General features: G+C 62.9%; 53 protein-coding genes and 3 pseudogenes. 31 read left to right on the top strand and 25 right to left on the bottom strand.

Going from position 1 to position 57671, the window contains the following annotated elements; all coding sequences use genetic code 11:
- The first annotated feature begins 73 nt into the window (after nucleotides 1-73).
- Both A5686_RS06435 and A5686_RS06430 read left to right on the top strand, forming a co-directional pair.
- Nucleotides 74-412, top strand: a complete 339-nt coding sequence (locus A5686_RS06435; protein ID WP_067932245.1) for a hypothetical protein — start codon at nucleotides 74-76, stop codon at nucleotides 410-412.
- Nucleotides 413-540: 128 nt separating this feature from the next.
- Nucleotides 541-1218, top strand: coding sequence for a hypothetical protein (locus A5686_RS06430; RefSeq protein ID WP_067932243.1), 678 nt, complete (start codon nucleotides 541-543; stop codon nucleotides 1216-1218).
- Between the two features lie 81 nt (nucleotides 1219-1299).
- On the opposite strand, the pseudogene A5686_RS28360 reads toward A5686_RS06430, so the two are convergent.
- Nucleotides 1300-1407: pseudogene (locus tag A5686_RS28360) on the bottom strand (Hsp20/alpha crystallin family protein); the annotation flags it as partial.
- Nucleotides 1408-1555: 148 nt separating this feature from the next.
- Between A5686_RS28360 and A5686_RS06425 the strand changes: the two are divergent.
- From A5686_RS06425 to A5686_RS06415, 3 genes are all read left to right on the top strand, one after another.
- Nucleotides 1556-1987, top strand: coding sequence for a CBS domain-containing protein (locus A5686_RS06425; RefSeq protein ID WP_067932278.1), 432 nt, complete (start codon nucleotides 1556-1558; stop codon nucleotides 1985-1987).
- 88 nt (nucleotides 1988-2075) lie between these two features.
- Nucleotides 2076-3254 carry a site-2 protease family protein gene (locus tag A5686_RS06420; protein ID WP_067932241.1) on the top strand — a complete coding sequence of 393 codons (1179 nt, stop codon included), beginning with the start codon at nucleotides 2076-2078 and terminating at the stop codon, nucleotides 3252-3254.
- Nucleotides 3255-3315: 61 nt separating this feature from the next.
- Nucleotides 3316-4110 (top strand): universal stress protein, encoded by a 795-nt coding sequence (locus A5686_RS06415; protein WP_067932239.1) that lies wholly within the window; start codon nucleotides 3316-3318, stop codon nucleotides 4108-4110.
- Between the two features lie 14 nt (nucleotides 4111-4124).
- On the opposite strand, the pseudogene A5686_RS06410 reads toward A5686_RS06415, so the two are convergent.
- Nucleotides 4125-4532 (bottom strand): annotated as a pseudogene (locus A5686_RS06410) (universal stress protein); the annotation flags it as partial.
- A gap of 262 nt (nucleotides 4533-4794) precedes the next feature.
- Nucleotides 4795-5226 (bottom strand): hypothetical protein, encoded by a 432-nt coding sequence (locus tag A5686_RS06405; protein ID WP_082947512.1) that lies wholly within the window; start codon nucleotides 5224-5226, stop codon nucleotides 4795-4797.
- A gap of 317 nt (nucleotides 5227-5543) precedes the next feature.
- Here A5686_RS06405 and A5686_RS06400 point away from each other — a divergent pair, with 317 nt between their 5' ends.
- Nucleotides 5544-8363, top strand: coding sequence for a cation-transporting P-type ATPase (locus A5686_RS06400; protein ID WP_231986302.1), 2820 nt, complete (start codon nucleotides 5544-5546; stop codon nucleotides 8361-8363).
- Between the two features lie 50 nt (nucleotides 8364-8413).
- Here the strand turns inward: A5686_RS06400 and A5686_RS06395 are convergent, their stop codons facing one another.
- From A5686_RS06395 to acsA, 5 genes are read right to left on the bottom strand one after another with little or no spacing between them, the layout of a single operon-like run.
- Complete coding sequence (locus A5686_RS06395) at nucleotides 8414-8668, bottom strand: acyl carrier protein (protein WP_067932234.1); 255 nt, start codon at nucleotides 8666-8668, stop codon at nucleotides 8414-8416.
- Between the two features lie 6 nt (nucleotides 8669-8674).
- Nucleotides 8675-9877, bottom strand: coding sequence for a dihydrolipoamide acetyltransferase family protein (locus A5686_RS06390; protein WP_067932232.1), 1203 nt, complete (start codon nucleotides 9875-9877; stop codon nucleotides 8675-8677).
- The gene (locus tag A5686_RS06385; RefSeq protein ID WP_067932230.1) at nucleotides 9874-10851 is read right to left on the bottom strand and encodes an alpha-ketoacid dehydrogenase subunit beta; all 978 of its coding nucleotides are present in this window, start codon (nucleotides 10849-10851) and stop codon (nucleotides 9874-9876) included. Before A5686_RS06385 ends, A5686_RS06390 begins: the two co-directional genes overlap by 4 nt.
- Nucleotides 10848-11819, bottom strand: a complete 972-nt coding sequence (gene pdhA, locus A5686_RS06380; RefSeq protein ID WP_067932228.1) for a pyruvate dehydrogenase (acetyl-transferring) E1 component subunit alpha — start codon at nucleotides 11817-11819, stop codon at nucleotides 10848-10850. The genes A5686_RS06385 and pdhA overlap by 4 nt, the downstream gene beginning before the upstream one ends.
- A complete protein-coding gene (gene acsA / locus A5686_RS06375) occupies nucleotides 11816-13615 on the bottom strand; it encodes an acetate--CoA ligase (RefSeq protein ID WP_067932226.1) in 1800 nt (599 codons plus the stop codon). The genes pdhA and acsA overlap by 4 nt, the downstream gene beginning before the upstream one ends.
- Nucleotides 13616-13868: 253 nt before the next feature.
- Between acsA and A5686_RS06370 the strand changes: the two genes are divergently transcribed.
- The 10 genes from A5686_RS06370 (at nucleotide 13869) to A5686_RS06325 (ending at nucleotide 23900) form a co-directional block, all read left to right on the top strand.
- Nucleotides 13869-14855: an NAD(P)H nitroreductase gene (locus A5686_RS06370; RefSeq protein WP_067932224.1), complete on the top strand. Its 987-nt coding sequence runs from the start codon at nucleotides 13869-13871 to the stop codon at nucleotides 14853-14855.
- 10 nt (nucleotides 14856-14865) lie between these two features.
- Nucleotides 14866-15105, top strand: coding sequence for a hypothetical protein (locus tag A5686_RS06365; RefSeq protein ID WP_067932222.1), 240 nt, complete (start codon nucleotides 14866-14868; stop codon nucleotides 15103-15105).
- Nucleotides 15106-15241: 136 nt separating this feature from the next.
- Entirely contained in the window at nucleotides 15242-15679 is a 438-nt protein-coding gene (locus tag A5686_RS06360) for an Hsp20/alpha crystallin family protein (RefSeq protein WP_067932221.1), read from the top strand.
- Nucleotides 15680-15691: 12 nt separating this feature from the next.
- On the top strand, nucleotides 15692-17734 hold the full coding sequence (locus A5686_RS06355; protein WP_067932219.1) for an erythromycin esterase family protein: 2043 nt from the start codon (nucleotides 15692-15694) through the stop codon (nucleotides 17732-17734).
- A 352-nt stretch (nucleotides 17735-18086) separates the two neighbouring features.
- Entirely contained in the window at nucleotides 18087-18833 is a 747-nt protein-coding gene (locus A5686_RS06350; protein WP_231986301.1) for a universal stress protein, read from the top strand.
- 18 nt (nucleotides 18834-18851) lie between these two features.
- Complete coding sequence (locus A5686_RS06345; RefSeq protein WP_067932215.1) at nucleotides 18852-19709, top strand: universal stress protein; 858 nt, start codon at nucleotides 18852-18854, stop codon at nucleotides 19707-19709.
- A 77-nt stretch (nucleotides 19710-19786) separates the two neighbouring features.
- Entirely contained in the window at nucleotides 19787-20440 is a 654-nt protein-coding gene (locus tag A5686_RS06340) for a response regulator transcription factor (RefSeq protein WP_067932213.1), read from the top strand.
- 218 nt (nucleotides 20441-20658) lie between these two features.
- Nucleotides 20659-22308 (top strand): GAF domain-containing protein, encoded by a 1650-nt coding sequence (locus A5686_RS06335; protein ID WP_082947515.1) that lies wholly within the window; start codon nucleotides 20659-20661, stop codon nucleotides 22306-22308.
- Nucleotides 22309-22515: 207 nt separating this feature from the next.
- Nucleotides 22516-23007, top strand: coding sequence for a GNAT family N-acetyltransferase (locus A5686_RS06330; RefSeq protein WP_197520493.1), 492 nt, complete (start codon nucleotides 22516-22518; stop codon nucleotides 23005-23007).
- A gap of 11 nt (nucleotides 23008-23018) precedes the next feature.
- Nucleotides 23019-23900, top strand: a complete 882-nt coding sequence (locus A5686_RS06325; RefSeq protein ID WP_067932206.1) for a universal stress protein — start codon at nucleotides 23019-23021, stop codon at nucleotides 23898-23900.
- Between the two features lie 13 nt (nucleotides 23901-23913).
- Here the strand turns inward: A5686_RS06325 and A5686_RS06320 are convergent, their stop codons facing one another.
- The 3 genes from A5686_RS06320 to A5686_RS27095 all read right to left on the bottom strand — a co-directional run bounded on the left by A5686_RS06320 (nucleotide 23914) and on the right by A5686_RS27095 (nucleotide 25457).
- Nucleotides 23914-24726, bottom strand: coding sequence for a universal stress protein (locus A5686_RS06320; protein WP_067932204.1), 813 nt, complete (start codon nucleotides 24724-24726; stop codon nucleotides 23914-23916).
- A 173-nt stretch (nucleotides 24727-24899) separates the two neighbouring features.
- The gene (gene otsB, locus A5686_RS26450; RefSeq protein ID WP_231986304.1) at nucleotides 24900-25265 is read right to left on the bottom strand and encodes a trehalose-phosphatase; all 366 of its coding nucleotides are present in this window, start codon (nucleotides 25263-25265) and stop codon (nucleotides 24900-24902) included.
- A 54-nt stretch (nucleotides 25266-25319) separates the two neighbouring features.
- On the bottom strand, nucleotides 25320-25457 hold the full coding sequence (locus A5686_RS27095) for a hypothetical protein (RefSeq protein ID WP_156749966.1): 138 nt from the start codon (nucleotides 25455-25457) through the stop codon (nucleotides 25320-25322).
- 141 nt (nucleotides 25458-25598) lie between these two features.
- Here A5686_RS27095 and A5686_RS06315 point away from each other — a divergent pair, with 141 nt between their 5' ends.
- The 8 genes from A5686_RS06315 to A5686_RS06280 all read left to right on the top strand — a co-directional run bounded on the left by A5686_RS06315 (nucleotide 25599) and on the right by A5686_RS06280 (nucleotide 36589).
- Nucleotides 25599-26483, top strand: a complete 885-nt coding sequence (locus A5686_RS06315) for a universal stress protein (protein ID WP_067932203.1) — start codon at nucleotides 25599-25601, stop codon at nucleotides 26481-26483.
- A 57-nt stretch (nucleotides 26484-26540) separates the two neighbouring features.
- Nucleotides 26541-28052 carry a bifunctional aminoglycoside phosphotransferase/ATP-binding protein gene (locus A5686_RS06310; RefSeq protein ID WP_156749969.1) on the top strand — a complete coding sequence of 504 codons (1512 nt, stop codon included), beginning with the start codon at nucleotides 26541-26543 and terminating at the stop codon, nucleotides 28050-28052.
- Nucleotides 28053-28074: 22 nt separating this feature from the next.
- Nucleotides 28075-30393: a phosphoenolpyruvate synthase gene (gene ppsA, locus A5686_RS06305; protein ID WP_067932201.1), complete on the top strand. Its 2319-nt coding sequence runs from the start codon at nucleotides 28075-28077 to the stop codon at nucleotides 30391-30393.
- A gap of 3 nt (nucleotides 30394-30396) precedes the next feature.
- Entirely contained in the window at nucleotides 30397-31500 is a 1104-nt protein-coding gene (locus A5686_RS06300; protein WP_067932199.1) for a 3-oxoacyl-ACP synthase III family protein, read from the top strand.
- Nucleotides 31484-32431 (top strand): 3-oxoacyl-ACP synthase, encoded by a 948-nt coding sequence (locus A5686_RS06295; RefSeq protein ID WP_156749965.1) that lies wholly within the window; start codon nucleotides 31484-31486, stop codon nucleotides 32429-32431. The genes A5686_RS06300 and A5686_RS06295 overlap by 17 nt, the downstream gene beginning before the upstream one ends.
- Nucleotides 32419-33837, top strand: a complete 1419-nt coding sequence (locus tag A5686_RS06290; protein WP_067932197.1) for a wax ester/triacylglycerol synthase family O-acyltransferase — start codon at nucleotides 32419-32421, stop codon at nucleotides 33835-33837. The genes A5686_RS06295 and A5686_RS06290 overlap by 13 nt, the downstream gene beginning before the upstream one ends.
- Nucleotides 33838-33964: 127 nt before the next feature.
- Nucleotides 33965-35413, top strand: coding sequence for a PAS domain S-box protein (locus A5686_RS06285; protein ID WP_231986299.1), 1449 nt, complete (start codon nucleotides 33965-33967; stop codon nucleotides 35411-35413).
- Nucleotides 35414-35665: 252 nt separating this feature from the next.
- On the top strand, nucleotides 35666-36589 hold the full coding sequence (locus A5686_RS06280; RefSeq protein WP_067932274.1) for a TIGR03564 family F420-dependent LLM class oxidoreductase: 924 nt from the start codon (nucleotides 35666-35668) through the stop codon (nucleotides 36587-36589).
- Nucleotides 36590-36704: 115 nt separating this feature from the next.
- Here A5686_RS06280 and A5686_RS27545 read toward each other — a convergent pair whose 3' ends face one another.
- Together A5686_RS27545 and A5686_RS06270 are read right to left on the bottom strand one after the other, a co-directional pair.
- A complete protein-coding gene (locus A5686_RS27545) occupies nucleotides 36705-38063 on the bottom strand; it encodes an alpha/beta fold hydrolase (RefSeq protein WP_067932193.1) in 1359 nt (452 codons plus the stop codon).
- Nucleotides 38064-38102: 39 nt separating this feature from the next.
- Nucleotides 38103-39971: a S8 family peptidase gene (locus A5686_RS06270; RefSeq protein ID WP_067932191.1), complete on the bottom strand. Its 1869-nt coding sequence runs from the start codon at nucleotides 39969-39971 to the stop codon at nucleotides 38103-38105.
- 295 nt (nucleotides 39972-40266) lie between these two features.
- Between A5686_RS06270 and A5686_RS06265 the strand changes: the two genes are divergently transcribed.
- On the top strand, nucleotides 40267-41049 hold the full coding sequence (locus A5686_RS06265; RefSeq protein WP_067932189.1) for an SDR family oxidoreductase: 783 nt from the start codon (nucleotides 40267-40269) through the stop codon (nucleotides 41047-41049).
- Here A5686_RS06265 and A5686_RS06260 read toward each other — a convergent pair.
- The 6 genes from A5686_RS06260 to A5686_RS06235 form a co-directional block, all read right to left on the bottom strand.
- Entirely contained in the window at nucleotides 41042-43942 is a 2901-nt protein-coding gene (locus A5686_RS06260; protein WP_067932187.1) for an RND family transporter, read from the bottom strand. The genes A5686_RS06265 and A5686_RS06260 overlap by 8 nt on opposite strands.
- On the bottom strand, nucleotides 43939-44373 hold the full coding sequence (locus A5686_RS06255; RefSeq protein ID WP_304528436.1) for an MmpS family transport accessory protein: 435 nt from the start codon (nucleotides 44371-44373) through the stop codon (nucleotides 43939-43941). The genes A5686_RS06260 and A5686_RS06255 overlap by 4 nt, the downstream gene beginning before the upstream one ends.
- A gap of 302 nt (nucleotides 44374-44675) precedes the next feature.
- A complete protein-coding gene (locus tag A5686_RS06250; RefSeq protein WP_067932183.1) occupies nucleotides 44676-45284 on the bottom strand; it encodes a TetR family transcriptional regulator in 609 nt (202 codons plus the stop codon).
- Nucleotides 45285-45494: 210 nt separating this feature from the next.
- A complete protein-coding gene (locus A5686_RS06245; protein ID WP_067932181.1) occupies nucleotides 45495-46421 on the bottom strand; it encodes an alpha/beta hydrolase in 927 nt (308 codons plus the stop codon).
- 73 nt (nucleotides 46422-46494) lie between these two features.
- Nucleotides 46495-47166: an enoyl-CoA hydratase-related protein gene (locus A5686_RS06240; RefSeq protein WP_067932179.1), complete on the bottom strand. Its 672-nt coding sequence runs from the start codon at nucleotides 47164-47166 to the stop codon at nucleotides 46495-46497.
- Complete coding sequence (locus A5686_RS06235; RefSeq protein ID WP_067932177.1) at nucleotides 47163-47819, bottom strand: TetR/AcrR family transcriptional regulator; 657 nt, start codon at nucleotides 47817-47819, stop codon at nucleotides 47163-47165. Before A5686_RS06235 ends, A5686_RS06240 begins: the two co-directional genes overlap by 4 nt.
- Nucleotides 47820-47962: 143 nt before the next feature.
- Here A5686_RS06235 and A5686_RS06230 point away from each other — a divergent pair, with 143 nt between their 5' ends.
- Both A5686_RS06230 and A5686_RS06225 read left to right on the top strand, forming a co-directional pair.
- A complete protein-coding gene (locus tag A5686_RS06230; protein ID WP_067932272.1) occupies nucleotides 47963-48970 on the top strand; it encodes a GTP-binding protein in 1008 nt (335 codons plus the stop codon).
- A 373-nt stretch (nucleotides 48971-49343) separates the two neighbouring features.
- Nucleotides 49344-49574: a DUF6400 family protein gene (locus tag A5686_RS06225; RefSeq protein ID WP_067932175.1), complete on the top strand. Its 231-nt coding sequence runs from the start codon at nucleotides 49344-49346 to the stop codon at nucleotides 49572-49574.
- 861 nt (nucleotides 49575-50435) lie between these two features.
- Here A5686_RS06225 and A5686_RS27090 read toward each other — a convergent pair.
- Both A5686_RS27090 and A5686_RS06220 read right to left on the bottom strand, forming a co-directional pair.
- On the bottom strand, nucleotides 50436-50591 hold the full coding sequence (locus tag A5686_RS27090) for a hypothetical protein (RefSeq protein WP_156749964.1): 156 nt from the start codon (nucleotides 50589-50591) through the stop codon (nucleotides 50436-50438).
- 269 nt (nucleotides 50592-50860) lie between these two features.
- The gene (locus A5686_RS06220) at nucleotides 50861-51361 is read right to left on the bottom strand and encodes a helix-turn-helix domain-containing protein (RefSeq protein ID WP_067932270.1); all 501 of its coding nucleotides are present in this window, start codon (nucleotides 51359-51361) and stop codon (nucleotides 50861-50863) included.
- A gap of 301 nt (nucleotides 51362-51662) precedes the next feature.
- Between A5686_RS06220 and A5686_RS28200 the strand changes: the two genes are divergently transcribed.
- Together A5686_RS28200 and A5686_RS06215 are read left to right on the top strand one after the other, a co-directional pair.
- Nucleotides 51663-51794: a hypothetical protein gene (locus tag A5686_RS28200; RefSeq protein ID WP_255405001.1), complete on the top strand. Its 132-nt coding sequence runs from the start codon at nucleotides 51663-51665 to the stop codon at nucleotides 51792-51794.
- Nucleotides 51795-52338: 544 nt separating this feature from the next.
- Nucleotides 52339-53814 (top strand): long-chain fatty acid--CoA ligase, encoded by a 1476-nt coding sequence (locus A5686_RS06215; RefSeq protein WP_067932173.1) that lies wholly within the window; start codon nucleotides 52339-52341, stop codon nucleotides 53812-53814.
- A gap of 490 nt (nucleotides 53815-54304) precedes the next feature.
- Here A5686_RS06215 and A5686_RS06210 read toward each other — a convergent pair whose 3' ends face one another.
- Nucleotides 54305-54913, bottom strand: a complete 609-nt coding sequence (locus A5686_RS06210; protein WP_067932171.1) for an LGFP repeat-containing protein — start codon at nucleotides 54911-54913, stop codon at nucleotides 54305-54307.
- Between the two features lie 440 nt (nucleotides 54914-55353).
- Between A5686_RS06210 and A5686_RS06205 the strand changes: the two genes are divergently transcribed.
- The gene (locus tag A5686_RS06205) at nucleotides 55354-55809 is read left to right on the top strand and encodes an MPT63 family protein (protein WP_067932169.1); all 456 of its coding nucleotides are present in this window, start codon (nucleotides 55354-55356) and stop codon (nucleotides 55807-55809) included.
- Between the two features lie 74 nt (nucleotides 55810-55883).
- Here A5686_RS06205 and A5686_RS06200 read toward each other — a convergent pair whose 3' ends face one another.
- Both A5686_RS06200 and A5686_RS06195 read right to left on the bottom strand, forming a co-directional pair.
- The gene (locus tag A5686_RS06200; protein ID WP_067932168.1) at nucleotides 55884-56276 is read right to left on the bottom strand and encodes a tautomerase family protein; all 393 of its coding nucleotides are present in this window, start codon (nucleotides 56274-56276) and stop codon (nucleotides 55884-55886) included.
- A 19-nt stretch (nucleotides 56277-56295) separates the two neighbouring features.
- Nucleotides 56296-56778 carry a PAS domain-containing protein gene (locus A5686_RS06195; protein WP_067932165.1) on the bottom strand — a complete coding sequence of 161 codons (483 nt, stop codon included), beginning with the start codon at nucleotides 56776-56778 and terminating at the stop codon, nucleotides 56296-56298.
- A gap of 160 nt (nucleotides 56779-56938) precedes the next feature.
- On the opposite strand from A5686_RS06195, the pseudogene A5686_RS28355 reads away from it, so the two are divergent.
- Nucleotides 56939-57067 (top strand): annotated as a pseudogene (locus A5686_RS28355) (LysR family transcriptional regulator); the annotation flags it as partial.
- A gap of 216 nt (nucleotides 57068-57283) precedes the next feature.
- Here A5686_RS28355 and A5686_RS28350 read toward each other — a convergent pair.
- Complete coding sequence (locus A5686_RS28350) at nucleotides 57284-57649, bottom strand: LysR substrate-binding domain-containing protein (RefSeq protein WP_369829681.1); 366 nt, start codon at nucleotides 57647-57649, stop codon at nucleotides 57284-57286.
- Between the last annotated feature and the right edge of the window lie 22 nt (nucleotides 57650-57671).

Raw genomic sequence — 57671 nt, 5'->3', positions numbered from 1 at the left:
CGGTCGCGGGTAGAGGCTTTTCGGCGCGGGGCCGCCCCGTGGGTTCACCGTCGCGGACCGACGCACCGCACATGTGCGCCACCGCCACAAATACGCCGATATCCGTCTCCCGCCAGAGCGGCGGTTCTACTTCCACGCCTATGACGGCGAATCGACCGCCGCGGCTGCGACGATGCATGCCTTCTGCAAGGCGTTGAGACATCTCGACCAGCAAGTGCTGGAATACCACCTGGAAAGGGGCGACTTCTCTCATTGGCTCGAGGGCACCATCGCCGATAAAGACCTCGCGGCGCGGGTAGCGGCCTGGGAGGACGAGCTGGAAGCCCACCGCGCTGCCGATTTGGAACGCATCCGCGACCAGCTCGTGGACGCGGTGGAGAAGCGTTATCTGCCATCAGAACGACGCGGCTGAGTTGAGCGGATGTCGTAGATTGCGCCAGCGCGGATCTATTTCGGCGGGACATGAGCTGGCGATCATTCCGCCCGACGCGGGGACTATTGGCCCTGGCAGCCAGGGCGTCGCCCAGCCAGACTGGCACCATGCGAATGAAGGCAAAGCGCACCGCCGAAACCGCGGCGCTGCTGCTGTTCTTGTACGGTGCGCGACGGTATTACCGCAATTGGGGCACGACAAAGGCGGAGTCGCAAATGCTCTTGCCGGGCGATACCTTAGTAGCCGACCCGGCTATTCAGACGACTGAAGCGGTATACATTGACGCGCCCGTCGCCGCGGTGTGGCCCTGGCTAGTGCGGATGGGCCAGGATCGAGGTGGTTTCTATGGCTGTGCGGGGCAGAAGAATTCGGCTGGCCTGTGCCGCCATGATGCCGACCAGATACACCCGGAATCGCAACAACTCGAAAGAGGAGATCGAGTGTGGCTGGCTCCCGAGGGCTGGTTGGGTTCACGGGATGGCGTGACGGCGACCGTTGCCGAAATCGTGCCGGAAAAGTACCTGGTGCTCAATGCCACACGGGAAGACGAACGCTGGAATGCAGTGTGGTCGTTTCATGTTCAGCCGCACTGGGAGGACAGGGTTCGGCTGCTCACCCGCGTCAGAATCGGCTTGCGCCACCCCGGCGAGGTGTTCGTTATGGAACTTGTCAGGCCCGTAATAGCCTTCGGCACCCGGGGTCTGTTGCTTGGAATAAAGCACCGGGCCGAGCAATCGATCAAGACATCCGCAATGGGGCCGCAAACGATTCTCGGTGCTGGCTGAGGCGGGCGCAGCGATGCCGAGCACGCGTCTGCCACATGCGTCGGGCTCTGGCTCGAAACACCAGGCCGGTCTTCGCTCCGCCTATCTGGTGATGACTTGGACGTGCTTCGCTGCGGGCGCCGCCTCTGAAACCTTGACCGAGACGGTCAGGATGCCTTTGTCGTAAGTGGCCCGGATGGCGCCCTCGTCTTGCGCTGGTAACCACCGCCTGGCCGCCACCAAGGCCGGCGGGTCAATTGGCAGTCAACCGGAGGTCTAACGACCCTAGCTTCGGCAAATGGGTGGCTCTACCGTCGGCAACAGGCGGGAAACTTCGATCCAGTCCGAGGAGGATGCGATGACCACCGCACGTGACATCATGAATGCCGGTGTGACTTGTGTGGGAGAGCACGAGACGCTCAGTGTCGCAGCGCAACACATGCGCGCACGTGATATCGGCGCGCTACCGATCTGTGGAGACGACGACCGACTGCACGGCATGCTGACCGATCGTGACATCGTCATCAAAGGCCTCGCAGCGGGTCTGGATCCCAACACCACCACAGTCAGGGAACTGGCGCGAAACGGTGTCCACTACGTGACTGCCGATGCGAGCATCCAGGAAATGCTCAACGTGATGGAAGAGCACAAGATTCGGCGCCTTCCGGTCGTCGAGGGCCGGCGCCTTGTCGGCATGGTCACCGAAGCCGATATTGCCCGGCGTCTGCCGGAGCACGCCGTAGTGCAGTTCGTCAAGGCAATCTGCTCGCCCGCGGCGATCACCAGTTGACTGCGCCGGCACGGCGGGTTCGCTCGACCGTCGGGTATGGCAGCAACGCTGAAAACTCTGTTAGACAACGATCTCGGGAGGCGATGGGATGCGTGATGCGGTTCCGCTAGGGAGATTTGCCGGGTTCGAGATCAAGGTTCACTGGAGCGTGATGGTGATCCTGTGGTTGTTCACCTGGAGTCTGGCCACCGCGTTGCCCGGTGCCGTCAAGGGGTATTCGCGACCGATCTATTGGGTGGCCGGCGCGTGTGGCGCGCTGGTTCTGCTGGGATCGCTGCTGGCGCACGAACTGGCGCATGCTGTTGTCGCCCGCCGTATGGGAGTTCGCGTGGGGGATGTGACGCTATGGTTGTTCGGCGGCGTGACGACCCTGCAAGGTGAGGCGAAAACGCCCAAGGCGGCTTTTCGGATTGCGATCGTGGGCCCGGCAACCAGCCTCGCCTTATCGGCGGTATTTGCTGCGTTGGCCGCAGAACTGTCCGTGGTCCGCGCCGGAGCCATTGCCGTCAGCGTTGTTTGGTGGCTTGCGGTGATCAACCTCGTGTTGGGGCTGTTCAATCTGCTGCCCGGCGCGCCCCTGGATGGCGGCCGCTTGGTGCGTGCTTATTTGTGGCGCCGGTACGGCGACAGCGTGCGCGCCGTGGTCGGCGCGGCGCACGCCGGGCGCGTCGTCGCGGTCATCTTGATCGTGTTGGGATTGGCAGAGTTTCTGGTAGGTGGCCTTGTCAGCGGCGTCTGGCTGGCGTTCATCGGCTGGTTCATCTTTTCTGCCGCGCGCGAGGAAGAGCTACAAGTGACGACGCGTCAGGCACTGGCCGGAGTGCGCGTCGCCGACGCGATGACGGCGAACCCGCGTTCGGCTCCCGGCGAGGTTACGGTGGAGGAATTCATTGAACGGTATCTACTCGGTGCCCCGCACTCGGCATACCCGGTCGCCGACCGCGACGGTTCGATCCTGGGGCTGGTCACGTTGAGGCAGCTACGGGCGGTCGCGCCCGGCCGCCGTGCCGCGACGATGGTGCGCGACATAGCGCTGCCGCTGGACCGAGTGCCGACGGCGGCGCCCTTCGAGTCGCTCAGCGCGGTCATCGAACGATTGGCGGCGGCCGGTCCCTGCAGCCGTGCCCTGGTCGTTGATGGCGGCAGAGTCGTGGGCATCATTACGCCAAGCGACCTCGCACGCTTGATTGAGGTTTACCGGCTCGCCCACCCGAGTCCAGGTCAGGACGCGCATGCTCGGAAAATCGAAAAGCATTCAGGGGCATGATGATTAGGTTACCTGGGCGTGATCGAACGCGGTTTCGGACGGCATCGCAGGTGTGCGGGCGATGAAAGCGGTCATCGTGGGTATCGACGGTTCACAGGCGGCGGTCACGGCCGCGTTGTGGGCTGTCGATGAAGCAAAGAGTCGCGCTGTGCCGTTGCGGTTGATCTCGGTCATCGCACCGACGCATATCTCGCCGGACGAATACGCGCGCGATCTCGCTCACGCCGAAAGTTCACTCAACCAAGCACGAGATGCGATAGCCGCCAGCGGCAAAGGCGTAACCGTCGAAACGGAGATCCCGCGTGGGCCGGCGGGTGTGGCTCTGATCGAAGCGTCGCGCGACGCCGACATGGTCTGCGTCGGCTCGGTAGGGATCGGCCGCTATGCGCGTTCGCTGCTGGGCTCCACGGCAACTGACCTCGCCGAAAATGCACATTGTCCGGTAGCGGTTGTGCGCACCGAGTCCGACCGGCCGGCGCCGGAGATCAACTGGGTTGTGGTCCGGATTACCGACGCTCCCAATGACGACGTCGTCATCGAACGCGCCGCCCGGGAAGCACACCTGCGCAGGGCACCAATGCTCGTTCTGGGTTGTCGACCCGAGGAACTCACCGAGGATGCGGACGGCGCATTCGAGCGCCGCGTAAAGGAGTGCCGGAAGCGTCATCCCGAGGTGCGCGTGTACCCGATCACGACCAAGGACGAGATTGCCAGCTTCTTACGGACGAATGGTGAACGAGTCCAGCTCGCCGTGATCGGTGCATCGGAGGCCCATCAGCTGGCGCGGCTCGTCGGTCCCACCGGACATCCGCTGTTTCGCCACCCAGATTGCTCGGTGCTTGTCGTTCGCGGTTAGCGACGAAACCGCCTTCACCAATCCCCGCCGGCTGGGAACTGGGCCGGCGATTTACGCGCCACAATTGTTGGCACCCGCGCCATCTGGCTGACCGCCTCGCCGACCGAACCCACCAGTAATTTGGCAAATTCGCCACGGCCACGGCTGCCCACCACTACGAGTTGGGCACCTTCGGACCGCTGGACGAGTTGCCGTGCCGGCGTGTCGCGCACGACGATGCGATCGACCTGCACATCGGGATATCGTTCCTGCCAGCCGGCCAAACGCTCGGCCAACGCCTCTTCGGCCATTGACAGTGTTGTCGGCCAATCGATTTCGGGCCACTCCGCGACGTTGGTATCGGCCCATGCGTGTAGTGCGAGCAGCCCGACGTTCCTCCACGAAGCTTCGTCGAAAGCCAACGCGGTCGCCAGCTCTGAGGCAGGCCACGATGCCCAACGATGCGTTTCCCGATGACATCACCTGACCCCTAGTCGCAGGTGCTTGGCGTGCTGGTGCTGAATCGGATTGGCAGTTCGCGCGTACTCGTGCCGGGTCGCCGCCGGCGATTGTCCTGAGCGGCTCAATTGAGTCCCTCGATCTCGTCGGCGGCATCGGCCAGCGCCGTCGCCAACTCACGGGCCGCTGCGGCGTCCAGCGTTTCCAGGTGGCGGCTGTGGACTGCGAACTATCCGGGCGCCCGCGTCATGCAGCGCGCGGGATATCTGGGCTCGACGTCGTGGCTTGCGCCGACGGGGGAGCCGGCACCGGCTTCCAGCCGACATAGGTCAGGTAGAGCCCGACCAGCCCGACGACGATGGCAACAGTCACCCACAGGGCGGTCATGCGCATCGCGGCGTCGGCGGCTCCCATGAAGGCATGCGGGAAAGCCATCAGAAATACCGCGCGCAGCGCGAAGACCCATCCCACGACCGACACGGTGATCGCCGCCGCACCTCGCCAGTACTGGTGAAGCCCGACAATGACCAAGGCCGCCAGCAGCAGGAAACCGGCTGTCACGTATGGCAACGCGGAGTTGGCCTCGAAATCCGACAGTAGCTTCCGCATCTCCGATGCGCGGGCTACGGTCGTGGCGGCGAAGATGACCAAGAACGGGCCGAGCACGCGGGCGAACATCCGGGTGCGGAGCTCTGGTTGTTCCGTGGTACTCATTTTTCACACCTCCATTGCTGCGCCTGGCATCCAGCTAGTGACAGGTCACTGTGCGCGAGATTTCCATCTCTTACCGATATTCGAGCATCCAAGCTGGACATGCTGCGAGGGACTGAAGTCCCACGCCATCGGGACATTCGTCGTGAATCCGTCACCGGGGGCCGTCCCCGTTCGCGTGGTGACCAATGGTCGGGACGCAAGGACAAATGACCCTCGTCGGTGCGGCGCGGCGCTAATACCGTCGAGATGGTTGTTTGCGGCCTCCGCAGAAAGGTTGACTCGTGTCTGATCAGGTGCCCACCGCCCCGCGACAACCTGCGGCGGTGGCAGCCCGGATGAGCGACATCAGGACGCACAGGAGTCACACCACGGCCGTTGATGATCAGGGCGCTCCGACCGTGGTTCTCGATCCGGAGGAGGCTGCCGATCGGCTGCTCCGGGATCTGCGCAGCACCAGCGAGGGCCTCTCGACCCGCGAGGCGGAGCGGCGGTTGCTGCAGTACGGACCGAATTCGTTACGGCAACAGCGCGTGCGCCACTGGCCTGCCGAGCTGGCACGCCAGTTCACCCATCCGCTGGCCCTGCTGTTGTGGTTGGCGGCTGGACTGCTGCTGATCGTCGATTCGAATGTCGTTGCCGCCGCGGTCGTATTGATCATCGCGCTGAATGCGGCGTTTTCATTCGTTCAGGAGCTGCAAGCCGAGCGGGCGGTGCAAGAACTCGCAAAGTTTCTGCCGCAGCACGCTACCGTCGAACGCGACGGAAAGATAGCCGAAGTCGACGCGACCCGGCTAGTGCCCGGTGACATCGTGTTGATTCGGGAGGGGGACCGCATCGCCGCAGATATCCGGCTGCTCGACGGTGCCGTCGGGGTCGACATGTCTGCGTTGACTGGGGAATCCGTGCCGGTGCTGCGCTCAGCGGCCATGGCGGAAGCTAATGTGCCGCTGTTGTCCGCGCACGAGTTGGTGTTCAGTGGCAGCAGCTGCACCGCCGGCGAAGCGCGCGGAGTGGCGTTCGCGACCGGCATGGCGACCGAGATCGGCCGCATCGCGGCGTTATCCGAGCGAGTCAAGCCCGATCAGAGCCCGTTGGAGCATCAGGTCCGTCGGGTCGCCTGGCTGATAGCGGCGGTATCGGTGATGCTGGCGCTGTCCTTCATCCCGGTGGCGACCCTGGCTGCGCACCTGACCCTGATCAATTCGCTGGTGTTTGCTGCCGGCCTGCTGGCGGGGATGGTGCCAGAAGGTCTGCTGCCGGTGATAACGCTGGCGCTCGCGGTGGCGGTGCGGCAATTGGCGGGCCGTGGCGCTCTCGTCAAGCGCCTCTCCGCGGTGGAAACGTTGGGTTCGACCGACGTGATCTACACGGACAAAACCGGCACTCTGACCGAGAACCGAATGGTACCGGTCGCCGCTTGGGTACCGGGGCAACGAGTTGAGCTGGGCGACGAGGGTTGTACAGCCGACTCCGCGTCTGTGCGGTCGTTGGCCGCCGCCGCGGTCAGCTGCAACAACGCGCGCCTGAACCACGGGGGTGATCCGACCGGAGACCCGACCGAGATCGCCATCCTGATGGCCGCTCACGCGTTGGGCGCAGACCCCGATCACCGTTGTCGAGACACGCAGCGCCGCTGTCAATTTCACTTCGATCCCGAACTGAAGCTGATGTCGACCGTCGACCAAATGCCCGATCAGCCATGCGTGGTTCACACCAAGGGTGCCCCGGAAGCGGTGTTGTCGATATGCAATCGCGTTCTTAACAGCGACGGCCATCCGGTAACACTCGACGCTGCTGGGCGCGGGGAAATCGAGGCGGCCGTCAATGCATTCGCCGCCGAAGGTTTGCGTGTGCTCGCTTTCGCATCGCGCGAGCTGAACATCGACGAACCGCAACCGCAACGCCGTACCGATGCGGAGCGCGACCTGTGCTTCACCGGCCTGCTCGCGCTGCTGGATCCGCCACGTGCGGGTGTCGCCGACTCGGTCGCCCAGTGCCGGACGGCCGGGATCCGCATCATTGTGATCACCGGCGACCACCCACTGACCGCGAAAGCCATCGCCCAACGCGTCGGCATTACGGGTGAGCATCCCACCGTGGTGACCGGTGATCAATTCGACCGGCTCAGCGAGGCCCAACTCGCGGCGCTGATTCAGGACAACCCCGAGGTGATCTTTGCCCGGGCTTCTCCGGAAGCCAAATTGCACATTGCTGAGGCACTGCACGACGGTGGGCACGTGGTCGCCATGACCGGCGACGGCGTCAACGACGCCCCAGCGTTGCGCTGCGCAGACATCGGTGTGGCGATGGGCAAGTCCGGCACCGACGTCGCTCGAGAAGCCGCGACGATGGTGCTCGTCGACGACAATTTCAGCACCATTGTCACCGCTGTGCATGCCGGCCGGCGCATCTATGACAACGTGCGCAAGTTCATCGTCTACATCTTCGCTCATGCGACGCCAGAAACGGTGCCGTTCTTGTTATTTGCCGTCAGCGGCGGATCGATACCACTGCCGATCACGATCATGCAGATCTTGGCTTTCGACGTAGGCAGCGAGACACTGCCCGCACTATCACTGAGTCGCGAACCCGCCGAACCGGGCATAATGGTCCGCCCGCCGCGCCCCCGCACCCAGGGCGTGATTCGCGGCCCGATGTTGGCCCGAGCCTGGCTGTTTCTCGGAGGCATCGTCGCGACGCTGCAAATGGTCGGCTTCTTCTACGTGTTGTTGAAGGCGGGGTGGCAGCCGGGCATGCCCGTATACGGAGGTGCCCCGCTGCACCACGCCTATCGCCAGGCCACCACGATGACATTCTTGGGCATGATGGCCGGTCAGGTCGGAACGGCTTTTGCGGTGCGAACCCAACGCGCCTCGCTACGGTCGGTCGGCGTCTTCACGAACCGGTACCTACTGGCCGGCATTGCCGCCGAAATTTTACTGGCCGCCCTGTTCGTTTACGCACCGCCTATGCAAACCCTGCTGGGAACCGCCCCGCTACCTCCTTCTGATCTCCTTCTACTGCCGGCATATCCGGTGATCGTCTGGGGGACCGATGAATTCATGCGTTACCTGCTCAGGAAGCGGCATCGCGACACGTAGCCAATCGGCTCAGCACGCGGTAAGGCAACCGTCCCTTCGGGGGGCTGTGATCAGTGGGGGGCTTTAGACGCGTTCTGTTCGACGTAGCCCACCACGTCCGCCAACGTGCGGAGCGAGGCGTAGTCCGTCTCCGGTATGTCGACGTTCAACCGCCGATGAATACCGCGCAGAAAGCTCAGCCAGTCCATGGAATCGAGGTCGACCTGTTCTCGTAGCAGGACGTCATCGTCGATATCGTCGGGTTCGACTTCGGGTGCAATGGATGTCAGCACAGACAAGACCACAGCACGTATTTCATCGGTCATGGCACATCACTTCTCCAGGAGATCGGGTTGCTGGAGCAACTCGTCAATTGCGCCGAGGAACAGCGCACCACGGTGACCATCGCTTGCACGATGGTCGGCGGCCAGTGTGGATTGCACGGTGGTGACGACTCGGATTCCCTCGTTGATGACGCATACCCGCTTCACGGGCTGGCCGAAGCCGACGATGGCGACCTGCGGCGGATAGATGACTCCGAACACCGCATCGACGCCTTTCTCGCCGAGATTGGTGACGGTGATGGTGGGGTCCGACATTTCCGAACTCCGTAGCGAGAACGACCGCGCCCGTGCCACCAGATCGGTTAGGTCGTCCATCAATTCGTCCAGTTTTTTCTCCGGAACGTCGTGAATAGCCGGGGCGACCAGGCCACCGCCGCGCAGCGAGATCCCCACCCCGACATGCACCCCGGCCGCGGGTTCGAAGCCGTCCTCTCGCCAGAATCCGTTGAACTCCGCGAACCGCTGCGCCGCGATGCCGACGGCCTTCAACAACAACACGGCGGGCAGTACCCGTTCATCGATCGACCGCTGCGCATTGCGTGTGGTCAGCCAGGACAGCGACTTCTCCAGAACAATCTCCTCGGCAAGGTAGTAGTGCGGGATCTCCCGCTTAGAGCGGCTCATCGCGGCCGCAATCGACTTACGCATCTGGGCCGCGCGATCGGCCGCCGTGGCCTTGGCCGCCGGTTGGCGGACTGGTTCGGCAACCGCCGCCGCGTGCTCGACGTCGCTGATGGTCACGGCACCCTGGGGTCCGGTGCCGCTCACCGCATCGAGATCGACGTGCAGCGATAGCGCCAGCCGCCGCGCAGCGGGCGAAACCCAGCGCCGATGCGCGGGAGCGGCACTGACAGGCGCCGACGGCTTCATCGACGATGCGGACGCCGGCTTTGCGGGACCTTTGTTCGCGGGCCGGTGCTTCGTTGCGGCCCGCGGCCGCTTATCCGCACGTTCGCCCGGTGCCAGCAGCGTGGCCAAAGTCGTTCCCACCTGCACGGTTTCGCCGATCGGGATGAGCAGCTCGTTTACTGTTCCCTCTTGCCAACATTCGACTTCTACTGCGGCTTTGGTGGTTTCGACGACGGCCACGATCTGGCCGCGGGTCACCTTGTCGCCGGGCTTGATCAACCATTCGTTAAGGGTGCCCTCGTCCATGTCTGAGCCCAATGAGGGCATCTTGAGGTCGATCACGACTGCTCACCGAACAGACTCTGTACGGCCGTGACGATCTTGGCGGTCTGGGGGAGTGCCGCCTGTTCCAGGTGCTTTGCGTAGGGCATGGGGACCTCGGCGCTGCAGACCCTGACGACAGGGGCATCGAGGTCATAGAAAGCCCCCTCCATCACGCGCGCCATGACTTCAGCAGCCAGACTGCCTGTGCGCCAGGCTTCGTCGACGACGACGGCGCGATGTGTTTTACGGACCGACTCGAGTATGGTGGCATCGTCGAGCGGTCGCAGAACCCGCAGGTCCACAACTTCGCAGTCGATGCCGGCCAGCGACAACTCGTTCGCAGCGTCGAGCGCCTTGCCTAGGCAGCCGCCATAGGCTACGAGTGTTGCGTCGTTGCCGGTGCGGCGGACCGCTGCCCGGGCAATATCGGTACTGGCAAATGCATCGACATCGGATGACGTGTTGTAGAGCTGAACGTGCTCGAAGATCACTACCGGGTCCGGATCGGCCAGCGCTGTTCCGAGCATGCCGTAGGCATCCTCAACCGTGGCCGGTGCTACCACCTTGATACCCGGGATATGGGCATACCAGGACTCGAGGCTGTGCGAGTGTTGGGCGGCAAGCTGGCGACCGGCGCCGGTCGCCATTCGGACCACCAGAGGCACAGAGAACTGCCCACCTGACATATGGCGAAGTGCGGCAGCGGTATTGACTATCTGGTCGAGCGCCAACAGGCTGAAATTCACCGTCATGACCTCGACGATCGGCCGAAGTCCGTTGAGGGCCGCCCCGATTCCGATTCCGACAAAGCCGAGTTCGGACAGCGGAGTATCACGCACCCGCTCCGGACCGAATTCCTCCAAAAGGCCCTTGGACGCCGCGTATGTTCCCCCGTACCGTCCGACGTCTTCACCCATCAGCACAACGCGCGGGTCCTTTTGCAAAGCGTCGCGAATGGCATCGTGAACCGCCGTCCGGTAGCTGGTTTTCATTGCGAACCTGCCGGTGTCAGCACGTCGCGCTCGAGATCGACCACGTCCTCCCAAGTCCCCGCCTCGGCGAAGGTCACCGCGTCCTCGATTTCGGCGGCGGCCGCATCTTCGATTTCACGTAGGTCGCCCTTGGACAGCGTTCCGTCGGCCACACACTTTTTGGTGAACGCCTGAATCGGATCGCGTTTGCGCCAGCGTTGCACCTCGCCTTTGTCTCGATACAGTTCGGGATCGAACATGGAATGGGCTCGAAACCTGTAGGTGCGGAACTCGATAAAAAAGGGGCCGCCGGTATCGCGGACGTGGTCGACACCTTGTTGCGCAGCGGTATGGCACGCCTCGACATCCATGCCGTCGACGGCGAGGGTCGGGACCCGGTACGCCGCCGCCTTGACGGTGAGATCCGTCTGCGACTGCGCCCGATCCAACGCGGTGCCCATCGCGTAAAGGTTGTTTTCGCAACAGAACAGCACCGGCAGATTCCACAAAGCGGCCATATTCAGCGACTCATGGAATGCCCCCTCCGCGACCGCGCCGTCGCCGAAGTAGCATGCGGTCACCCGCTTCTGCTGCAGCATCGCGTCGGCGAGCGCGATTCCCACCGCAAGCGGCAAGCCACCCGCAACTATCGCATTCCCGCCGTAGAACCGCTTGGATGCACTGAATAAGTGCATCGACCCGCCGCGGCCGCGCGAGCACCCTTGCTGCTTGCCGAACATCTCGGACATGATTGCGGTCATAGGAATCCCGCGCAGCAGCGCGTGCGCATGCTCACGGTAGGTCGCGACTACCGCGTCGTCGTCGGCCAGCGCGCGCAACGACCCGGCGGCGACGGCCTCTTCACCGACATAGAGATGCAGGAAGCCGCGAATCTTGGCCGCGCTGTACAGTTCCGCGCATTTTTCTTCCATGCGACGGACGCGGACCATATCCGACAGGAGTTCGTAAGCCAACTTGGTATCAGTCACGACGGCACCCCCTCGGCGTCGCGATCAGGGTGTTGTTCGACGGTGGAGGTATCGCCCTCAAGCAGACCCAGCTCACGAGCCTTCAACAGCCGCCGCATGATTTTGCCGCTGCTGGTGTGCGGCAACGAATCGACGAATTCGAGCTCCTTCGGCGCCACCGTAGCCCCCAGCCGTTTGCGGGCGTGGCCTATCAGTTCCAGGCGCAGGTCCTCGTCGCCGACCATCCCATTCTTCAGCGTGACGAAGGCTTTGACTATTTCGCCGACCGTCGGATCGGGCTTACCGATGACCGCCGCTTCCGCCACCGCCGGATGATCGGTCAGGGCGCTTTCGACCTCGAACGGGCCGATCAGATGTCCCGCTGACTTGATCACGTCGTCTTTGCGTCCGAGGAACCAGAAATACCCGTCGGTATCCTTCTTCGCGAGGTCTCCGGTTAAGTAGAGATCGTCCACGAAGCACTTCCGATATCGCTCCTCGGCGTTCAGGTAGCCGCGGAACATCGACGGCCAGCCTGGTTTGAGCGCGAGCTCGCCCTCGACGCCGGGTTGGTCGATGACTGAAATCGCATCGTCATCGTTATGGCGCACGATACATGCGTCCACTCCGGGAAGAGGTCGGCCCATCGAACCTGGTTTGATGTCGAATGCCGGGGTATTGGCGATCATGATGCCGCCCGTTTCCGTCTGCCACCAATTGTCGTGGATCGGCAAGCCCAGCACCCGCTTTCCCCACTTCACTGCCTCGGGGTTCAGCGGCTCACCCACGCTGGCGATAAAGCGCAGCCGCGGGAAACTGTAGCGCGCCGGCAGTTCGGGGCCCGCTTTGATCAGCATCCTGATCGCGGTGGGTGCCGTGTACCAAACCGAAACCCCTTGATCCTGCAGGATTCCGTACCAACGCTCGGCATCAAAATCGGCTTCGTCGACAATCGAGGTGATGCCGTGCAAGAGCGGGCTGATGATCCCGTAGGAGGTCCCGGTAACCCAACCGGGATCCGCTGTGCACCAATAGGTGTCGTCGGAATGTAGGTCAAGGGCGTACAGGCCGGTGACGTAGTGCATCGCCACGGCACCGTGGACGTGGATCGCTCCTTTCGGTGTTCCGGTGGTGCCGCTGGTGAAGTGCAGCAGCGCCGGATCGTCAGCGGTGGTGGGCTCGACGGGCGCATTCTCGTCGGCGGCGTCCATCCAGTGCCAGAAATTGAGTGTTCCAGGTAGCTGTAGGTCAGCTCGGTTTTCGTCGACCAGCAAGATGTGCCGGACCGATGGGAGTCGATGACGAATCTTCGCGATCTTTCGTTGGTAAATCGTTCGGGTGGTCACGAGCACATCGGCTTGCCCGATGTCTATCCGTGTCACGATCGGCTCTGGTCCGAACGCTGAAAACAACGGCGAGACGATGCTGCCGTTGCGTAGCGCGCCCATGACCGTGATGTAGAGCTCGGGGCAGCGATCCATGATCGTGAATACCCGATTGCCCCTGTTGATGCCCAGCGAGCGTAATACGGCGGAGAATCGTCGGGAGAACCGGCCGAGTTCGGCATAGCTGAGATCTCGTGTCGCGATCGCTCCATCCCAGCCCTTATTGGTGATGAAGCGGAACGCGGTGCGGCTGGCAGTCGCGCCGGCCGCGTGCCGTTCGACGGCGGCGTAGGCGATATTGCACTTACCGGGACCCATGCCTTCGCACAATTGCGGCACATCGGACCACTGGAATCGCGCGCAAGCCTCCTCGTAGTTCGTGAGGTTCGGCTGGACGCCGAATTCGTGGAGGTCTTTGTGTATTACTTCCATGCCGAAGTCCTAAAATTCTGACCGACTGGCGACAGCTAGGAATGGGAGTGTCCTTGTCGTCGCGTGGGTGCCTTCATCGTTTCCCCACGCCGCCCGCCGCAATAGAGACGAAAGTCATCGGAAGACCGCGTTCGTCCTTTTGTCCCCCGCGGCATCACCGTCAGCGGAGTCCAAGGACTCGACTGTGGGGACCTAGGACCCTTGCGTCGGTTGCCCATGCGTCAGAAGGTCGTACCGGAAAGGACAGGTGAGGATGATGGCCCGATTGACCGCGGACACCGACGTGATCACGGCGGCAGTCGAGTTGGCGTGTCGCGCCCCGTCGCTACACAACAGTCAGCCTTGGCATTGGGTTGCCAACGACACCAGCGTCGACCTATTCCTCGATCCGCGGCGAACAGTTACGTCGACCGACAAATCCGGAAGAGAGGCGATCATCAGCTGTGGCGCAGCGCTTGATCACTTCCGGATTGCGATGGCCGCCCTCGGGTGGAGTACGAACGTCGAACAGTTCCCGAATCCGAACAACTTCGAGCACCTTGCCTCGATCAGCTTCAGGCCGACCGATTATGTCGCACAGGCCCGCCGCGATCTCGCCGACGCGATCGTGCGTCGTCACACCAGCCGCCTGCCGTTCGGGCCGCCCAAACATTGGTCGTCGGTGGAACCGGTGCTTTGCAATGCCTTGGAAGACGATTTCGTCAGCCTCGACGTGTTGGGCGCCGACGCGCGACCGCGGCTGGCGGAAGCGGCTCGACTCGCCGAAGCCCTGCGTCGCTACGACGATGATTATCACCATGAATTAGACTGGTGGACATCACCATTGAGGAAGTTTGAGGGTATTCCCGACAGCGCATTGGTTTCAGAGGCGGACGACCGCAGAGTCGATGTGAACCGCCGGTTTCCTGTCGACCCGCTGGACGAGCGGAGCTCCGCGGGTACCTACGACGAAGCGAAGATACTCGTTCTGTCGACACTCGGGGACACGCGAGTGGATGCCCTCCGATGCGGCGAGGCGTTGTCGACGATCTTGCTGGAATGCACGTTGGCCGGACTGTCGACTTGCCCGGTGACACACATCACGGAGCTGGAAGCTACCAGGGAGATGATCCGTGACCTCACTCGCCGCATCGCCCTACCTCAGGTTTTGATCCGGGTGGGTGTCGAACCGGAGGGTGAGTCGTCACCCCGGCCGACGCCGCGGCGCCCCCTGGCCGACGTGTTGCGGATCCGGGCCTAGGACGCGAAAAATGGCTTCCCCCCTGGGTGATCGGTTGGTGTTGAACGACTCCGACGTCGATGCGCTCGCTTGGCAGTTCACGAACTCCGTCTACGCCGGCGACACCTATGCGGCTTGGCCGCTGGATCGGAGGCTGGAGGGGTTCCTGCGGCATCGGGGGTTGTTCAGCATCGCCGAAGACGGCGACGCGTTCGGTTTCGTGCTCGACCGTGTCATGGCATGCATCAGCGCGCTTTCCCGTCCGGTTTGACGGGCATGGCTGTCGATCGGTTAGGGAGCTGACGAACGACCCACAACCCGGGGACTTCGGTCCCTTTCGACATTGTCGGCCGATTGGTGCGATGGACAGTGCAAGTACCGAATCACGTTTCATCAGGAGTCATCCAATGGGCACCGTTCCCGTTCGGCGCCGGCCGATATCGCTATTTCCGGAGATCTCGGAGTTGTTCGCGGGCTTCCCATCCTTGACAGGACTGCGCCCAGCCTTCGAGGCGCCCGTGATGCGACTCGAGGACGAAATGAAAGACGGCCGCTACGTAGTGCGCGCGGAAATGCCGGGCGTCGATCCCGCAAAAGACATCGACATCACCGTGCGCGACGGGCAGCTGACGATCAAGGCGGAGCGTAGCGAGAAAAAGGACTTCGATGGACGGTCGGAGTTCTCGTACGGCTCGTTTGTCCGGAGTGTGTCGCTGCCGGCCGGTGCCGACGAAGGCAGCATCGACGCTACCTACGACCAGGGGATTCTCACTGTCTCGGTGGCGGTCTCGGAGGCGAAGCCCGCGGAGCGACACATCGAAGTGCGATCGGCCAATGGACAGTGACCGCGGTGCGCGATGACCAGAGCGGCTGACGTCACCCGACGCTCGCCGCGGCGCGTCTTTCGCGACCGCCGCGAGGCCGGGCAGGTATTGGGAAACCTCCTCACCGCCTACCGCGACCGACCCGACGTGATCGTCTTGGGTTTGGCCAGGGGAGGGTTACCCGTGGCATGGGAGGTGGCAGCGGCGCTACACGCCCCGCTGGATGCCTTCATCGTGCGCAAGCTCGGAGCGCCGGGACACGAAGAATTCGCGGTCGGGGCCCTCGCCACCGGAGGTCGCGTCGTGATCAATGATGACGTTGTGCGCGGCCTGCGGATCACGCCGCAGCAATTGCGCTTCATCGCCGAACGTGAAGGCCGCGAACTTGTCCGGCGCGAGGCCGTTTATCGCGACGGACGCCCACCCGTAGACGTGTCCGGCAAGACGGTCATTCTGGTTGATGATGGATTGGCCACCGGCGCAAGCATGTTCGCGGCGGTGCAGGCTTTGCGCGAGGCCGAGCCCGCCCACATCGTGATGGCCGTGCCCGCGGCACCCGAATCCACCTGCCGAGAATTCGCCGGCCTGGTGGACGATGTCGTATGCGCCAGCATGCCGACGCCATTCCTGGCCGTCGGTGAGTCTTTCTGGGATTTTCGTCAGGTAACCGATGACGAGGTGCGCCAGTTGCTTGCCACACCCACCACCGGCGCGTGGACGAAAACGGCCACCGAGGTCACGCCGGCGCAGGTGATCGCCAGGGTGGCCATCGACGCACCGGCGGGTGTCCCGCCCTGGGAGGCGCTGGACGCGCTGATAGGTGATGCCCGAATCGTGCTGATCGGCGAGAGCTCGCACGGCACACATGAGTTTTACGAGGCGCGAGCCGCGATCACAAAATGGCTGATCGAGGAAAGGGGCTTCTGCGCAGTCGCCGCGGAGGCTGACTGGCCCGACGCCTACCGAGTGAACCGGTATGTTCACGGTCAGGCCGAAGACAAGAGCGCCGACGCGGCACTGAGCGGCTTCGAGCGTTTCCCCGCCTGGATGTGGCGCAACACGGTGGTTCGTGATTTCGTTGACTGGCTGCGCGTGCGAAATCACCGGCAGGAGCCAGACGGTCATCGGCAGGCCGGGTTCTACGGACTCGATCTGTACAGCTTGCACCGATCGCTGCAGGAAGTTATCAACTACCTCGACAAAGTCGATCCGAAGGCGGCGGCTCGGGCGCGGGAGCGCTATGCATGCTTCGACCACGCCTCGGCCGACGATGGTCAGGCGTACGGTTTCGCGGCGGCATTCGGCGCCGGTCCGTCGTGCGAGGCACAAGCGGTCGAACAGCTGGTCGACATCCAGCGCAACGCACTGTCCTACGCGCGCAGGGATGGACTGCTCGCCGAAGACGAACTCTTCTACGCCGAGCAGAATGCGCAAACTGTGCGTAATGCAGAGGAGTACTACCGAGCAATGTTCAGCGGCCGGGTCAACTCGTGGAACCTGCGCGACAAGCACATGGCGCAGACCCTCCACGCGCTGGTCAAACATCTAGACCGCCATTCGGACGTCCCGTCAGCGCGAATCGTGGTGTGGGCCCACAATTCTCATGTTGGCGACGCACGAGCGACCGAGGTTTGGGCGGACGGACAGCTGACACTTGGGCAGCTCGTTCGGCAGCAATACGGTGAGGAGTCTCGGCTGATCGGTTTCAGCACGTACGACGGCACGGTCACCGCTGCCAGCGAGTGGGGCGGGGTGGCGGAACGTAAGGCCATTCGCCCGGCACTCAATGGAAGCATCGAGGAACTTCTGCACGAAACCGGTAAGGCGTCGTTCTTGGTTTCGCCACTTCTCAGCAGGGAAGCCACCAATCCGCTCAGTGCGGTTCGGTTGGGGCGTGCCATCGGCGTCATCTACCGGCCCGAGACGGAACGGCAGAGTCACTATTTTCATGTCCGCCCCGCGGACCAATTCGACGCGATTATCCATATCGATCGGACCCGGGCTCTGGAACCTCTTGAGCCCACCAGTCTCTGGATCGCCGGCGAAACACCCGAAACCTATCCCACCGGACTGTGATCAACGGAGCGGAGTCAACGGACATGGATGTGGGAGCCGAGTCGATTCCCGGCCGAGTGCAGATCGTCACTCGACGATGAATCCGGCTCTTGTGACCGAGTCGGAGCAATTGGCCGCTGCACCCGAGCGGACATCGAAAAATTGTTTTCGCTGGCCGCCGAGCCGTCCGCCTCACGCGCCAATGAACGGGCATGTGTGCCAAAGCGTCTTCTTCGGGACGAACGGCTGTTGACAAGGGGCCTAAGGACTCCTCCATGACCGTCGAAACATCCCTAGTCTGGCATTGAATCCATCAGTGTGCGACACAACACCTAACCCGGGAGCTCCGATGAATCAGCTGCATTCGAAGTCGGTGGTCGTCGGCATCGACGGGTCGCAGGCCGGGGTGAACGCTGCCAAATGGGCGGTCGATGAAGCGATTACCCGACAGCTGCCCCTGCGCCTCGTTCATGTCGCCGGGCGCAAGGGATCACGAGCTACGTCGGCACCACCTTCGGACCGGGAGCTTGAAGCCGGCGAAACCGCCCTCTACCAAGCTGAAGTCGCGGTGGAAGGTGTGGGGAAACCCGTCGAGGTCGAGACGGTCTTGCTCTCCGGCGACCCAGAACAGGTACTGATCGATGAATCGTTGGATGCGGCACTGGTGTGCGTCGGTACCGACCAGCGCCGGTGGGCCGTCGACAAGCTCCTCGGCACAACCGAGGCTGCGTTGGCGACGCGTGCACACTGCCCGGTGGCGATCATTCGCACCAGTCCCGACGGAACGCCGGCGAAGCCCGGGGTGATCGCCGTAGTACTCAATGATGAGCCCGACAACGAAGAGGTTGTCCACCAGGCTATGGAGGAAGGGCGTCGGCGCAACGCCACAGTGCGGCAGATCGATCGGCGCCTGAACAGCTGGGTTCGGCGCTATCCGGACGTGCCCGTTGAGATCGTCGCAGCCGGCACCGGCCCAAGATCATCTGTAAACCACAGCAATGCAATCGAACTCGCCGTTGTGGGTAGGTCCGACGCAACTCATATTGCTGAGCTCGGCACACCCAATTATCACCCGATTGTGGGCTATCCGGGCTGCTCGGTGCTGATTGTCCGGGACTAGGTACCAGAGGCCTCGCCCATGAAGGAGTCACCGAGAGAGCGCCCAGTCGTCGTTGGTATCGACGGGTCGAAGGCGGCGGTGCAGGCGGCTCTCTGGGCTGTGGACGAGGCGGTGGATCGTGACGCTCCGCTGCGGCTGCTTCATGTGATCGAGCAAGGTGATGGGTGCGATGCCGATCCAAAGACCTTGGCGCGCATGTTCGCCGCCGCGGAAACCGCCATCGGGCGTGCGCTCACAGCAATCGAAGCCACTGGTCGGCAAGTGAAGACGGAGATGGAGGTCGTCCGGGGGCCAGCGGTCAGGTCGTTGATCGAAGCGTCGGCATCAGCGGCGATGACATGTGTGGGTGCGGTGGGCCTCCGCCATTTTCGACCGGGCCGGGTAGGCTCTAGCGCTGCGGCTCTTGCCGTCTCCGCGCCATGTCCCACGGCTATCATCCGAAGGCCCGATGATCGGCCCGGCCATTCGGCGCCCGGGATCGTCGTTGAGGTAGACAATTCTCCCGACAGCGCAAAGTTGCTGGGCATTGCCATGGAGGAAGCTCGGATGCGCAACGCCACTGTTCACGCAATCGTGTGCCGGCGAAGCGTGTCCCATGATGTGGCGGTCGAGGGGAAGCACGATCTGCGGGCAGTCGCCGACCTAGATCGCCGGCTGGCCGGCTGCAGACGTCGTTACCCGCATGTCCAGGTGGAAGCGGCGGCGGCCCACAACACCCTGCTCGAATTCCTGGGTTGCAACCGCGGATCGGTACAGCTGGCAATTGTCGGCTCGCAGAATCGCGAGCATCTGCAGGAACTGGTTGGACCGGTCGGCAGTGCCGTACTCCAAGCCGCCGGCTGCTCGCTGCTGGTCGTCAACGGCCGGCATATGTGAAGCCGGAAGACGATGAAATGCGGAGCATCGCGATATGTCTTTACATGGAACGTACGGCACGGTAGGAAGGGCTCGCCATGGTTACAGTCTTTTTGGTCGACGACCACGAAGTCGTCCGCCGCGGACTCACCGAGCTGCTCGCCTCGGACCCCGATCTGGAAGTCGTCGGCGACGCGGGATCGGTGTCCGAAGCGATGGTGCGAATACCCGCGACAAAGCCTGACGTCGCCGTACTCGATGTGCGCCTCCCCGACGGCAACGGCATCGAATTGTGCCGTGACCTTTTGTCGGAGCTTCCGGAGCTGCGATGCCTGATGTTGACGTCGTTCACCTCCGACGAGGCGATGCTCGAGGCAATCCTGGCCGGCGCCAGCGGCTATGTCGTCAAGGACATCCGGGGGATGGAGCTTGCTCAAGCGATCAAGGACGTCGGTGCCGGTAAATCGCTGCTGGATAGCCGAGCGGCTACCGCACTGATGGCCAAGCTGCGGGGCGGCACGGAGCACAAGGATCCGCTGTCCGGACTGACCGAGCAGGAGCGAACGCTACTGGGGCTGCTCGGCGAGGGCTTGACCAACAGGCAGATCGCCGCCCGGATGTTCCTGGCCGAGAAAACGGTCAAGAATTACGTATCGCGCCTGCTGGCCAAGCTCGGCATGGAGCGGCGTACTCAAGCCGCGGTTTTCGCGACGAGGCTTGACCAGCACTCTCCGCCGAATACAGGCACCTGACCTGCGAAGACGGCTTCCGCAGGACCAGCCGTTACAACTTGGGACGGTCCGGGCCCAACGAGACTAAGCTGGCCTGAGCACCTTCGCGTTGATGCCTTAGCACTGGATATGTGTGACGCGCAGTTGCTACGGGGCTTAGTTGTCGGAGGTAACAGGTGGCCAACGACGATAACGGCTCGGCATTTGCCGGACTGGGCGAGCGTGGGCTGGTAAGCAGGATGCACCAGCAGCTCGACGAGTTGCCGGCGGCACGCGATCAGATGGAGCGATTGCTGCGCGTGATCGTCGAGATCGGCTCGGATCTCGATCTTGACGCGACGTTGCGCCGTATCGTTCACGCGGCCAAAGACCTGACTCGTGCTCCGTACGGGGCACTTGCCGTACGTGACCCGACCGGTGCCTTGATCTCATTTATCCACGACGGAATCGACGACGCTACAAGGGAGCGGATCGGACATTTGCCCGTCGGTAAGGGTGTTCTTTCCGTCTCGCTTCTCGACCAGCCGGCCTTGCGCCTGGATGACCTCACCAGACACCCGGCTGCGGTCGGCTTTCCAGATCATCATCCGGCGATGCAAGGATTCATCGGGGTGCCCATCACCATCCGTGGAGCGGTTTTCGGCAATCTTTACCTGACCCACGACGAGCCGGGCCGCGTGTTCTCTGAATCCGATGAGGTTGCCGCCCGGGCTCTGGCGGTTGCCGCCGCAGTCGCGATCGACAATGCGCAGCTCTTCGAGTGCGAACGCATGTCGGTGAAATGGATGGAAGCCAGCCGGGAGATCACCACGGCTCTGCTGTCGAACGCGGAATCGGGCTTTAGCCCACTACAGTTGATCGCCGACCGTGCGTGCGCTCTGACCGATGCCGAGCAGGCGATCGTGCTGGTCCCGATTGACGCTGACTTGCCCGTGGATGAGATCGACACACTGGTGATCTCGGCGGCGGTGGGACTGAACGCCTCCGAGGTCATCGGTCAACGGATCCCGGTGGACTCCTCCACCAGCGGTGGCGTTTTCCGCTCTGGTGAGCCGATAATCACGGAGTCGTTGAGCTACCCGATCCAGGCGTTCACCGACGTCGGGCAGCGCAGCGCAATCTTGATGCCGCTGCGGACCCAGGATGAAGTCGCTGGAGTGATTGCGGTGGCACGCGGCGCCGGCCAGCCACCGTTCGACGACACTTACCTTGACCTGGTTCGCGATTTCGCCAGCCACGCGGCCCTGGCCCTGATGCTTGCCTCGGCTCGCGAGCACGCCCGCCAGTTGACCCTGGTGGGCGAACGGGAGCGCATCGCGCATGACTTGCACGATCACGTCATCCAACGATTGTTCGCCGCGGGCATGGACCTACAAAGCACCGTTGCTCGGGCACGTTCACCGGAGGTTGTCGAGCGACTCAATAAAACGCTCGACGATCTCCAGACGATCATCGAGGAGATCCGCACCACGATCTTCCAGCTGAAATCCCCGTTGGAGCATGAAAGTAGCTTCCGCAATCGCATTCAGCAAGTGGTCACCGATCTCACCGAGAACCGCGGCATCGTCACCACGGTGCGCATGCACGGACCGACGACCACCGTCGGCGGCGAGCTTGCCGAACATGCCGAAGCCGTCACCGTGGAAGCCGTGAGCAACGCCATCCGTCACTCCAGCGCCTCGCGGCTGACGGTCGAAATCGACGTTGCCGACATGCTGGCACTCGACATCATCGACAACGGAAGCGGCATGCCCGCCGATAATCAGCGGCGCAGCGGCCTGGCGAACATGCAGTACCGCGCCGAACAGGTCGGTGGCCGTTGCGAAATCTCCAACGAGGCCACCGGCGGTACGCGCGTCCACTGGACCGCTCCGCTCAACGCTGGCTGATCGGCAACTCGCACAACGCCTATGGGACCAATGGCACCGGCACTGGGCCGAATGGCCCTGGCCGAGCTTCAACGCTCCGGATAACGTGATGTCCAGGCCCGCCAACCGAGCACAACGCGGCGCCCGGCCCGTCAAGGAGACGTAATGAGAAGTCAAGCGGTGAGAGACACTGCCACATCCCAATTGTTGGACGGCCGGGTGATCTCATTGCGTCGCATCGACGGGAAGGACGCCGAAGCTGTCGTGGCGCTCCACCGACACCTCAGCGATCATGACCGTTACTTCCGCTTCTTCACCCTGCATCCAGCCCACCTCGACCAACTTGTGAGGGAGCTGATCGAACCCAAGGACGGGCAGTGCGCGCTGGGCGCATTCGACGGAGACCGGCTGGTGGGTGTGGCGAATTACACCGTCTGTGCTGATCCGACGGCTGCCGACATCGCCATTGTGGTCGCTCATGAAGATCATTCGGTCGGCGTGGGAACGGCATTGCTCAAACGCCTGGCCCAAATCGCCAGAGTCAATGGAATTCGTCGATTCGTCGCGGACGTGTTGGCCCAGAACCACCTGATGCTCGCTGTCTTGTCCGATTTCGGCTGGCCGCGTGAGCGAAGCGATTTCGGATCGGTCCTTCACCTGGACATCAGCTTGCCTGACCGCATCGACGTGTCATCGCATGCCAGTCAAGGGATTGCCTAAAGGAGCGCGACATGTCGAGGACCAAGAATCACGGGATACTGGTCTGCGTCGACGGTTCGGCGGCAGCCGAAGCCGCCGTGGCCTGGGCAACCCACGAGGCCGGCCTGCGCGACTTGCCGATTACGCTGATGCACGCCGTGGCTCCGGTGGTCGTTGGTTGGCCGGTCGGGCAGCTGTATGAGGACATGCCGGAATGGCAGCGAGAAACGGCACAGCAGGTCATCGATCAAGCGCGTAAGGTGGTCGCTGCCAACCTGGATGACGCGAGACCGGCCGAAATACGCACCGAGATCATTTATTCCAGCGTTGTTCCGGCAGTGGTTGATGCTTCGAAGGACGCATCGATGGTCGTCGTCGGCAGCCAGGGATTCGGAGCGATGGGCCGTTTGCTGCTGGGTTCGGTCACCGCTGGATTACTTCACCATGCTCATTGCCCGGTGGCGGTCATTCACTCCAACGCGGCTGTGACACCCGCTGCCAACGCACCCGTGCTGGTAGGCACCGACGGATCGCCCGCATCGGAAGCCGCAATCGCCTTGGCTTTCGACGAGGCGTCTCGCCGGGGCGTGGGCCTAATTGCACTGCACGCTTGGAGCGATGTGGGCATCTTTCCCATGCTAGGGATGGACTGGCGGGACAGCGAGCTTCAGGGGCAGGAGATCCTCGCTGAACGCCTCGCGGGCTGGAACGAACAATATCCAGACGTGCACGTCAAGCGAGTGATCGTGTGCGACAAACCTTCTCGGTGGCTGCTCGAAGAAGCAAAACACGCTCAGCTGGTAGTTCTCGGTAGCCGAGGACGGGGCGGGTTCCCCGGCATGCTGCTGGGGTCGGTGAGCTCGCACGTCGCGCAGGCGGCGACGGTTCCGGTGATTGTGACCCGCGGTCGCTGATCGTCTAGCAGGCTCAGCGCACCACGAGCACCGAACATCCGGTGTGTCCGAAGCGGGGAGTCAGCGGGCCGATCATCCGGGCGACCTTGTCCGAATACCAGCGGTCCACTACCGCGAGTTGCACGGGTTCCTCTGTGCCGATCAAGTATTCAGCGGCTCCACGTCTGGCCGCAGCGGGACGTACATGCACCTCGGGATACTGAGTCACCCAGCGGTGAAGTCGACGGTCCAACTGACGGTATGGAATCTCTCCGAAACCCCACCGCCACGTACCCATCGCGAGAATCGGTGCGTTTCGAAGCCGCGCTTCTCTGAAGCCCTGCTCGAGTACGGAGTCGTTCTCGGGTGAGTCGTCGACCACCACCGCAATCGATCCCGAAACTGACTCGCCGGCATCGTGCTTGGCGCGTACGACCGCTACCGGACAATGCGCGTTCTGGGCCACAAACTCGGCAGTTGAGCCGATGATCTTTCGGGCGACCTGCCCGATCCCTATAGATCCTACGCAGACCATGGTCGCATGCCGTGATTCCTCAACCAGCGCGTCGGCCGGTGAGCCGCACACAAGATCGGTTTCGATTTTGACCTCCGCAGTCATGGCATGCAGCGCTGCGCAAGCAGCGCGCAAGGCAGCCTCGCCGCATTCCACATCGATACCGGGATCGTTGGGCAGCGCTTCCACTTTTTGCTCGGGGATGGCGTACACCAGACGCAGCGGAATGTCCTGACTGGTCGCCTCGGCGACCGCCCACTTCGCCGCCTTGATCGCTGCATCGGATCCGTCGATACCCACCACGATCCATTGTGGTGATTGCGGGTCGTTCATCGCATTTCTCCGATCGAGACGCTGGACTGGCGGGATAACCCCTGGTCACCGGAAACGTTATTGGGCCTCGCCGGCCGTCGGCAGGGCCGTTCGGCCCTTGCGTGGCGGCAATGGTCATCTGAATGGGGTTCACTCGAACTCGTGGTGTGTCCGGCCAATCGAGAGTTGTCCCCTTATTCCAGACGATGTTTGGGCGAAGCTCGATGACTTTGCGGCCCAGGCTGAAGCGGCGGCCCGCGGAGCGACCGTATGAACGGACTGTCGCGATCACCCGATGGAGGTTTTCCGGCGTTCGCATTGCGGTAGTGGATGGCAACGGCGAATCGCTTGTGCTCGACCGCTATTCCGGGGATGTCCTTGGACATCCCGGCCAACCGCGTCGCAGCAAGGGCTAGGGCGTCCACAAGTTCTGTGGCGGAGGTGTTTTCGTGGTGGGTGCCGTCGGGCTCTTGCAACTCCAAGCCGTGGCTGCCCGCATACCATATGCCTTCGACGTTTGCCCGCGTGCGAACATCCAACAGATCGCGGCCGCTTATCACTGTGACAGGACAATGCGCAGCGAGTGCGCGCAACGTATCGAGGACACCGACATCTCACAGCCTCCGGAACAAAAAGCGAGGGGAATCTCGGGCCTTGACCTTTTCCGGCTCGGTCTCTTCGACCACGCAAGCGAGGTCGAAGATGACAGCGTCGTGGTAGCGCCTGTCAAGAGTGGCGGGCCACTCGGTCACCTTCGTCACGATTCCACAGGTCGAGCCCCGATCAAGCCTCAGCGCCCAACGAGGGTCTCTCGTCCATGCGGTTAAGGACAAAAGTCTCCTGACCGGCCCCCGTTCGGGCAATAGCGTTGAGGATGACCGAGGGAGAACGAAGTGACTGCATCCACAAAGCGCCACGGCATCGTCGTCGGAGTCGACGGATCGCCGGCGTCGAATTTCGCTGTCTGCTGGGCCGCGCGTGACGCGGCCATACGTAATGTCCCGTTGACCCTGGTCCACCTGGTGAACGCCACGACGATGTGGCCGCAGGTGCCGATGGCGGCCGAAGCGTTGGCATGGCAGGAGGACGACGGTCGCCGGGTCCTGCAGGAGGCGGTCAAGGTCGCTGAAGACGCCACACGAACAAGTCGGCACATCGACATAACGCGCGAGCTGTGGCATGGGCCCCCGGCACCGACGCTGGCCGAGATGTCGAAAGAGGCGGAGTTGGTCGTCGTTGGATCCTATGGACGCGGAGCCATTGGCCGGGCCTTGCTCGGTTCGGTCAGCTCCGGGATTGTGCGACGCGCGAGCTGTCCGGTCGCCGTCATTCACGACGAAGACCCGTTGATGCCGTATCCCCAGCAGGCACCGGTCCTGGTCGGAATCGATGGCTCGCCGGTATCCGAGCTTGCGACGGCAATCGCCTTCGACGAGGCGTCGCGACGCGGTGTCGAGCTCAAGGCGGTCCATGCCTGGAGTGACACCGAAGTTTTCGAGCTTCCCGGATTGGACTGGTCGGCCGTGAAGGCGGAAGCGGAGCGGAGTCTGGCCGAACGCCTGGCCGGTTGGCAAGAGCGCTATCCCGATGTCACCGTGCACCGAATCGTCGTATGCGACCGGCCGGCTCGGCAGTTGGTCGAGCAGTCGGAGACCGCCCAGCTGACGGTCGTCGGTAGCCACGGTCGCGGGGGCCTGACCGGCGCATTGTTGGGCTCGGTGAGCAACGCCGTCGTCCACTCGGTCCGCATGCCGGTGATCGTGGCCCGGCCCTCCTAGGTCGACACCGAGATGTCCACGGCGACCGACAAATCGACGGCGAGGGGGCGCGGGGTCATGACTGCTGGCATTGCGTTGTCAGGAGCGCCTTATGTCGACCTGCACGAAACCCATACCGGCGTGGTTGTGCTGGCCGGTGACCGTGCCTTTAAGGCGAAAAAGCCGGTGCTGACCGACTTCCTCGACTTCCGGACACCAGAGCAACGTGAACGTGCATGCCGTCGAGAGATAGATTTGAACAGTCGGCTCTCTCCGGATAGTTACCTGGGGATCGCACATCTGAGCGATCCAGCGGGCGGGCCCCCCGAACCGGTCGTCGTCATGCGCCGCTACTTCGACCACGACCGCTTGGCATTCAAAGTGGGTTGCGGTCCCAACGAATCTGTCTGCCGCGTGTTGGACACCATCGCCGCCATGTTGGCGCGCTTTCACGGACAGGCCCAACGGGGTCCCGCGATTGATGCCCAAGGCCAGGTCGGTGCGGTCGACGGCCGGTTTCGGGAGAACCTGCTGGAGCTGAAACGCTATGCGGAGATGCCTGATTCGGGATTCTCCTTCGAGCATCTCGCTCCGATCCAGCGCCTGGCGGTCGATTTCGCTTTGGGTCGTGCTGCCTTGTTTACACGTCGCATAGAAGATGGGCGCATTGTCGACGGCCACGGCGATCTGCTTGCCGACGATATTTTCTGCACGGAAGGCGAGCCGGCACTGCTCGATTGTTTGGAGTTCGACGACAAGCTCCGGTATATCGACTGCATCGATGACGCCGCTTTTCTGGCGATGGACTTGGAGTTTTTGGGGCGCGCAGACCTTGGCGATTACTTCCTCGAACGCTATGCGCTGCATTCGGGTGACGCGGCGCCTTCGTCGCTGCGAGACTTTTACATTGCCTACCGCGCGGTGGTGCGAGCAAAGGTTGACTGCCTACGCGTTTCGCAAGGCAACTCCGAGGCTGCCGCAGATGCGGCCCGGCACCTGGCCATTGCTACCCGGCACTTGGAGTACGGAAGCGTTCGGATGGCACTGGTCGGGGGAAGTCCGGGAACGGGCAAGTCGACCATCGCACGAGCTCTCGCAGAAAAGACCGCGGCCCAGGTCATCTCTACCGATGACGTACGTCGGGAATTACAGGCGGTGGGCGTCATCACCGGCGAGCCCGGCGACCTGGATGCGGGATTGTATCGTCCCGACAACGTCAGGACGGTCTACGAGGTCGTCCTGCACCGGGCACGGGCGCTGTTGGCCAACGGGCAGTCCGTCATCCTCGACGGGACCTGGCGCGATCCGCAGACCCGCACGCACGCTTACCGCATTGCCCACGAGACGCTTTCGGCATTGGTGGAAATCCGGTGTTCCACGGATGTCAAGCTGACCGCCGAACGCATTGTGGCACGCCGGCGCGGCAATTCCGATGTGACTCCGGCGATCGCGACCGCGCTGGCCCAACAGGATGACGAATGGGACACAGCGTACGCGCTGGACACGTCGCGGCCGCTTGACCTTTCGGTCGAAGAAATTCACGAACTTTGGCGGCGAGCGGTCTACGCGTCGGCGCCGCGAACCGCTTGAAACCAGGTTGAGAGAGGCTGACATGTCAACTGAACTACTTACCGGAAAGTATGTTTCGAACATCGCGGCGCTGCGCCTGGGAGACGCCGAGGAGGCCGGCGGCAAGGGCGCCAACATGGGCGAGTTGGTCGCCGCCGGGCTTCCGGTACCGCCGGGATTCGTGCTGATGCGAAGCAGCTACCTGGCTTCGATGGAGGCGGGCGGGGTCGATACCGAACTCGCCGCCCTACATCGCGAAGCGTTAACACAGGTGAACAACGGTCCCCGTCTGGCTGAGCTTTGCCAACGGATGAGAACGCTGGTCGCGAAAGCGGGCGTTAGTCAGGATGTCCGCGACCAGCTACAGGAGTCCTACCGCGCCCTCGGTACGAATTGCATTGTCGCGGTGCGTTCTTCGGCAACAGGCGAGGACGGCCGTGATGCATCGTTCGCCGGAATGAACCAGACGGTGACCAACGTGGTAGGCGAAATCGCCCTACTCGAGGCTGTCACCAAATGCTGGGCATCGCTGTTCAGTCCGCGAGTCCTCACTTATCGGGCAAGCCGCGGGTTCGGGGCCGACCCCGCGATGGCGGTGGTCGTCCAGCAGATGATCGCCTCCGAACAGTCCGGGGTTGCGTTTACCACCGATCCGAGCACGGGGGAGCGAGAACACATCGTCATCGAAGCGGCTCTCGGACTCGGCGAGGTTGTGGTATCCGGAAAGGTCCAGCCCGACACCTATGTCGTCGACAAGAGGACGCTGGACGTGCTCGACGTGAAAATCGGGTACCAGGCTTTCAAGATCGAGCGTGGTCCCGCGGGACATGACATCATCGTGGAATTGAACCCCGCGCAGGCCCAAGCGCGAGTCCTGGATGACGCGGCATTGCGCCGCATTGCCGAGTTGGCGATCGCAGTTGAAGCGCATCATGGGTGCCCGCAAGACGTCGAATGGGCGATCGCTTCCGGCAAGGCCTGGTTAGTACAGGCCAGGCCGATCACGACGCTCAATACACACGCGCCCGACGCGTCGGAAACAACGGACGCCCTGGTTCGGGGCCTGCCGGCGGCACCAGGGTCGGCGTCCGGACGTGTTCGAGTGCTTCGGGCTCCGGAAGAGGGCAACCGGTTGCTGGACAACGAAATTCTGGTGGCGCCGATGACCAATCCGGATTGGCTTCCTGCTATCCGACGTGCCGCGGCAGTGGTGACCGAGACCGGCGGCATGACGTGCCACGCGGCCATCGTTGCACGCGAACTCGGAGTTCCCTGTGTGGTGGGTGCGCGCAATGCGACTACCGTTTTGCGCGACGGCCAATCGGTTACCGTCGACGGCTCGAGCGGCAACGTCAGCGCCGGAAGCCTCGGCCCGCAGTTACAAGTGTCGGGGGTCAGGCAGCCGGTGGTCACGGCTAATGGCACCGAGACAACCGGTACCAAGGTCTACGTCAACCTGGCGATACCCGACACCGCCGAAGCCGTCGCGGCCCAAGATGTCGACGGCGTTGGCTTATTGCGGGCCGAGTTCCTGCTCACCCAGGCGCTTTCCGGCAGGCACCCGCGCGATCTCATCGCCCACGGCGAGCAGTTCGCTCTCATCGACAGCATCGCGACATCGATCGGCCGCATCGCATCGGCTTTCGGTAACCGGCCGGTGATTTACCGTGCAACGGATTTTCGTAGCAACGAGTTTCGTGGGTTGCAGGGTGGTGAGGCCTACGAGCCCGTGGAGCACAACCCGATGATCGGATACCGCGGGTGCTATCGATACGTCAAAGAACACGATCTGTTTGGTCTAGAACTCCAGGCCCTGGCGCGGGCGCGTGAACAGAATCCGAACGTGCATCTGATGATTCCGTTTGTTCGGACGCGGTGGGAGCTGGAAACATGCCTTTCTCTGGTCGACATGAGTCCGCTGGGTTCCCAGCGCGGCCTGCATCGGTGGGTGATGGCCGAAGTGCCCTCGGTGACCTACTGGCTCCCCGAATATATCGGGCTGGGGGTGGACGGAGTATCCATCGGCAGCAATGACTTGACGCAGCTGATCCTGGGGGTCGATCGCGACTCCGAGATCTGCGCCGAGCTGTTCGACGAATCGGATGGAGCCGTTCTCGATGCCATAGGCCGCATTGTTGCGACAGCGCGTAAACATGGCATCACGTCGTCGCTGTGCGGCCAGGCCCCATCGACGAACCCGGCTTTCACCGAGCATCTGGTGAGGATGGGGATCACCTCTGTGTCAGTCAACCCCGATGCGGTAACTGCCACCCGGCATGCAGTTGCCGCCGCCGAACGGCGATTGCTGTTGGAAATGGCGGTCTCCAACGACGGGACCACCCGCCGCCAAAGCCAGGTGTGACCGATGCCGCGGCATTGGCTGGTGATGGACGGGGCGGGGGACGGGACGACGGCGCCGTACGTGACCCGATTGGCCGGTGCCGGCCGCCATCTGCCCGAGACACACCTGACGACCGAGGAGCTGATGGCCACCACCCGCCATCGGACGCACATCGACCTGGAACGCCTGACCGGTATACGCGAGCGCCGGATCTCCGTCGGCGAGGAAGATTCGTACAGCCTCGCCACGTCGGCGGCGATCGACTGTCTGGTCAAGGCACACCAAGATCCCGGGTCGCTTGATGTGGTGATCAGCTGCAGCATCACAAAATTCCGTGGTGGCCTGACTCAATGGCTCGAGCCGCCGATGAGCGCCGCTGTGGCCCGCGAGATCGGTGCACCACAAGCGATGACCTTTGACGTATCCAACGCGTGCGCCGGGATGCTGACCGGAGTGACGATATTGAACAATTGGATCCGGCAGGGCATCGTCGAGCGTGGGCTGGTGGTCAGCGGCGAGTACATATCGCAGCTGAGTCACAACGCGGCGCGGCACATCCGCAACATCATGAGCAAGGAATTGGCATGCCTGACCCTGGGTGATGCCGGTGCGGCCCTGCTGCTCGAGCGGGCTCCCGTCGGGTCTGCCGGTATCACCCTGGCCGGGTTCACCACTGTCGCCGACTACAGCCGGCTCTGCTTGGCGTATCCGCGGGGACACGATCCGGGTGCGCGGATGTTCACGAACTCGCGCGCCATTCAACGGGCGGCAATCGCCGACACGCCATTGTTGCTCCACGAAGTCCTTGATGCCATGGGTATTTCGATTCACGACATCGACCACGTGATCACGCACCAGACATCGGCTCGCGCGATTCGCAAGGGAATGGCGCGAATGTCGGAGTCATTCGGCGACAGTCCTCGGCATGACGCCGTGATCACGGTCGATCGATACGGCAACACGGCATCGACGACTCACACGGTGGCGCTCGTCGAGGAACTCGAAGCGGGACGGATCGAGCCGGGGGAGAGAATCGCGCTGCTCGCGCTGGCGTCGGGACTTGAAATTGGTGTCGTGGTAGTAACCCTGGACGAAGAATTGGTGAGCAGCTATGGGCACGATCATTGATCGAGTTGCCGTCGCGCACCCGCGGTGGTGGCGTGATCGGCACAGCGCGCTGCACCTGGCCGTGGCTGCCGCAAAGGACTGCCTGCAGCGGGCCGGTCGCGACCCCGACGAACTCGATCTTGTTGTCAACGCTGGGATCTATCGCGACCGAAATCTCGGAGAACCGGCATTGGCGGCGCTGATCCAAGACGACATCGGGGCGAATCCTGAAGATCCGCACATCGGTGCCCACGGCACATTTTCTTTCGACATCGCCAATGGCGCTTGCGGGGTGCTCACCGCGCTGCAGATCGTCGATGGCTTTTTGAGGTCACGTGCTGTCCAGCTGGCGCTCATCGTGGCCAGCGATGCCGATCCCGGACACGGAATGAGCGAGCAGTTTCCGTTTTCGGCCGCCGGCGCCGCCCTGCTTTGTCGGTGGACCGACGAGAACTACGGTTTGGGTCCGGTATCGTGGTCGGCGGCTGACGAGTCGGCAGGAGACGTCCAGAGCCTCACCGCCACAGTGGGATTCGCCGACTCACGCAACGTGCTGCGATTCGAGCAATCGGATGACATGGATGACCGGTTCGTTGTGGCGGCCGCGTCGGCGGTGCACGAATGCCTCGAAGCCCAATCGGCGGATCTGGCTGAGGTCGACGCGATAGTCGCGGCGCCCTCGCGCCACGGGTACCACACCTTGCTCAGCGAAAAGCTCGGGGTGCCAGTGGACAAGATCATCGTGGCCGACGATCAGCATATGCACACAGCCGCGCTGGCGGCCGCCTTCGGTGCGCAAGCCGAAACACTATCCATCGGTGCTCAGGTCCTTTTCGTCGCCGCCGGTGCCGGCGGTACCGGCGGTGCCGCTCTCTACCGCCAACCGCCATCCATATTCGCGGTCTCTGAATCAGAGAAAACGGCCCGGAAGGGGGACCAATGGAGCAACTGACTGCCTTGGACGCGGGTTTCCTCGAGGCGGAAGACTCCGACCCGCACGTGAGCCTCGCCGTGGGCGCTGTCTCGGTCGTGGAGGGGCCGCTCCCAAGCTACGGCGAGTTCGTTTCCACTGTCGCCGAACGGATGCCGGCAATCAAGCGATTCAAGCAGGTGCTGCGGACTCATCCGCTCGATCTGCGCCCGCCCGAATGGGTCGATGACCCCCACTTTGACATCTCGCGGCACGTCCATCGGTTGGCGCTTCCGCACCCCGGGGGCGATACCGAACTGTTCGAGGCGATCGCCACTTTGATGGAACGACGCCTTGATCGCGAAAGGCCACTGTGGGACTGCTGGCTGGTCGAAGGGCTGAGTGACGACCGGTGGGCGGTGCTGACCAAGATTCACCACTGCATCGCCGACGGTATCGCCGCGACGCAGCTGATGGCGAAATTCGGCGACGGTGACAGCGGCGGCAGCTTCGCCGAAAACATCCACGCGGCGCGGCGGTCGGCCAGGCATGAGCCGGGTGCCGCGAAACCAGGCCTAAACCCGTTGAACTGGGTGGGTGAGATCGGACGAGGCGCCATCGGCGGCGCAGCCGCCGCCGAGCACATTGCGGTGGGTGCGGCCGAACTCGCGGCCAGTCTGCTCGTCCCCGCCCCGGAATCGTCACTCAACGGACAGGTCACGACGATGCGACGGTACAGTGCGGCCCGCGTTCGCTTGGCCGACATGCAGAAAGTGTCCAAGCAATTCGGTGTGACAGTGAATGACGTTGCGTTGGCTGCGGTTACCAGCAGTTATCGTGCTCTCTTGCTCCGGCGCGGTGAGCAGCCCGGCCGGGACTCACTGCGAACGCTGGTTCCGGTTTCGGTCCGTCCGATTGACCAGCTCAACGTCGCCGACAATCGGGTTTCGGCCATGTTGCCGCTGCTGCCGGTCGACGAGGAAGATCCGGTGAAGCAACTGCTGCTGGTGCATGATCGGCTCAATCGGGCCAAAGCGAGCGGCCAAAGCCAAGGAGGTAGCGCTGTGCTTTCAGCTGTCAGGCGTGTCCCGTTCGCCCTGTCTGCGTGGACGATTCGGTTGCTGATGCGGCTGCCCCAACGAGCGGTTGTCGCCTTGGCCACGAATGTCCCCGGGCCCCGAGGTCAGCAGCGATTGATGGGGCGCCGGGTGCTGGAAGTGCTGCCTATTCCGCCGATCGCTCTTCGACTGCGCACCGGCATAGCGATGGTGAGTTACGCCGACGCCTTCGTCTTCGGCATCACCGCCGATTATGACACCGCTCCCGACATCGAGACCCTCGCGAGTGGGATTGAAGACGGTGTCGAGCGATTGACGAGAGCCGGCGGCAACCGGCGGCGTAGAGGCGCCGCGAAGACCGGACCGTCAAGAGTGAAGGCCTCAACGTGAACGAGCGTCCCAGACATCGTGATTCACTGACCCAGTTCGTTTCCCGCGGTGAGAGCGCCGGGCGGGGATTCGGTGAATTGGCCGGTGGGAATCCCCAGATGAAGCATGGGTCAGGAAGGTAGCATCGGTGCAGTTCGACGCAACGAAAGAGGGGCCAGCCCTGATGACATCGCCCAGCGCCGAACGCTATGTGAGCGCGGCATTGCTGAACAAGAGCTTGCGGGAGCGTCTCTTTGATGTTGACGCCATGGTTGACGTGATCACCGATTACGCCATCGTCCAGCTCAGTGCGAGCGGTGACATAGTCCGCTGGTGCCCGGGCGCACAGGCGATGATGAAGTACTCGGTGGTGGAAACGCTCGATCAACCTGTGTCGATGTTGTACACGGAAGAGGACCGCGCCGCCGGTCTGGCCGACCGCGAGTTGGCCGCGGCCCGTGAGTCCGGACGTATCGAGTTCGAAGGCTGGCGGGTGCGCAAGGACGGTCGGCGGTTTCGCGCCGGGGTGGTGCTGGCCGTGATAAAAGGCGAGGTGGGCGCCGTCACCGGTTTCACTAAAGTGATGCGAGATGTGACCGCCGAGCACCAGCGAGCCGAAACCATGTTCCACGCTTTGCTCGAGTCGGCTCCCGACGCGATGGTTATCGTCGGGCCGGACGGCCGCATCATGCTTGCCAACGCGCGAACCGATCAGATGTTCGGCTACCAGCGCGAAGATTTGCTCGGCAGGGAAATTGAGATGCTGATCCCGCCCCGGCTGCGTGACGCCCACCAACGGCACCGGGCCGGCTTCTTCGACAAGCCGGCGGCGCGGCGCATGGGGGCCGGTCTGCAGCTCTGGGGGCAGCGTCGCGACGGGACCGCGTTCCCGGTCGACGTAAGCCTCAGCCCATTGCAGACCGAGCAGGGAGTGATGGTATCGGCGGCCATCCGCGATATCACCCAGCAGTTGGCACTCCAGGCCGAGCTCACCCAGACCCGAGCCCAGGCCGAAGTGCTAGCCGAGCGCGACCGTATCGCCGGCGATTTACAAGACCACGCGATTCAGCGTGTCTTCGCCGTCGGCCTCGCGCTTCAGGGCACCATCATGCGGGCACGTTCGGTCGAAGTACAGGAACGCCTCAACACGGCGGTCGACGATCTCCACGCGGTGGTGCAGGATTTTCGCACCGCAATCTTCGACCTGCGTCGTAAATCCACCGACGTCACCGGATTACGCCAGCGTTTAGACGAGGTGATCGGCCGGCTTTCGGAAAATTTGGCTACCACCGTTCAATACAAAGGACCGCTTTCGGTGGTTGAGGGCGCGTTGGCCGAAGAAGCCGAAGCCGTTGTCACGGAAGCGATCAACAACGCGGTACGGCACGCCGCGGCGACCAAGCTCACGATTGCCGTCGAGGTCGGCGACGAGTTGTGCATCGACGTCGTCGATAACGGAAAAGGGTTGCCTCACGACATCACCGAAGCCGGCCTGATGACATTGCGCCGGCGGGTCGAACGGGCGGGAGGCACAATCGAAGTCGGCAGCGCCGACGGCAAGGGCACCCGGCTGCGATGGATTGCTCCACTGTTGTGATCGTGCCCGGCCCCGGCGATGTGGGGAACGCCACCACTGTCCGTAGGGTGTAATGGGAAATGCGCGCCCATCGGCGCGATCGGCCGCCGCGATACCGATGTAGAACAAGGCGTTTCGCATGCACTGACCGACTGGCCGGCCACCGCGGGGGCCGGAAGGCGCGATTGTCGCCGCTTGGGAGGAACCTGGCCGTAGAGTCGAACGACGAAAACCGTTCACCGCGGAAGGGCGAGGCAAAGGAGCGTGGTGGTCATGCAGGTCTCTATGTTCGGGCAACTCAGCGGATCCGGCAGCCAATCGCCGATTGACGCGACGATCGCCAACCTCACGACGCTTCGCGACGAAGGTTTCAATCGTGTGTGGATGAGTCAATTGCCCTACGAGCCAGACCTTCTCATGGTCTTGGCGATTGCGCTGCACGTGGTCGACACGATCGAGGTGGCCAGCGGCGTGGTACCGATCCAAAACCAGCATCCGATGCAGATGGCGCAGCGCGCTCTGACGCTGAGCCTCGCCTCGGGTGGGCGGTTCACGCTCGGGCTCGGCATGACCCACCAGGCGGTCACCGAAGGAATGTGGGGCATTCCGTGGGACAAGCCGGTGCGAAGGCTGAATGAATTCCTCGACGGGCTACTGCCCCTGTTGGCCGGTGAACGCGCTGACGCGACGGGGGAGACGGTGACCACTCGGGGCGCCCTGATGATCCCGGGGGCGCCGCGGCCCGACGTCTACATCGCGGCGCTGGGCCCCCAGCTGCTGAAGGTCGCGGGGCGGCGCACGTCGGGCACCTGCACCTGGATGACCGGTCCGAAAACACTGGCTGAGCACGTCGCGCCCACGCTGCGCCAGGCGGCCGCCGACGCCGGACGCGAGGGCGAGGTGCGCGTCGCCGCGTCGCTGCCGGTCAGTGTTACCGACGACGTCGACGCCGCCCGCAAGCAGGCGGCCGAACAGTTCGCCATCTATGGGCAACTGCCGTCATACCGCGCGATGCTCGACCGCGAGGGTTACGCGGGGCCACAGGACGCCGCCATCATCGGCGACGAGGACACCGTCCGCGGCCGGCTCGACGAATTGCGCGCCGCGGGCGTCGACGAGTACGTCGCCGCGGCCTTCGATCCGTCGCTGGAGGGCCGGGCACGCACGCGGGCGCTGTTACGGGCGTACGACTCCTGACGCCTGATCGTCTGGCCCGGTCCTGGGTTGTCCGCGGCGACACGGGCGACTGGCTTGTCTTGGCCAAACCTCTGTTGCAACTGATGTCTCGGGCACGGCCCTCGCACGTGGGCGCCTACTTGGGGTTCAGGCCGCCTGCGGCGGCGGCCACCCAGGCCAGCTGGGGGTAGAAGATGTCGCTGTGCGCACCGGAAGGGGAATTGCCTTGCGTGACAACGTCGGAGGCATCCAGATTCAGAATCTTACCCGTCTCGAACGGGTATTCTGAGCCGGTCCCTTTCAGTGGTTGGGGGGCGGCCCCGAACGCGCCATCAGACCCCATGGCGCGCCAGCGCCCCAACGGGTCCCACAGTGCGGCTGCGTCGTCACCGACGGACATGGACGCCAGCGGGTAGAAGATACCCAGCGCTCGGTCGTGCTTTGAAAAGCAGACGGTCATCGGTCCGTTTATGCGGTTTAGCCGGCCAGCTAGCGCACCGGCACGCGGCTTTTCCAGCGCGGTTAAGAACGGCAGCGAATCGCTGAAAGCGAATCGTGAGTAGGCGCCCTGCAACAGCGTGACCGCCCGTACCGGCGACGGGCCGCTCGTCGGTAGTCCGGCGAGCGCGAAAGAGACCAGCCGAGCGCCAAAGCTGTGCCCGATCAGATGAATACGCAGCCCATCGAACTGGCCGGCAAGCTGTGTGATGACCGGCCCGAGCCCGTCTTTGCCGACCACGCCGGCCCGGTTCTTCATCTGCCAGTACGTCAGTTGTCGCAGCGTCTCCTTGGCACCGTAAAGGAGCTTCTTCGCGAGGTCTGTGAGGCCGGCCGTTCCGCCGCCACTACTGAAGTCGACACCGGACTCGACAAGCTTGTCATAGAACTTGCCGAACACGAGATTCGGATTTTGGTCGGCGCGAAGCATTCCGGGCTGATCGGACTTCTTGGCTTCTTCACCGTCGTTGAAGCCGGTCGCGGTCGCGCTACTGAATTCGCGCATTGCGTTGAAGAGCGCGTTTACCCGATCTTGTGACGGCACCTGGGTCAGCAGGGCGGCGATCGTGTCCAATTGTGCAGCGCCGTCCGGGAAAATCTTTTTGAGCTCTTCTAGTTGCAGTGGGTCGATGGTGGGCGGTCCCGCTGCAACGGTCGACTGTTTGGCCAGCGCTGCGGTGCCGCCGGGCGTGGGTTGCGAGGGCGCTGCAAAGTCGGGTATCGGTTCATCACGCCAGAGTTGAGAGGGCCAGCGAATGCCGACGAATCCCGCCTTGATGGTCGGGTCGATCTGATCGGCTAGGAGCGCGAACCACCTGTCGTACAATGATTTTGCCGTCTTCTCATCGTTATTCCAGCCGTGGGAAAATATCACCAGATCGGTATATTGATTGGCGGCGATGCCCTCCTTCAACTCAGTCAATGTCTGCGGGTCCGGGTCGCCGTCCTTGTCGAACAGAAGACGCCAGATGGGGCGATTGGCGATGGTGTCGGTCATTTCTGGGTGTCCTGTCTTGGGTGTTGGATTGCGGTCTGCTCAGACCGATTGGAGCGCGCGCATCAGATCGACCATGCCGGCGCCCTGGAAGGCCCGTTCGCGGCCCAGCGAGATCGCCGACTCCACAAAGATCTTCTTGACTTCCTCGGGTTTGCCAATCATTTCGCGCTGCACCGACAGGAATGCCGCGATGGCACCCGAGACGTGTGGTGCGGCCATGCTGGTGCCGCTGTCCTCCATATACACCGCAGCCCCGGTGAGATCCTCGAGATGGGCGTCCTGCATGTTGCGCAGGTTCTGACCGGCGGCCGCGGACGTGATCCGTTCGCCAGGGGCTACCAGATCCGGCTTGGCCCGGCCGTCTCCCGTCGGCCCTCTCGAGGAAAAGTAGGACACGCCGAAGGTGTGTGGGGAATCGCGGTGTGTCGAGCCGACGGTTATTGCGCGCTCGGCGTTGCCAGGGTCGTTGATGGTCACTCCCGCGCTGAACCTGGTGACGTCGGCGAATTTTGGGTTCAGCGTGACGTATCCCGTGTTGCCTGCCGCTGCCACGACTACCACGCCGGACCGCACGACCTTGTCGACTTCCACACACAATGGGCTCTGCCCGCAGGCGAACCATTCGGCGGCGAACTCGTAGCCGAGGCTGAGGTTTACGCCGTGGATGCGCGGAACTTTGTCGCTGGCGGCGTTGCGCTCACGCACGTAGGTTAACGCCCGCATGACCCGGCCTACCCGGGCCGCTAGATCGCCTTCACCGAGAACTTTGAGGCTGACCAGCTTTGCGTGTGGCGCCATGCCGGACAGCCGATTGATGTCGCTGATCTCGCGCGGCTGGATGATCGGGAACGCGTCGTCGGGCGAGGCGGCATTGAAGCGCTTTTCACCGACAACCACCTTGTGGTCGCCTGAGGCAGGCTGCCAGTTCTGCAGGCCGCCGGCGATGATCGCCGCGACATGCGTACCGTGCCCATTGTCGTCGACGAGAGCAAGGCTAGGTTCGTCGCTGTTGGCGGTGAAATCCCGGTGCAGATCGGCCACCGAAGCGTCGGTCAATGTTGCAAACCCGCTGAAATGCGGGTGGTCGGCCTGGATACCGGAATCGATGACCGCCCAGACGATCCCGTCGCCGAAGCTTTCAAACGAGCGTTGCGCCGCTCGGGCCTTGATCGTCGCCGACGACCCGTCAATCTGCGGGTGCGCCTCGAAATCTGGCCAGATTCGGAATATCGCACGCATCGGCCAATCGAGGGCCGCGGCATCGGCGGACACCAGGCTCTCAATTTGACCGGCCACCAAATCGCCGGTCAGGTACTGGTCGCCGACCGCCAACGGCGGGTCAGTGGCCCCGATCATCTGCCACAGCGCGGCGACGCGTTCGCGTGCTGCCTGCGCGCCGGCGTAAAACCGTGAATTCAGTTCAATCATCACGCCAAGCGGCTCCGGCTGGCCCTTCCATGGCAAGGCTTTCATTTTCTCGCGTAGCGGCGGTGTAATCACGCCCGTTAGCAACTGCTCTTTGGGCGTCGGCGGTTCGGCTGGGGACGCCATGTAAGCCACCTGGTAATCACCGCCGCTAGCCCGCTCGCAAGCCTCCTTAGCTTGCGCCACACCGGCTTTGGTCAGCCGCAGCGTGGCGGTTTCGGCGGCCGGCGCAGCTTGCTTGGATCTCCGGATTCGCGCGACCAGTCGGCGACCGATGAGGTACTCGACCGTCTCATCCACATCGTGCTGCCAATGCGGCTTCTTGTCTCGATACAGCCGGGCGTCCTTGTCGAACTGTGACGCAAACCGAGCGGCGACTGCTTCAGACAGCGTCTGCAGATTCGCCGGCTTGTTCAATGAATCCAGCATGTCGAATGCGCACAGCACCCTGTCGGCCCACCGGCCGATATCAGCGTCTTTCATCGGTATCCTTGAACAAATACGTTCGGTTGGTGCCTTTATCTACCAATTTCAACACCGCGCTAAGCCGTGAGTGGAGGCTTTCGTACATTTAGCGCTCGTGGTGGACCGGTTCGGAGGCTGCGCGCTTCGCGACGTCGGACGATGCCGCCAGTGCTGACAAACGGGCTGATTCGCGGCCGGCCCGGCACCATGAGAAGGCCGTCTTGTAATAGGGACGGACTCGCGAGGTGGCTATGGCCATACCTAGGCGTCCGTACGTATGGTGCGTAGACGAACCTCACGACAGGAGAACGCGGTGGCAGAACGGTTGGCGGGCAAGGTCGCCCTCATCAGTGGCGGTGCCCGGGGGATGGGTGCATCGCACGTGCGCTCGATGGTCGCTGAGGGAGCCAAGGTGGTGTTCGGTGACATCCTCGACGACGAGGGCAAGGCGGTGGCGGCGGAAGTCGGTGACGCGGGCCGCTACCTACACCTCGACGTGACCAAGCCGGAGGATTGGGATGCGGCAGTGGCGACCGCGCTGAGTGAGTTCGGCCGCATCGACGTGCTGGTCAACAACGCGGGCATCATCAACATCGGCACGTTGGAGGACTACGCGCTCTCGGAGTGGCAGCGAATCCTCGACATCAACTTGACCGGTGTTTTTCTCGGGATCCGCGCGGTCGTCAAACCCATGAAGGAAACGGGCCGGGGATCGATCATCAACATCTCCTCGATCGAAGGTATGGCCGGCACGATCGCCTGTCACGGCTACACCGCGACCAAATTCGCTGTGCGGGGCCTGACCAAGTCGGCCGCGCTCGAACTGGGTCCGAGCGGGATCCGGGTCAACTCGATTCATCCCGGGCTCATCAAGACCCCGATGACCGACTGGGTTCCCGATGACCTCTTCCAGACGGCGCTAGGTCGCGCGGCCCAGCCGGTCGAAGTCTCCAACCTGGTGGTTTATCTGGCCAGCGACGAGTCCAGCTATTCCACCGGTTCGGAGTTTGTCGTCGACGGCGGCACCACCGCCGGCCTGGGCCACAAGGACTTCTCCAACGTCGAGACCGACGCCCAACCGGACTGGGTTACCTAGCGGCGGTTACCGATTCGGGTTGCCTGGCCGGCTGGGGCCAAGGCGATGGAACCGGGCGTTGACGGACCCGTTGCGGCCACCAGAACCACTTGCCCAGTAACGCGGCAATGGACGGTGTCATCAGCGAGCGCACGATCAAGGTGTCGAACAGCAGGCCCAGTCCAATGGTGGTCCCGACCTGACCAATGACCGTCAACTCGCTGACCGCCATCGTCATCATCGTGAAGGCGAACACCAACCCCGCCGAGGTCACCACCGAGCCGGTGCCGCCCATCGACCGGATGATGCCGGTGTTCAGGCCGGCGTGGATCTCCTCCTTGAACCGCGCCACCAGCAGGAGGTTGTAGTCGGCGCCGACGGCCAGCAGGATGATGACCGACATCGCGAGCACCATCCAGTGCAGCTCGATGCCGATCAGGTGCTGCCAGATCAGTACCGAAAGGCCGAAGGACGCGCCCAGCGAGAGCAAGACGGTTCCCACGATGACCGCCGATGCCACGACACCGCGCGTGATCAGCAGCATGATGATGAAAATCAGGCACAGTGAGGCGATTCCGGCGATCAACAGGTCATAGGTGTTGCCGTCGCTGAGGTCTTTGTAAATCGACGCGGTACCCGCGAGATAGATCTTCGAGCCTTCCAGCGGTGTGCCCTTCAATGCCTCGTAGGCGGCCTTTTTGATCAACGGAATGTGCGAAATGCCTTCCTGTGACATCGGATCGCCGTCGTGGCTGATGATGAATCGCACGGCATGCCCGTCGGGCGAGATGAAGTTCTTCATGCCCTTTTTGAACTCGGCATTGTTGAACGTCTCCGGCGGCAGGTAGAACGAGTCGTCGTTCTTGGAGGCGTCGAATGCCTTGCCCATGGCATTGGAGTTCTTCTGCGCCTCGTTCTGCTGATCCTGCAGACCCTTCTGCGTCGAATACATGGTCAGCATCGTGGTTTTCATAGCCTTCATGTTTTCAATCATCGAGGGCATCAGCGCCACCATCTGGGGCATCAGCGTGTCAAGGTGATCCATGATCGGTAGCAGGCTTTCGATGTCATCGGTCATCGTGTCGATGCCGTCCAGGCCGTCGAAGACCGAGCGAAGCGACCAGCACACGGGGATGTCGTAGCAGTGTTTCTCCCAGTAGAGGTAACTGCGGATCGGTCGGAAAAAGTCCTCGAAATCCGCCATGTGGTCGCGCAATTCATTGATGTCGATGGTCATGTCGTGCATTTTCTTGACCATCTGATGCATATCGTTGGTCATTTGCGCCGTGATGCTCTGCATCTTTTGCATGCTGTCGATGGTCGTCTGCATCATGTCCGCCTGATGCAGCATGTCGGCCATCTGATCTTCTTGGTACTTCTGGTTCATCTGCTGGGTGACACCCTGCATGCTGATCTGGAAGGGGATCGACGTGTGCTCGATCGGCGTGCCCTGCGGGCGAGTGATGGCTTGCACGCGGCCGATCCCCGGCACCCGAAAGACGGTCTTGGCGATCTTGTCGATCACCAGGAAGTCCGCCGAGTTCCGCAGATCGTGATCGCTTTCGATCATCAACACTTCGGGGTTCATTCGCGCCTGCGAGAAGTGCCGGTCGGCAGCTGCGTAACCCTCGTTCGCGGGCAGGTCCGCAGGTAGGTAGTTGCGGTCGTTGTAGTTGGTGCGGTAGCCGGGCAGGGTCAGCAAGCCGACCAGCGCCACACCGATCGTCAACACCAGGATCGGGCCGGGCCAGCGGACGACGAGGGCGCCGATCTTGCGCCACCCGCGAATTCGTTGTGTCCGTTTCGGTTCGAGCGTCTTGCGGAAGCGCGACGCCACGGAGATCACGGCGGGTCCCAGCGTCAGCGCCGCCGCGACCACGACCACCATGCCGATGGCCAGTGGAATGCCCAGCGTCTGGAAATACGGCAGGTTGGTGAAGTGCAGGCAGAAGGTCGCGCCGGCGATCGTCATACCCGACCCGAGCACCACGTGGGCGGTGCCCTTGTACATGGTGTAGTACGCCTCTTCTCGGGACTCGCCCACAGCGCGGGCTTCTTGATATCGACCTATCAAGAAGATCGCGTAGTCGGTGGCGGCTGCGATCGCCAGCGTGACCAATAGGTTCGTGGCGAACGTCGAGAGTCCAATGATCTTGTAGTAGCCCAGGAAAGCGACCATGCCTCGTGCGGCGGACAGCTCTAGGACCACCATGACCAGCGTCAGTAGCACGGTGATGATCGACCGATAAACCAACAGCAGCATGCCGATGATCACGGTGAAGGTGGCGGCCGTGATGAGTTGCAGGCTGCGGTCGCCGGCGGTGTGCTGATCCGCTGACAGCGCCGCGGGCCCGGTGACGTAGGCCTTGACGCCCTTGGGCGGCGGCACGCTCTTGACGATCTGTTGGACGGATTCGACCGACTCGTTGGCCAACGCCTCGCCCTGGTTACCGGCGAGGTAAACCTGGACGTAGGCGGCCTTGCCGTCATTGCTCTGCGCGCCCGCACCGGTCAGTGGATCACTCCACATATCTTGAACGTGTTCAACGTGTTTGGTGTCGGCGTCGAGCTTCTTGACGATCTGGTCGTAGTAGGCGTGCGCGTCGGCCCCGAGAGGATTCTGACCTTCGAGGACGATCATCACCGAGCTGTTGGACTTGTACTCGTTGAAGATCGCGCCCATGCGCTTGGTCGCGACGACAGATTGCGCATCATCGGGCGCCATTGACACCGAACGCATCTTGCCGACCTCGTCCAGCTGGGGGACGACGACGTTGAGCACCGCGATGATGGCGATCCAGCCCAGGATGATCGGTACGGCGAACGTGCGGATGATCCGGGGGATCTTGTCGTGCACGGGATCTTTGATGACGGGGATGGCGTCGGTGCGCGTGTCGTCGATTGTTGTGCTCATGCGGATTTCACCATGCAGAAGGTCAGGGCGTGCACGCCGCGAGTCATGTTCTCGGCCTTGACTTCGTCATCGATGGTGATGCGGCAGCCGAGCGAATTGCCGTCGCTCTGCGCCGATAGATTCGGGAAGACCGAGGGGGCGGTGGTGCTGAGGACCAGCGTCCAGGGCAGCGGCGCGCCGTCAATGCGTTTCGGGTCGGCGGACAAGTCCAGGTAGTTGACGTTGGCCGCCCCGGCCGAGCCGAAAACCTCGTACTTGACGACCTTGGGCTTGAACGGCTTCGAATCGTCGAGCCGCGGGCTGCTCATGATGCCGGTGTCGTGGGCGCCGAAAAACGATTTGACCCTGACGACCGCAAAGCCGCCGACGACGACGACCGCCACGATCAACAGCGGCAGCCAGGCGTTGCGCACGAGTCTCGATATCTGCACCTAGGTGATCCCTTCCCCATCACGTGTTCGTGACGCGGATCAGCGTTTGCCCGACCGGATGTCGTGGACAGGTGACTGTCCACAAGTCGCATTGCCCGGCAACGCATTACGTCGATTGCTACGGTTCGCGCGCGCAGGGCCGTCAAACGCGGTGAATGCTGCCCACCCACACCGGTTGACGTCCCCGGCATCGACACCCGGCTCGCCTTGTTGCTGAAGCCTCCCCGGGTACCGCCACCAGCGCATAGTACATGATGTGCATATCTTGCAGTGCATGCAACATTTGCTGCTGGTGTTTCAGATCACTTTGTGAAGATGCTGTTCACCAGCGCCGCGGCACGCTCAACATAGGGCATGGGCGTGTCGGCGGTTTCATTTGCCTCGCCGCTGGCCCACTTCTCGATGCCGGATCGCACCGCCGTCAGCGCCAGCGCAGAGATCAAGGCTGCCATCTCGTCGTCCGGCTTCATCGCCTGGCGCCGCACGATGATGTCGGTCAACTGCTTTTGAAATCGCTCCAAATCGGCGAGGAACGCCGCCAAAACGGCGGGAGATGTCTTGGCGAGTTGCAGCATGTGAGCCGCGTGTTCGCGTGGCGGGGGCACGTCGCGGAGGTGGTGAGCGGCCAGGGTGATCAGCTCCGCCAGCACTACGGAGTAGGGGGCGGGCCCGGCGGCGACGAAATCGGCCACCAGCTCGGGGGGTATGTCCGAGGGGCCGTAGGCAAGCGCGGACTCTTTGTTGGGGAAGTAGTTGAAGAACGTGCGCGTGGCAATTCCGGCCTCGGCGCAGATTTCGTCGACGGTGACCTTGTCGAATCCTCGTTTCACCGTGAGGCGCACCGCGGCATCGCGGATGTCGGCGCTCGTCTGGCGGCGACGGCGCTCTCGTAGCCCGATGGCGTTACCCATATCCACATAGTTGCACGTTGTGCACACTTTGCAGTCAAACGGTGCGTATTCGAGGTACCGAGCGCTGCGCGTCGTGTCCCTCAGCAATCTTTGGCTGATTAGCCCCGTGTGGCGTGGCGAATTGCACGGTGAAACCAGGCTGAGAGATAAGCCCAGCTGATACACCGCGATTCGGATAAACGCGGCGAATGATGCGTCACCGGGTGGCGATCAGCCGCTGGGCGCAAGCGCACACCGCAAATAGTCGCATTGGCTTTCGAAGAACCTGTTCGATATCGGCGCCTTATCGGCGATCTGATCGAACGCGTGGAATGCGCCCGGAACGATTTCCTCGTGCACCGGCACCCCCGCCGCACGCAGGCGTCGCGCGTACTCAAGGCTCTCCTGATAGAAGAGGTCAAGCGTTCCGACTCCGATCCAGGCGGGGGGCAAGCCGGACAAATCCGTTCGGCGAGCCGGTGCCGCCTCTTCGGGGTCCGCCCCGTTCAGGTACCACTGCCAGGCGAGTTGGTTGTCCGATTCGCTCCACATGATGCGCCTGGGGCCGTCGCGCTTGGCGCCGGTGCGATCGTCGAGCATCGGATAGACCAGCATTTGAAAGGTGATTTGGACATCGTTTCGATCGTGGGCTCGCTGCGCGACCGCAGCCGCGAAATGACCACCGGCACTAGCCCCGCCGATGGCGACCCGGTCCGGGTCCACCCACGGCTGGCGGGCCAGCCACATCAGGGCCGCATAACAATCTTCGACTGGTGTCGGATACGGATGTTCGGGAGCCAAGCGGTGCTCTACCCCGGCAATCGCGAAGCCGGTGCGGCCAGACAGCTTGCGCAGGTACTTATCGTCCTGGGCCGCGTGCCCCATGATGGTTCCGCCCCCGTGGATCCACAGCAATGCGGGTGCGCGGTCGGGAAGGCCGGCCGGGCGGTGCAGACGGACGCTGACGTGCTCGTTGACGGCGGCGACGGGCACGGTGCGGATGCGTCCCGCATTGCCCATCATGTTCATGACAGCGCGCTGAAACTTCAGGCCGCGGTGCAACGCGTATCCGCGAGGCACGAATCGCGCTACCTTGCGAAGGCCGGGATCCAATACCTGAGGAGACGTGAAGGCGTTGTCGCGGAGCCTGTTTGCCATCCAATGCCCTCTGTTCCCTTGCGCTGGCAGACATCGCTGACCATACAGGAACCGACTCAGTGTCCACGCGCAATCATTGCGACCCGCTCTGCTGATCGATTAGTGCACGCACCGCGCCTTGGAACATCGTCTGTTTTATCGCGCCCAGCGTGCCTTGATCTTTGCCCTGCAGTGGGCGCACCACGCCCAGGGCCGTGTCGGTGACTGCGCCTTCGGGGGACACGGCGTCGACGATCCCGAATTGCTCCGCCTCGGGAGCGCTGAAGCGTCGGCCGGTGGTCATCGAGGCGATTGCGGCGCGCGGCGTGAGTTTGGATTGGATCAGTGCGGCCATGCCGGGGTTGAAAGGGATGCGGATGTCTACCTCCGGAAAACAGAAGTACCCGCGGTCGACGCGCATCACCCGAAAGTCATGCGCGATGGCCAGCATCGCTCCCGCGCCGAACGCGTGACCCACCACCGCGGCCGCGGTGGGCAGGGGCAGGGTCAGCATGCGTGCCAGCAGCTGGTGCACCCGGCCGATGTACCACTGTCCCTGATCGGTGTGCGCGCTGAGCCATTCCAGGTCCAGACCGTTGGAGTAGAACTTGCCGTCGGCGGTCGTGATCAGCCCTTGGGCGCCATCTGAGACGGCTTGGCTGAGCGCATCATCGATGTCGTCTAGAAATCCAGGGGAGAAACGGTTTTCGTCATCGCCCATGCGCACGATTGCGATCTTGTCGGCGTAGTCCAATGTCACTGTCATGTTTTTCCTCTTGAATTGTGCTTGCCGTTGGGAAAGTTCGTCGGCGTGGGGGGCCCGACCGCCAGCACGGCGCGCACGGCGGCGTGTAGCTGGGCGCGTGCGGTGGCGCTTGCAAGCCGGTCGCGACGCAGCAACAGCGCGGTGGGCAGGTCGACGACGCAGCTGGTTATCGCGTCGACCGCCGCCGCGTCCTTGCGGTCCCAGAGCGCGATGGCAAGCCGCACCATCAACGCCACGAGAAGTTTGTCGAGCCGGCGGAGCTCATCGGCAACATCATCGGGAACGTCATCGCCGAGCACTTCTTCGCGACGCACGCGCAGCACGAGCGTTGAGGAGCCGGGATACCGCTCGGTGAACACCACAACCGCGTTGGCAGCGGCCACCACGGCCTCGGGCGGGCCGTCTGGACCGCCAGTGGCGAGTGCTTCGTCGACCAGCGAGGTCTGCAAAGCCAAAAATCGCCGACCCGCCCGCAGCCAGGCCTGGCCCATCAGCCCACCCCGCGACGTAAACGTGTGGTACACAGCGCCGTTGGACACACCCACCGCCGCGCTGATTGCTCGGATGGTCACCGCGGTTGGGCCCGCTCGCGCCACCATGTCCTCGACGGCGTCGAGTACGGCGTCGGGATCGTGCCTGCGCGGACGTGGCATTGGGCCACTATAACAGAGCAGTTGCTCTGTTATAGTGGCGATGATCCTCCGCGCGGGATGCGCACGGTAGTCGGCCTCGGGCCATTGCCGTCCGCGCAGTGGCTAGCATCGGATGTCCGGATGTCGACGTGGAGGGCAAAGCTTTGGCTGCGATACCCGTCATCGCGCTTACTGGCCATCTGGGAGCCGGAAAGACGACGCTACTCAACCACCTGCTACGTCACCCCGGCACACGAATCGGCGTGATAATCAACGACTTCGGCGACATCAACATCGACGCCGGCCTGGTCGCGGGCCAGGTCGACGAGCCGGCCTCGATTGCGGGAGGCTGCATCTGCTGCCTGCCCGACGGCGGCGGCCTTGATGACGCACTCGTCAAGCTTGCCGACCCGGCTCGCCGTCTCGATGCCATTGTCGTTGAGGCCAGCGGCCTGGCCGACCCCGTAGCGATCGCACGGATCATCGGGTTCAGTGAGATCCGCGGGATCCGGGCCGGCGGGCTGATCGACGTCGTCGATGCCGTGAACCACTTCGACACCGTTGACTGCGGCACAGTGCCGCCGGTGCGTTACGGCGCGGCATCGCTGATTGTGGTCAACAAGCTTGACCAGGTGTCTGAGGACGAGCGCTCGGCTGTGGTGCAACGGGTCACACAGCGTGCAGCGCAACGTAACCCGCGTGTACACGTCGTGGGCACAACGGCCGGCCGGATAGACCCAACGCTGCTCTTCGACGCGTCCGGCACCTCCGAACAGGTTGGGCAACTCTCGCTCCTGGACCTGGTGCCCGAGCACGACCATGACCATGTCCATGCCGATGCCGTGACCGTCAGCGGCTCCGGCTGCGTCGACCCCGATGCCGTGTTCGACCTTCTCGAAGATCCACCGCCGCAGGTGTTCAGGCTGAAAGGCATCGTGGCCGTGCAGCACCGCACCGTCATCCGTGACTATCTCGTCAACCTGGTCGGTAACGCAATCCACATCCGGAAGGCGCCGCCGGGCGCCACAGCCAACTGCCTGGTGGCGATCGGGATGCATCTCGACACCCACGCCGTCCGTGCACGACTCGATAAAGCGCTGCAGCCGGCATCGGGACCGGCGTCGGCGCAGGCACTGCGGCGGCTGCAGAGGTATCGGCGAACGAGCGCGTGAAACGCGGCCGGCAACATACGTGGGCGATCTATTCAACACTTTCCGTCACGCCCGGTTTGAGTCGGCATCCGAGGCCGGAGCGTCCCCAATGCCCCTGCGCTGCAACAGTATTCGTCACTGTGACGAATTATCGACGATAGGCGGGAAGGGGACAAGGGGGTTCGCGGGCCGGGTTTGGGGCATGCGTCGCCCGGCGACTCAGACGATCGCCTCGTATCGCGTACCGCGGTTGCGGGATGCCGGGCCGTGCGTGTGGCTGTGCGGAGTGTGACGAAGCTCAACCGCCGACAGTGACGTATGTCATAGCGTCGCCGCCGCCAGTTAGGGAATCCTAACCATTCGTTTGTGTATCTATCTATTGGCTGGGGGCAAGATGGCCGACCTCGAGTTTGCCTATGACCTGACCCGCGATGAGGCGCGCAGGCGCAGCGCCGTGCTTGAAGCAATAGGTGACGACTGGGACCCCGTCGCGGTGCTCGCCGAGGAGCAGAAGGCCTACGACATGCTGTACTCGAATCTGGACGACGAGCAGCAGCGGGTTTACGACGAGCTGGTCCGCGCCGGTGTACTGCCAGAACGGACCACTGCTCGTGTTCCCGATTGATCCGACTGCCGATCGCAGCCGTCGCGCATGGCTGCCGTGCCCATGCTGCGATCATGGCACCAAGTGTGCTGATTGCCGAAGCAGCCGAAACTGCGATACACACTGGCAGTACCTGCTGAGCAACCGGGGCACCCTGGTGCATTTGCAGTGCGCGGATTGCGGCTATCTCTGGTCGACCGACACGCATCGCCGCGCACGGGCCAGGCGGTGGGGGTACAAGCCGAACTAGGCTCGGCCCACCGCGTACCCCAATATTCCTGCGCCGCAGGGTAATTCGTCACAGTGACGTATTGGTGGCGATGGGCGGGGAGTAGGGAACGGGGGTCTGGGGGTCGATGCGTGTACCTGTCATCCCACGCCGGCGGGGCGCGTGATTGGCCTGCCGTCTCGTCGTCATTTGAATCCGAGGCTCGGCGCGCTTGCTGAACGCCCAGAGTAGCGTTGGGCGATGCTCGCGGACCTGCCGTGCGAAGACCGGAGTGCAGCGCGGGGCAAAGCAATTCGTCACAGTGACGTATTGATGCCGATGTGGCCGCAACGGCGGAAGGGGTACCGACCACTTTGTGGTACGCGCGGGGCGGTCCGATGGCACTTTCCCACCCGACGCGCAGCCGCGGCTAGTTGGTAAGACGGAGTCCTGTCGGGGGTTGTCGGCAGATGACGCCGCGCGGTTGCCAAGCCGGGGTGGCAACGAGCTAAAACAGAGATGCTTGTCGGAGCTCGGCGTTAGTCCGTACCGATAAGCGACATTATGTTAGGTAGGACTTGGAATAGCGGGGGTATGAAATGGTGGGTGACCAGCCAGTATCCTATTCGGCCCTTTCATGGGCCCAGCTGGCTGAAGTCACGCGACACGGCGCGTCAAAACCACACTTTCCGCCCAGCGACGGGACGCCCCACCGCGCCCAAGATCCACAGGATGATGCCGACGACTACCAAGATGCCGCCAATCGTGTACAGGATGCTGAGGCCGGTGAAATAGCCGACAACGAGAAGGATGATGCCGAGGATGATCACGGTCGCTCCGATCTACGGGTTGCCGCGGCAGGTGCCGTTTAACGGCGGATACCCATAGCGCGACTCCTCAACCCTAGTGATATGTGCGGGCGCCGGCCCCGTTGTTCGGCGGTGGTCGCGCCGCCCTGGGCTTCCTGCTAGTAGAGAATTCACCGGCCAGGGTAAGTGCTGGACGTGCTGCACGGGCACAAGTATTGACGGTCGCATGGTGGTTTCTATGCGCACTTGCACCACGTCCATGCCGCCCTCGGTAAAGAGTGAGTGACGGATCAGTTGCGCGCGAACCGTCTTTGCACGTTGGGGCGGCTTCGCAGTTTCTTGGGGTATCCGGGGCCCATCTTCATCGTCGTATCTTCCGCTCGTAGCGGCGCTCGACAGGTGGCGCACACAACTTCGGCGTGACTGTCGTGTCCGCAGCTTTCGTGGTGAAACACCACAGGCGCGCCGTCAGCCCCCGCCAGCCATTGGTCTCCCCACCGTGACATGGCCGCCAGAACGCCGAAGAAGTCTCGCCCCTTCTCGGTGAGCAGGTAGTCGAAGCGGACGGGTTCGTGCTGGTAGGGCCGCTTGTGCAACAGTCCTTGCTCCACAAGCCGATTCAGCCGCTCGGTCAATGTGTTGCGCGCGATTCCCAGTTCGCGCTGGAACTCATCGAACTTCGTGATCCCGTAGATCGCCTCACGCAACACCAGTATCGCCCATCCGTCCCCCACCAGGTCGACCGTGCGGGCGATCGAACACGGCCAGTTCGCAAACGATGTCTGTCTCACAGCAAGCAGCATACCGTCTGATGATGAAACCTACCAGTTCAAACGTTAATTCCGGGATGTGATCCTGATAGAAGCAAGCTCGTCAATTGCAGGTTGTGGCAACCGCCGTAACCCCTAACCACCGAAAGATAGCTCTATATAGATTATTAGAGGTCTACTTCGCTGGTTCGGCTCTGGAAGTTCACGGGATGACTCTGCAGCCGACGGCCGCCGTCAAGGCATAAGTCTTGTATCTGAACTGATAACTGTTACAGTGCATTTCATGCATTCGTCGCCTCAACGTCTGACTCAAGGAGGCCTCATGGCCGCGGTCTGTAACTACCCTGGACCCGATATCACCTCGCGACTTCGAGAAGGGGACGGCATTGCCGCGATCTCCGTGCACTGTTTTCTCGGCGCTCGACACATCTGGGACCGGGTCATCGGCCGTTGACCTGGCCGGGCCGGGGTACCGCCTCGGCGCTCCGAGGCCGTATCGAGCAACGGAGAAAGGAAGGAAGGTCTCAGTAGGGTGATTGGATCGCTCACCGGCAAATATTTGGCTAATTCTTGCCCGAGCCAGGTGCCGAAGCCCCATGGCATACCGTATTTGCTTGGTCAACTCGCGATGACGCTTTTGCTCGCAGTCACCTTGCTCATCGTCGGCTGGCTTCTTTTGCTCCCGTCGTCACGGCATCCGGAACCGTCGCGGGGCACAGACTCGATCCTGTGCTCTCACGACATGGCAAGCGTGACATGTCATGCAAGACCGACCATCCCGCGTCGTCCCTAGCCCGGCATCTTCGCTCATGTCGCCTTGAGACGCTTCTATCAACCAACTCTTGTCGAACATTTCTCGCGATCTGCGACTGTGTGAACTTTCAGTTGGTCCCGGTGAAATGCACCCCCATCAACGCCGCCTCCCCGAGGCTCATCCACTGCCGTTGCCGGCGAAGACCGCAGCGAATTCCTCAACCCTATCCGCAAGGAGGCACCATATGAGCAGTCTGGCACTGAACCTAATCGAGGCAACCCGACGTCGCGCGGAGGGCATTGCCATGCGCCTCGACGATGTCGAAATTTCCTACAGCTGGCTCGATTCGGCCAGCGCCTGTTTGGCCGGTCTGCTGGCAGCGCATGGATTGCTTCCCGGTGATCGGGTCGGCGTCATGCTGCCGAACGTTCCCTACTTCGCCGTCGCCTACTACGGCGTGCTGCGGGCGGGCGGTGTTGTGGTGCCCATTAATGTTCTGCTGAAGGATCGCGAGACCACCTTCTACCTGTCGGACTCGCAGGCGAAGTCGATTATCGCCTGGCATGAGTTCGCACCCGCTGCAAGGGCCGCAGCCACGGCTACTGGTGCTGAGTGCATCGTGGTGACCCCGGGAGAATTCGAGGAACTGATCGGCGCGGCCGAACCCGTCGCCGAACCCCTCCCGCGCGAGGATGGCGACACCGCGGTGATCCTCTACACATCGGGTACGACCGGCACGCCGAAGGGCGCAGAGCTCACCCACGCCAACCTGCGTCGTAACGCTGCGATGGCGGCCGAGGCGGTGGACCTGGCGGCCGACGACGTGATCCTGGGCGCCCTGCCGCTGTTCCACGTGTTCGGGCAGACCGGGGCGCTGAACGCCGCGGTTGCGGCCGGCAGCTGCCTGACACTGATCCCTCGTTTCGATCCGGCCAAGGCACTCGAGATCATCGAGCGCGACCACGTCACCGTGTTCGAAGGCGTCCCAACGATGTTCGCCGCGATGCTGTACAGCGACAAGCGGTCGGACACGGCGTCGCTGCGGTTGTGCATATCGGGTGGGGCCGCGATGCCGGTCGAGCTGATGCGTGGCTTCGAGGAGGCCTTCGGCTGCATGGTGCTCGAGGCCTACGGCCTCAGCGAAACCTCGCCGCTCGCGTCGTTCAACCATCCCGACAGGGAGCGCAAGCCGGGATCGATCGGCACGCCGGTCACCGGGGTCGAAATGAAATTGGTCAACGTAAGTGAGGACGGTGTCGGCGAGATCGCCATCCGTGGCCACAATGTCATGAAGGGCTACTGGAACCGGCCAGACGCGACCGCTGCCGCGATCGACGGCGACGGCTGGTTCCACACCGGCGACCTGGCGCGCGTCGATGACGACGGCTACTACTTCATCGTCGACCGAACCAAGGACATGATCATCCGTGGCGGCTACAACGTCTATCCGCGCGAAGTCGAGGAAGTTCTCTACGAGCATCCCGCGGTCCGGGAGGCGGCCGTCATCGGCATCCCCGACGACATGCTCGGCGAGGAGGTGGGCGCCGCGGTCGCGCTGACGTCCGGAGCCGAAGCGGACGCCGCCGCAATCCGGGACTTCGTCAAGGACCGCCTGGCCGGCTACAAATACCCGCGGCGGGTCTGGTTCGTCGACGAACTGCCCAAGGGTCCCACCGGCAAGATCCTCAAGCGCGATATCGCGATCCCCGCGGAGAAATGACGGAATCTTTTGCATCACACAAGTTGTGGGCTACAAACTACGTGCGCATCCACATACACCACACAACCGCCAGTTCGCGTCGATCCATGTGGTCGAAACCATTCACCGTCATGGCATCTGCGGCGCACTCCGAACAGACGCCAGCGAATGCATTGTGTCGCACCGCTCCCCTGCTCTCAGTCGCTGATCGCAGCCTCGCAAGGGAGGAATGCGGCGGTACGAAATATGACATGTTAACAGAGGCAGTATCGTCTATATATATTGCCTTGCAATGTAATTCGCAATAATTTCACGCCCCTGCAGCTTCGCGCTTGAGTGCGGTTACAACTGCCGGACGAAGGTGATGCGGCCCTTAGAGATCGAGGCGGCCGGAAGGTAGTCGCGCCCATGGGAACGTGATATGAGGGTTTGTAAGACACTCACTGGATCCGCATGGGCGACGTTTCGTAGGGCACTGCAACCCCCGCTCCAGGTGAACGCTCGATTCGGGCTATAGCCCGGACGGCACGACCTTGCCGTTCATCGTCACTCGGACCTGGCCGGTCTTCGGGTTGTACCCGATCGAGCCGTGCTCGAAGTTCGACACGAGCAGATCGCCGACGGCGTTCTGGTCGCTGATGGGCAAGCCCAGCGGGCCTGCCGAACCGTTAGTGCCGGTGGGCGCAGGCGTGCCGTCCGGGTCGCGTGGAATGTTCCAGGCCTCCCGGATTTTGCCGAGGGTGATATATGCGGGCGTGCCGGATTCGTCGTTCTTGGCGGTGATCGCGCCACCCTGGAACTGCTGAAATACGACGCCGCTGTCCCGTTTTCCCGCGTTGCGGTCCCCCGTCAGCGGCTTGCCGAGAGCACGCCTCTGATCCTCGGTTGCCGACGAGTACTTGGCTGCGATCGGGCCGGTCAGGGTCACCTCGACGTCGCGCTCCCCGATGATTTTCACCTCGGTGGGCGGTGCCGGGGTTGTAGACGCAGAGGTGGCGTGCGCCCCGGGCTGTGGCGATGCCGACGCGTCGACGCTCTTGTCATTGCTGCAGCCCGCGGTGATCAGCGCGACGGCGGCCAGGCCGACGACTGCCGCGTGGCGGTATGCGATCGTTCTCATGCGCTTCCTCTCGCGTTGTGTGGTGTGGATCAAGTTGCCGGCTGGCCCCCACGCCCGCCGGGGCAAAAGCCGAACCAACTTGAGTGGCGCAGGCGGTCACGGTCTTCGTGGCTCCGAACGAACTTACAGCGCGGTGATAGACGGCGAGCCGGAGCACCTGAGTAAGGGGTCACCGGGGCTCGGAGAAATCATCGGAGCGACATTGTGCTGCGTGTTCATGTTGGCTGTTGTGAAATCGCCCGTCGCTTCCTACCCCGTCGGTGAGAAGTTCAAAAAGAAAGGCTTAGGGAAGCAAATTGCTCCGATACCGGGCTGATCAACGACCGCGCGATCGGCAAGCGTTATTTGCCAAACGTCAGGTTTGAGATGCCGAGCTTTGGATAAACCTCATTCTCAGCTGCCTGTGCTGGATAGCCGGCGCCTCACGAAGGGAGCCCGACGTGGCGTTCTCACATATTGCGTTGAAAACCACGACAGCGACAGCTGCACTGGCGGCGGCCGGAATCCTCGCGGCGACACCGGCATTCGCCGATCCGCAAGTACTGCAATTCGGCCAGATGGCAGAGCTTTCCAGTAATGGCGGAACCATCGACTACACCGTGAGCAACCTGCAGCCCAGCGGCCACAACGACGGCATCTGGTACTCCGACGTCACGGCCAAAGGTGTGAGCGGTAATGCAACTCCGAACATTGCCGACTTCAATGCCCGCGCGGTCAACAGCTCCACGTTTGCGGTGATGAAGGGTAACCAGACCGACGGCCTTCCCGAGGGGCCACTCCCCCTGGGCACCCCTGTTACGGGCCGCATTTACTTCGACGTTCGCAACGGTACGAACCCCGACAGTGTCGTCTACCGGGACGCCGGAGGCACGGACAAGGTCGTCTGGAAAGGCTAACAACTCGACTCGCGTGACCCCCCTCGGGAATACACACGAATCGAATATGCAGCGTTACGGATAAGGACGCGAGTCTACAGCGGACCTTCGACGAACTGCGCGATGCCGTCGCCAAACGACCAATCCTCACGCGTGGTTTCGACGATAGAGACGATCAAATCCGATGGCTTTAGGCCGGTTTCAGCCTGAAGTCGGTCAGCAAGGGCCCGGTACGCTGCTTGCTTGTGGTCGCGTGTTCGACCCTGCTGGACGATCTGCAAGATGACGATGTCATCGGTCCGCTCGAACCCGAGTCCGGTGTCCTCCGCGATTATCTGGCCCGGCTTGTGCTCGGTGATCAACTGGTACCGGTCCCGGTCTGGCGCAGCGAAGTGATCGAGCATTACCTGCTGAACGGTATCCACCAGCCGCCGAAGTTGTGCCGCCGTACGGCGAGCCTCGATGACGTGAATGTGGACGAGTGGCATGACGCTATCCTTACGACCGTCACGCGTCCGGGTAGCCGCTGGGTAGCATCTCGCGTTCGAACGACTCGCGGCCCGTGGCGTCGAAACGTGCAAGCAGTTCCTGCACTTCGTCTTTCAGCTGCACGAGCTGTGATAGGCCGACGAGCTCCCCGCCGAACCGGATCGGCGAAACCGTCACCAGGATGGTGGTGTTTCCGTACGGACTGGCCACGTACTGCACCGGCTCGATTCGGCCGTCCTTGAACAGCTTGAGCATGGCGTCGAACCGCGGGTTGGTGATCTTGCGGTGATGCCGTTCGTGCACGGAATGCCCGAGGTAGGCGGGTTGGCGATCCAGATGCTCGGACGCCCATTTGTTGTAGTACATCACCGTGCCGTGCCGGTCGAGGACGGTGACCCCGAGGCCGGCTTGTTCGACGAGGCGATCCGCCCACTCGCCCAGCGCCCAGTCCGCGACGATCCGTTGATCGGAGATCTCGCTGCGATCAGCATCCGTAAACATTCGAAACCTTCCGGGTTGCGTGTAGTACCTGTCGGCCGGTACTCGGCATTGCACCAAGCGTGTACGCCGGGAGCCACACGCACAATGAGTTATCTCCCGCATAAGCCTTCGTCTATGCCGAAGTCTCATAGGCCTGTGGCGGTTTGAGTAGTGTGACTCTATGGCCTACGACCTCACCGATCTAGAACTGTTTCTGCAGGTAGTCGACCAGGGCAGCATCACGCAAGGAGCAGACCGCGCGCATCTGTCGTTGGCCTCGGCCAGCGCGAGGATCAAGGCAATGGAGAAGGCTCTGGGCGCTAGATTGCTGGACCGTCATCGGCGGGGTGTTGTGCCGTCTCCGACCGGGTGGTTGTTGGTGGCACACGCCCGAGCGATCGTTGGCCAGCTGGCTCGGATGCGCACCGAACTGGCTCGCTTCTCCGACGGGCTGCAATCCACGTTGGTGGTGCTGGCGAACACGTCGGCCACCCAAACCTTGCTGCCGACCGCGGTGGCCAACTTCCTAGCCGCACATTCCGACATCGACATCGAGCTGGCGGAGCGCCCGAGCCATGAGACCGTCGCGGCTGTCACCGAGGGGCGCGCGGTAGCGGGGGCGAAGGCCGAGAGGCTGGGTTTGGCCACTCAGGTGTTCCTGCAGCGGATTTCCCTGGGTGAATCCCAGGAAGGGGTAATCCAGACAGGCGCTGAACGCGACTTGGTCGCGGTCGGCGAGTGGATGGCCGGCCGGCACGATTACGACGAGCCGGTCCGGACGCAGCGTCGAGCACTCCAGTCGACCCGAGTCCACCGTGTCGGCGATTATTCCAAGCTCCGCGCGCCCCTCGGTGACAGCCGCGACGGTCTCATGGCTCGGGCGCTCCGCCAGCTCGATGTCGATGTCGGAATGT

Origin of the sequence: Mycobacterium sp. E2479 (assembly GCF_001667925.1) — a bacterium.
In the GTDB taxonomy this organism is placed as follows: domain Bacteria; phylum Actinomycetota; class Actinomycetes; order Mycobacteriales; family Mycobacteriaceae; genus Mycobacterium.
The sequence above is the reverse complement of the archived record's forward strand: the minus strand, read 5'-3'. Positions and strand labels throughout refer to the sequence as shown.

Coding starts and splice junctions, on each gene's coding strand:
- A5686_RS06235 (WP_067932177.1), bottom strand. CDS start 47,819: ATGCCACGTCCGCGCAGGCACGATCCCGACGCCGTACTCGACGCCGTC.
- A5686_RS06290 (WP_067932197.1), top strand. CDS start 32,419: ATGGAGCAACTGACTGCCTTGGACGCGGGTTTCCTCGAGGCGGAAGAC.
- acsA (WP_067932226.1), bottom strand. CDS start 13,615: ATGGAAGTAATACACAAAGACCTCCACGAATTCGGCGTCCAGCCGAAC.
- A5686_RS27545 (WP_067932193.1), bottom strand. CDS start 38,063: ATGACCGACACCATCGCCAATCGCCCCATCTGGCGTCTTCTGTTCGAC.
- A5686_RS06200 (WP_067932168.1), bottom strand. CDS start 56,276: ATGCCACTCGTCCACATTCACGTCATCGAGGCTCGCCGTACGGCGGCA.
- A5686_RS06430 (WP_067932243.1), top strand. CDS start 541: ATGCGAATGAAGGCAAAGCGCACCGCCGAAACCGCGGCGCTGCTGCTG.
- A5686_RS06370 (WP_067932224.1), top strand. CDS start 13,869: ATGATGGCCCGATTGACCGCGGACACCGACGTGATCACGGCGGCAGTC.
- A5686_RS06345 (WP_067932215.1), top strand. CDS start 18,852: ATGAAGGAGTCACCGAGAGAGCGCCCAGTCGTCGTTGGTATCGACGGG.
- A5686_RS06215 (WP_067932173.1), top strand. CDS start 52,339: ATGAGCAGTCTGGCACTGAACCTAATCGAGGCAACCCGACGTCGCGCG.
- A5686_RS06365 (WP_067932222.1), top strand. CDS start 14,866: ATGGCTTCCCCCCTGGGTGATCGGTTGGTGTTGAACGACTCCGACGTC.
- A5686_RS06385 (WP_067932230.1), bottom strand. CDS start 10,851: ATGAAAACCAGCTACCGGACGGCGGTTCACGATGCCATTCGCGACGCT.
- A5686_RS06415 (WP_067932239.1), top strand. CDS start 3,316: ATGAAAGCGGTCATCGTGGGTATCGACGGTTCACAGGCGGCGGTCACG.
- A5686_RS06195 (WP_067932165.1), bottom strand. CDS start 56,778: ATGTTTACGGATGCTGATCGCAGCGAGATCTCCGATCAACGGATCGTC.
- A5686_RS06355 (WP_067932219.1), top strand. CDS start 15,692: ATGACCAGAGCGGCTGACGTCACCCGACGCTCGCCGCGGCGCGTCTTT.
- A5686_RS06240 (WP_067932179.1), bottom strand. CDS start 47,166: ATGACAGTGACATTGGACTACGCCGACAAGATCGCAATCGTGCGCATG.
- A5686_RS06245 (WP_067932181.1), bottom strand. CDS start 46,421: ATGGCAAACAGGCTCCGCGACAACGCCTTCACGTCTCCTCAGGTATTG.
- A5686_RS06420 (WP_067932241.1), top strand. CDS start 2,076: ATGCGTGATGCGGTTCCGCTAGGGAGATTTGCCGGGTTCGAGATCAAG.
- A5686_RS06270 (WP_067932191.1), bottom strand. CDS start 39,971: ATGAAAGACGCTGATATCGGCCGGTGGGCCGACAGGGTGCTGTGCGCA.
- A5686_RS06280 (WP_067932274.1), top strand. CDS start 35,666: ATGCAGGTCTCTATGTTCGGGCAACTCAGCGGATCCGGCAGCCAATCG.
- A5686_RS06250 (WP_067932183.1), bottom strand. CDS start 45,284: ATGGGTAACGCCATCGGGCTACGAGAGCGCCGTCGCCGCCAGACGAGC.
- A5686_RS06395 (WP_067932234.1), bottom strand. CDS start 8,668: ATGACCGATGAAATACGTGCTGTGGTCTTGTCTGTGCTGACATCCATT.
- A5686_RS06360 (WP_067932221.1), top strand. CDS start 15,242: ATGGGCACCGTTCCCGTTCGGCGCCGGCCGATATCGCTATTTCCGGAG.
- A5686_RS06340 (WP_067932213.1), top strand. CDS start 19,787: ATGGTTACAGTCTTTTTGGTCGACGACCACGAAGTCGTCCGCCGCGGA.
- A5686_RS06405 (WP_082947512.1), bottom strand. CDS start 5,226: ATGTTCGCCCGCGTGCTCGGCCCGTTCTTGGTCATCTTCGCCGCCACG.
- A5686_RS06260 (WP_067932187.1), bottom strand. CDS start 43,942: ATGAGCACAACAATCGACGACACGCGCACCGACGCCATCCCCGTCATC.
- ppsA (WP_067932201.1), top strand. CDS start 28,075: ATGTCAACTGAACTACTTACCGGAAAGTATGTTTCGAACATCGCGGCG.
- A5686_RS28200 (WP_255405001.1), top strand. CDS start 51,663: ATGGCCGCGGTCTGTAACTACCCTGGACCCGATATCACCTCGCGACTT.
- A5686_RS06210 (WP_067932171.1), bottom strand. CDS start 54,913: ATGAGAACGATCGCATACCGCCACGCGGCAGTCGTCGGCCTGGCCGCC.
- A5686_RS06335 (WP_082947515.1), top strand. CDS start 20,659: ATGCACCAGCAGCTCGACGAGTTGCCGGCGGCACGCGATCAGATGGAG.
- A5686_RS06310 (WP_156749969.1), top strand. CDS start 26,541: ATGACTGCTGGCATTGCGTTGTCAGGAGCGCCTTATGTCGACCTGCAC.
- A5686_RS06320 (WP_067932204.1), bottom strand. CDS start 24,726: ATGAACGACCCGCAATCACCACAATGGATCGTGGTGGGTATCGACGGA.
- A5686_RS06425 (WP_067932278.1), top strand. CDS start 1,556: ATGACCACCGCACGTGACATCATGAATGCCGGTGTGACTTGTGTGGGA.
- A5686_RS06325 (WP_067932206.1), top strand. CDS start 23,019: ATGTCGAGGACCAAGAATCACGGGATACTGGTCTGCGTCGACGGTTCG.
- A5686_RS06295 (WP_156749965.1), top strand. CDS start 31,484: ATGGGCACGATCATTGATCGAGTTGCCGTCGCGCACCCGCGGTGGTGG.
- A5686_RS06300 (WP_067932199.1), top strand. CDS start 30,397: ATGCCGCGGCATTGGCTGGTGATGGACGGGGCGGGGGACGGGACGACG.
- A5686_RS06225 (WP_067932175.1), top strand. CDS start 49,344: ATGGCCGACCTCGAGTTTGCCTATGACCTGACCCGCGATGAGGCGCGC.